Genomic DNA, 54,932 nt, shown 5'->3' with positions numbered 1-54,932 from the left:
GTTGCGATCGGCGGGGCAATGCCGCCCGGGAGCGCTGGCGTGAGGCCGCTGGGCGGCGGCACGGCACCGATTGGCGGGACGACGCCACCGGGCTGCGTCGGCATCACTCCGGTCGGTGGCAGCGTTGCGATCGGCGGCGCGATACCACCCGGAAGCGCTGGCGTGAGGCCGCTGGGCGGAGGCACGGCGCCGATTGGCGGCGCGACGCCGCCGGGCCGTGTCGGCATCGGGCCTGTTGGCGGGCGACTACCGATCGGCGGCCTGACCCCACCCGGCACAGATGGCGTGATGCCGCTGGCCGGCGGGCGGGTGGCGACGGGTGGACGGACGGCGCCCGGCCGTGTCGGCATTGCGCCGGACGGTGGACGGACGCCGATCGGAGGCCGAATGCCTCCGGGCACCGTCGGCCTGAGCCCCGATGGTGGCAACGCTGCAACGGGAGGCCTGAACCCACCCGGTACTCCCGGTGTGATCCCCGTGGCCGGAGGTCGGACATTGGGCAGGCTCGGACCCTGGAAATCAGGGAACAGCTTTCCGATCGGCGGAAGCAGGCGTCCGGGCAGCGTGGTCGCGGGCAGCGAGAGATTAGGCGGGATCTTGAAGCCGCCCTGCTGATTCTTTGTGTCGATCAGGCACGGCTTTCCGTCGCCTACGTCGAAGAGCCTGTGGGTGCCGCCATTGCCGTTGGAAACGAAAGGAGACGACGAAACGTGCAGGCCACGTTTTGTTTTTGACCAGGTGTCGACGGTCTGGTTGCCCTGAGCAGCCTCGAGGCTGAAGGAACCTGGGCCCGTCCCCGAGAGCCAGACCGTTTGAGCCTCATCCGTCGTGGTGCCGAGAAAGGCCAGGCCACCTGATGATTTGCAGCTTTGGGCCTGGGCCGGAACCGCCATGCCCGCGCCAAGAAGGATCAGCAGCGTTGAAACTGATCGAGGCGCCGGCAAGACCATATGAGGTTCCTTGCATCGCGAATCCTGGTGCAGTTTGATATCGTTCAAAGCTGGCGGTCAAGAAAAGACCTGTATCGAGATCGAATAAAATCACAGCAATCGGAATAATAATGAGATGCAAAGCTCCGTTTGGTGACGCGGAGGTGTGGAAATCAAAGGAGAATACCATCTCACATTAACGAATTAATTTGCCTCTAAAATGAAACTAATTTGAATCATAACTCAAGAATCGAAATATCCGCGGCGATCCGAGATCGATGCGCATGCCGCTATTGGACCGATGATATTGAGGATTCTGCCAGTAGCCAAGTAAGTCCAATCGAACGCGTCTGCTTCTCTGCCGATACTGACCGGGTTCTCGACAGGATTTCGGGATAGGTTTATTGAGGCTTACCCTCGGTGAACCCGCGGGGCCGCCCCGATGGCCTTTCCCAGATTGGCGGCAGATTATGCAGACGGTGAAGCTGCAACGACCTTATCCGACAGCCTTGGCGAAATGCACCGTGGTTCAACATGGGAGCGAGCGAAATGGCGACCAAGAAACCGAATGTTCTGGTGATGTGGGGCGACGATATCGGTCAGTCGAACCTGAGTTGCTATACAAAAGGCTTGATGGGCTACAGGACGCCCAATATCGACCGCATCGCTAGGGAAGGCATGATCTTCACCGACTCCTATGCGGAGCAGAGCTGCACCGCCGGCCGCGCCTCGTTCCTGACCGGGCAGTGCGGTCTGCGTACCGGCCTCACCAAGGTCGGCCTTCCCGGCGCCGAACTCGGCCTCAAGGCGCAGGACATCACTGTCGCGGAGGCGCTGAAGCCACTCGGATACCGCACCGGTCAGTTCGGAAAGAACCACCTTGGCGATCGCGACGAGCACCTGCCGACGATGCATGGCTTCGACGAGTTCTTCGGCAACCTTTACCACCTGAACGCTGAGGAAGAGCCGGAGGAAGTCGATTATCCCAACGCCAAGGATTTCCCCAATTTCAAGAAGAAGTACGGTCCGCGCGGAGTGCTGCATTGCTGGGCCGACGGCAAGGGCGGCCAGAAGATCGAGAACACCGGCCCGCTGACCAAGAAGCGGATGGAAACCTGCGACGACGAGTTCATGGCCGCGGCCAAGACGTTCATCAAGGCCGCCCATGACGCCGGCGAACCCTTCTTCGTCTGGTTCAACACATCGCACATGCACGCATGGACGCATGTGAAGCCGGAGAGCCGTGGCCAATCCGGCCGCTGGCAGTCCGAATATCACGACGTGATGATCGACCACGACAAGTGCATCGGCGAGATGCTCGATTTCCTTGACGAACTCGGTATCGCCGACAACACCTTCGTGCAGTACAGCACCGATAACGGCCCGCACATGAACACCTGGCCGGATGCGGGGACGACACCGTTCCGGAACGAGAAGAATTCGAGCTGGGAAGGCGCCTATCGTGTGCCCTGCATGGTGCGGTTTCCTGGCAAGATTGCTGCCGGCTCCGAATCCAACGCGATCATCAGCCATCAGGATTGGTTCCCGACCATCCTGGCGATCGCCGGCGAGCCCGATATCGCCGAGAAGCTGAAGAAAGGCCACAAGGTGGGCAAGACCACCTTCAAGGTGCATCTCGACGGCTATAATCTGCTGCCGTATCTCACGGGCAAAGAGAAAGAATGCCCGCGCAAGGGCTTCATCTACTTCACCGACGACGGCGACGTTGCGGCGCTGCGCTACGATAACTGGAAAATGCTGTTCATGGAGCAGCGCGTCACAGGAACGCTGAAGATCTGGCAGGAACCGTTCGTCGTGCTGCGTACGCCCTATATCTTCAACATGCGGATGGACCCGTATGAGCGCGCGCAGATCACGTCGAACACCTTCTACGACTGGATGTTCCGCCACATCTTCCTGCTCGTTCCGGCGCAGGCGATCGTCGCGGAGTTCCTGGCGACCTTCAAGGAGTTCCCACCGCGGCAGAAGTCGGCGAGCTTCAGTCTCGACCAGGTCATCGAGAAGATGACGGAAGCCTCGTCGTCTGGCGGGCACTAGAAGAAGGGCGCTCCCCTTGGACATCCGCCCGGCAGCATGCCGGGCGGGCCTTGGAGCCAATGAGCAGAGGGCGCGGCAACTCTACGCGTTCCCGCGGACCACCCGGGCCGCCGCCAAAGTGAACGATGTGCCGGCCTCTGTCGCTCCGCTGCCCGGCATGCCGAAGCTTTCGATAGCTCGACGAGCCATGCCGGCTTCAGATGCGTCGTTCGCGGGGTCCGGACCGATGGAGCAGAACCGATGAGCGGTCATCCTGACGATATGAGGCCGGTCGTTACGGCGCAGTCCAGCGATGGCCAGATTTCCACGGAGCTCGCTTCGCGCCGGACGGGCATGTCATTCCAGCGAACCCGGATGAGCGCGGACCGAACCCTGATGTCGGTGATCCGCACTTCGCTCTCGCTGATCGGCTTTGGCTTCACGATCTTCCAGTTCTTCCAGAAGCTCCGCGAGGCCGGGACGTTGACCAGCGGCTCGCCGCGGAATTTCGGCTTGGCCCTGGTGTATCTGGGGGTCGGCATGCTGGTCGTCGGCATCATCTACCATCTGCAGTTCATGCAGGGCCTCCGACAAGAACGCGCCGAGATGACAAAGGCAGGTTTGATCCATGGTCAAAGCGTTTTTCCGACGTCGCTGACATTGATCGTTGCCGTGCTGCTCCTGCTCGTTGGCCTGATAGCGATCATGGGGATGACGTTGAATGTTGGGCCATTCGCATGAGCGATTGGAGCCCCTTGCGATGTGGTCCCCGGGGCAAGCCCGGTTGAGTCGCGTTGGGTGCACTCCGGGAGGGAAGCCGTGACCCTTGCCCAGGCGATACCGATCGCGATCTCGATCAGCATCTTCCTGATGGTCACGACGATCGGCCTTAGCGCCGATGTGCGGGACGCCACCGTTCTTTTGCGCCGGCCAGGACTTTTGGCTCGCTCGGTCCTGGCGATGAACGTGGTCATGGTCGCCTTCGCCGCCGCGATGTGTCTGTGGCTCGATCTGGCGTTTGCGACCGAGGTCGCGATCATGACGATCGCGGTGTCGCCGGTCCCGCCCATCATGCCGAGGAAACAATTGAAGGCCGGTGGCGACGGATCCTACGCCATCGGGCTGCTGGTGGCGGAGATACTGCTGGCAATCGTACTGGTGCCGCTATCGATCGAACTGATCGGAAAGCTCTTTGGCGTCCAGGCTCACGCCCCGGTTGCCAGGGTGCTTCCCATCGTCCTGATCTCGGTTATGGCGCCGCTTGTTCTCGGCATGCTGGTCCGGCGTCTCGCTCCGGATCTTGCCGGGAGGATTGCTCGCCCCTTGTCGGCCGCCGCCACCCTCCTTCTGGCGTCCGCGGTGCTCCCCATCCTGTTCACCATGTCAGGAGCGGTGTGGAGCCTCCTGGGCCAAGGCGGCGTCATGGTGCTTCTGGCTTTTTCACTGCTCGGGCTTGCGGTGGGGCATCTCCTCGGTGGCCCTGATGCGAATGACCGGCCGGTTTTGGCTTTGGCCACGAGCGCGCGCCATCCCGGAATGGCGCTGGCGATCGCGACATTCAACTTTCCGGAGCAGAAGCCGGAGATCATGGCCGTGATCGTCTGCCACCTCATCATCAGCATCATCGCAGCGGCTGGCTACATCGCAATTGTCAGGCGCGGTCGCAGAATGCAGGTCGGCTAGAGCATCGGCCCGAAACATGGATTGCGGTTTTCGGGGAAAAGCCGATGCAAACACAGGAGGTCAGGTCATCGGGCTGGATACGATATCCGGCCCGATGATCCAGTTGGGCGATCGATCTCGCATCGGAGACATGCCGAGATGGAAGAGTGACTGATCTATCTGACGCGCCACGCGGTGCTGATCATCAACGGGTTTGCCCTGGTCGTCATCGGTTATGGGTCCGTGCAGGCCTTCGCGGTCGCGGCCAAATTGTTCTTCTATCCCAACAACACGGTTCACGCTTCCGTCTGGCTCCGGTTTGGGCGCTGGCTGGTCGCGGGGCTGACGTTCCAGCTTGCCGCCGACATCATCGAAACAGCCATTACACCGAGTTGGGAGGGCATCGGCCGCCTGGCGGCTGTCGCGATCATTCGGACCTTCCTGAATTTCTTCCTTGAGCGGGATATGGGCGAGTTGCGCGAGCGAGGTGAAGGGTCGGACACCGCCTGAACTGCTGTCGCGCCCGCCTTGGGTCGACCCATAGCGGGCGCTTGGGTGGATCTATCGGTCAGACGCACTACCCACTACCAAACTGAGTTCGGGCAGGACAAAAAGTCGGCGTGTGTTCCCCGACTCTTGGTAGAAGCTGCCCGGTCGCTTCAGCGCTTCCGGTATCCCGTTTGGCCAAAGCCACGAATGCTCCTGACCGCAATGGAGGTTCGGCGGCAGCCCGTCCGAAAAGAACGATGCAGGGACAGGTGTCTCCTTCCACTCGCCATAGAAATATAATCTGGTTGCTTGATTTTTCGGGTCGTTGATGTCCGTGAAGAAGTCGATGCCCTTCGATTTGATCGCCTCGACAGTCTGCTCGCTCATGCTGAAAGAAAATGCCCCTTGGTGACTGAGAAGGCGCGAGCAACTACCTTCGGCGTAGAACCAGCCCGTTTGAAGCTTCTGAGGCAGGGTGCCCCTCTGCATGCTACGGCTCACCAGTGAATATCCGCCCCATGCAACGCCGACGACCGCGAGGCCGATGACAGCACCTTTCATAGAAGTCCGAGACAGAGCCACCCCCGGAGAAAAGAAAGCAGTTTGCGTGGAAGCTACGGCACTGCGGGAGTGTCGGCAAACCACCGAGGCTGTGTGGAAACGGGCTGATCTGGTAGGCTTTCTGGAGCGATCCGAGGGCTTGCATGGCGCGCTACATCGAAGGCGAGACCCGGCTGCAGAGACTGCTCCTGCCCGACTGTCTTGAGGACTACGTCAGCGAAGATAATCCGGTCCGGGTGGTGGATGTCTTCATCGACGAACTCGATCTGGGAACGATGGGCTTTGCCGGCCCGGCCTCGACGGGGCGGCCTGGATACCACCCCGCTACCCTTCTCAAGCTGTACCTCTACGGCTACCTCAACCAGGTTCAGTCGAGCCGCCGGCTGGAGCGCGAGGCCGGCCGCAACGTCGAGGTGATGTGGCTGACGGGCAAGCTTGCGCCCGACTTCAAGACCATCGCCGACTTTCGCCGTGACAATGGGGCTGCGATCCGGGCTGCCTGCGCGCAGTTCGTCGTGCTGTGCCGCCAACTCGGCCTTCTGGCAGGCGGCACCGTGGCCGTGGACGGCAGCCGGTTCAAGGCCGTCAACACGCGCGACAAGAACTTCACGCCCGGCGCGATCCGTCGCCGGATGGAGCAGGTGGAGGCAAGCATCGCACGCTATCTGTCGCTGCTCGATACGGCCGACCGGCAGGAGGATGACGTCGCGCAGATGCGCAGCATCCGCCTCAAGGACCGGCTTGATCGCCTGCGTCAGCAGATGCGTGACCTCCAGGCGATGGACCACGTCGTCGCGGTGGCGCCAGACCGTCAGGTCTCGCTGACCGATCCCGACGCCCGCGCCATGGCCACCAACGGCAAGGGCACTGGCCTCGTCGGCTACAACGTTCAGGCGGCGGTCGACGCCAAACATCATCTGATCGTGGCTCATGAGGTCACCAACATCGGCCACGACCGCAGCCAGCTCGCCAGCATGGGGCGTCAGGCAAAGGATGCGACAGGAGCCGGTGCGCTGACTGTGCTGGCCGATCGCGGCTACTTCTCAGGCGAGGAGGTCCTGGCCTGCGACGAGATCGGCATCTCCGCCATCGTCCCCAAGCCCCTGACATCAGGGGCCAAAGCCGACGGGCGCTGGGGCAAGCAGGACTTCACCTACGATGCTCCGAGCGACACCTATCGCTGTCCCGCCGGCGAGACGCTCACATGGCGCTTCTCATCGGTCGAGAAGGATCTGACACTCCATACCTACTGGGCCGACGGCTGCGGAGCCTGCCTGGTCAAAGACCAATGCACCACCGGCAAGCAGCGCCGCATCAAGCGCTGGGAGCACGAGGTGGTGATCGAGGCCATGCAGCGCCGGCTCGATCGCATGCCCGACGCCATGCGGATCCGAAGGCGCACGGTCGAGCACGTCTTCGGCACGATCAAGGACTGGATGGGCCGAAGTCACTTCCTGACCCGCCACCTCCCCAATGTCGGAACCGAGATGAGCCTCCATGTGCTGGCCTACAATCTCAAGCGGGCCATCGCCATCCTCGGCGCGGCGACGTTGATGAAGGCCATGAGAGCCTGACCCTCAGACCCTGTCGCATCGTCAGAGCACGACCCTGAAAGACGTTTCCACACGGCCTCCACCCATCTCGGGCATTACCGGCGTCCGCTCTCGGGCAGGAGCGCCATGCACAAAAGCGCCCCGTCCCTGGCTGTCGAAATCTTGCCGTGGCGGACTGGATGAGCGATTGAAGGGCTAGCGCATCGTGCCTTCCCCACAGCGCGCCTGCATTAGAAAAGCTTCGCTAGGTAGCCATGGCCCCGGCTGAATCCACGTCCATCTCCGTCGCAAAATTCGACGCCGACCGCGCCGCCGAGTACCTCATCCAGAGCCGCATTGCGCTGGCAGGTTACGAAGCGTGTCATGAGCTTTCGGCCTGCATGCTGGCAGCGACGCTCGGTCCGGGCAGCACAGCGCGCGTGCTCGCCGTTGGGGCTGGCGGCGGCGGACAGGAGATTGTCAGCGCCGCAGCTCTTGAACCGGACTGGAGATTTGTTGCCGTCGATCCGTCGGCGCAGATGATGGATGTTACGGCGGGGCGGTTGCAGGAGCTTGGATTCCTTGAGCGGACGGAGATCGCGATCGGCTATGTCGAAGAGCTTCCGGCCGGGCGCGATTTCGATGCCGCGACCTTGATCGGCGTGCTGCATCATCTCCCGGGGAGAAAGGCCAAGGGCGACCTTCTTGACGCCATTGCGTCACGGCTGAAACCCGGCGCTCCTCTCATTCTTGCCGGCAATCGCTTTGCCTACGCCGCCGAACCTCTGCTGCTGGCGGCCTGGGCAGAGCGCTGGCGCATGCACGGTGCCAAGCCCGCCGAAGTCGAGGCGAAGCGCGCCAGGATATTGCAGGGCGCCGATCCGCCCGCCTCGGAGAACGAGGTTGCGGCCTTGCTGGAGGCTGCCGGGTTTGGGCCGCCAACATGGTATTTTTCCAGCCTGTTCTGGGGCGCCTGCCTGGCACCGTATCGCGGCTGACCGCGAGCCGGCCGGACGATGATGTCCGTTTACCAGGAGGTCGCCAATTTCGGCCTCCCACCACCCATGCCGGAGATTGGCCGATGGCTGCTCTCGGCGCGAGCCGGACCCATGCAAAAGCCCGGGCGAAGTCAGCGCCAGAGCGGGATGGCATCCCGCCCTGGCTTTAAGTCTCATCCGGCTCTCGATCATCGGACCCGATATCGTATCCAGTCCGCTGTTCTGACCCTTTGGCTTTGCCCCGAAAACCGCGATCCACGTTTCGGACGGAAGCTCTAGCTCCCGGCGCCGACGCAGGTCGCGGCATTCTGCGGCGTGCAGACATCCAGGCCGGTATAGGTGGGATCCTTCGGGGCGGGCTTGCCGTCCTTCATGTCCTTCAGGAACAGCATGGTCTTGTAACCCATCTCGAAGGGGCGCTGACCGACTTGTCCCTTGGACAGGCCTGCCTTCAGAAGATCCATCTGGACGGGCAGCGTATCTGCGACGACCAGTGCAAGTGAGCCGTCATCGATGCGGGCCTTATACTTCTCGGCGACCTTGCGATACGCTTGCGGGATGAACTGCGGGAAGCCGCCGGTCGGTACGAAGGCATCGAGCTTGGGGTTCTTGCCGAGCGTATCTTCCATCTGCTGAACCGAGAGCGGGAAGTCGTCATTGGTATAGAGCGGGCAACCCGCGGCTTCAGTCCAGCCATGCTGGCCGGAGAGCTTTGTTCCCGGCGCGGAGGCAGATTTCGCGCCGGAAAGCGTATCGCGAATCCCTTGCATGCGCTCGTTATGGTTTGCAGCGGCTGCGCCACCCGACTGGATGCAGATCGTGCCGCCCTTCGGCTTGATCTGCTGGACGAGCTTCGCGAGATTGACGCCAATGTCGTAGTTATACGTGCCGACATAGGCGCTGCGCAGGCCCTTATCCTTCGCAAGCAGGTCGGAATCCCAGGTCAGAACCGGAATTCCCGCTTTTTTGGCACCCTCGAGCGCCTTTCCCATCGCCGCTGCATTCGACGGCGAGACGGCGATGCCATCGACCTTCTTGGTGATGAGATCGTTGATGACCTGGACCTGTTCATCGCCGCCGCCATGCTCACCCGGCCCGATATAGAGGCACTCGATCGCGCCGTTGAGTTCCTTCTCTGCCTTCTTGCAGCCGTCGCGGGCCTGATCGAAGAAGGGGTTGTTCATGTTCTTGGGGACCAGGGCGAAGACGTATTTCTTGCCCTGTGACTGGGCTTCTCCCCCAACAGCGAGCAGTGCGAGCGCGGCGACACCTAAAGTCAGCGTTTTCATGTGCGTCTCCTCCTGGTGGTTATTGTTGTCCGGTCTTCTTCATGCCGAACCCTTGCCGCGGATCCGCTGCAGCAGAACCGCCAATACGATGAACAGGCCGACGAAAGCGCCCTGCCAGTTGGAATCGACCCCGGCCATGAGCAGGGAATTGCGGATCACCTCGATCAGCGCGGCCCCGATCACGGCGCCGTAGGCTCCGCCCTGGCCACCCATCAGATCGGCGCCGCCGATCACGGTCGAAGCGATCACCCGCAATTCATAGCCCTGTCCGAGTGCATTGATGGCGGAGCCTTGCCAGCCGACGATGAGAACGGAGCTCAGTGCGGCTGTCAGCCCTGAGACGATATAGGCCTGCAGCTTGATCCGCCGGACCGGCACGCCCGTCAGGCGGGCAGCGTTCTCATTGCTTCCGATGGCGTAGAGATAATTGCCCCAGCTGGTGACGTTGAGGATGATACTGAACAGAATGGCCAGGATGAGCAGCACCCAGACCGGGTTGGCAATGCCGAAGATGGAACCGCCGCCGATGGCGTTGAACATGTCTCCGGAAGGGCCGAATTCGTAGATCATCTTGTTTTCGGAAAGGACGATGGCAAGCGATCGGGCGCCCGACAGCATGCCGAGCGTGACGACGAAGGCCGGCAGGCCGACATAGGAAATCAGCAGGCCATTCACGACCCCGACAGCCGCGCCGGTGAGAAGGCCGGCGAGGATCGCGAACACCCAATGACCCTCGGCCTGAAGGACGAGCCCGCTCACGACGCCGGCGAGCCCCATGATGGAGCCAACCGACAAATCGATGCCGCCGGTCAGGATGACGGCGGTCATGCCGAGGGCCATGATGCCGATGAAGGCGAAATTGCGCGTGATGTTGAAGAAGTTGTCGGCCGAGGCAAACGCGTCCGGTTGATACCATGTCATCGCGAGCGCCATGGCGATGAGGGCGACCGTCACCCAGAAGGGCTGGCTGGAGAGCAGCTTCTGCAGGAGACTCCGTTCCCGCAGGCCCGTGACGTCCTCGATGGCGACGCTGCCCGGAACCGGGCGGATCATGGCGCTCGACATAGGGGGCTCCTCGCGCAGCATCAGGCGGCCTGGATGGCGCCGGTGATCAGTCCGGTCACCTCTTCAGGAGAACTCGATGCAATCGCCTTGTCCGCGACCTTGCGTCCTCGCCTCATCACGACCACCCGGTCACAGACGGCGAACACGTCCGGCATGCGGTGACTGATGAGGACGACGGCGATCCCGCTATCCTTGAGCCGGTGGATCAGATCCAGCACCTCGGCGACCTGGCGAACGCTGATCGCCGCCGTCGGCTCGTCCATGAGCACCATCTTCGCATTGGCGAGGCGCGTCCGCGCAATCGCCACAGCCTGGCGCTGGCCGCCGGACATCAGTTTCACGAGATCGCGGGGGCGGGTCTCCGACTTGAGTTCCTTGAACAGCTCTGCAGCGCGGGCATACATCGCCTTGTAGTCGAGGATCACCAGCGGACCGAAGCGGCGCTTCAATTCGCGCCCGAGGAAGACATTGGCGGCCGCAGTCAGATTATCGCACAGGGCGAGGTCCTGATAGACGACCTCGATACCGTCAGTCCGGGCGTCGACCGGCCGGCGAAAGTGCTTGACGATGCCATCAAGGCGAAGCTCGCCCTCGGAGGGGAGAAAATTGCCGGCGACGATCTTCACCAAGGTCGATTTGCCGGCACCATTGTCGCCCATCAGACCGACGACCTCTCCGGCATCGATCGCCAGATCGATGCCCTTGAGGGCTTCGATCGCACCGAAGTGCTTTGAGATGCCCTGAAGCTCCAGAAGCGGCATAGGTCGATTCCACCCTTGTTTCGAGGCGTGCCTCTGCTTCGGGCACTGGCTCAAGCTGCAGTCACTCAAGTCCTTTGTTTCGGTTGCTGCAATTTATGATGGTCAAGATTCAACCAAGGACTGATATTATGTATAAATAGGGAATTTAAAACTTGATGATGCGCCTCTGGTCAGTGGTTGGCGTGTCATTGCAACAATTTAATGCGAAATTTGATTGAATTGCCGCGCAAATACCGAATTGGCGCGTCCGAATATTTGGTGAGGGTAGATGTCGGCGCGCACCGCGTCGATCGCGCAGAAATCCGCCTGCGCCTCTATTGTGATCGGCGCGCCAACGAAGACGTCTGCCGTGCCCCATGCCCTTTTCCTCGAAACGCGTTCTCGGCGGAAGGCTCCGAACACGATCCTACGCTCAATAAACGGCTTCGTCATTCACGCGCGGCCGTTCTCCCGATCTTTGGTTCATCCTCGCGGAGAGCACCGGATTCCCGCTCGAGCCGAAGCCGGGTTTGGAGCTGATCGTCATCGTCGCGACAACCCTTCGCCGGGCCATTTAGAGGGGTAGGGGGCGCGCGCAGGTTGAAGGTTACATGGGCTCAGGCGCTCGCGGAAAGCCGGAGGGATCTGGCGCAGGCCGAGATCGCGGCAGGCACCGCACGTGGACTCCCGCTTCCCATCTCGCCTGATCGAAGGTCAGCTTCCGAACCAAGACCGAAGGGGGAATTTCGACCCATTTGAGACATTCGCGGCGAGCCGCTGAACGGGCCCTTTCCCGACATCCAGGAAGTCTGCTTTCGGGCAGTCTGGTTGGCGCTCCGGCCGATGGGCAAAGGTGGCCCCTTCCCGACGTTCGGAGCGTCGGGCTTAGGGCGTCTCGGTTCATGAGCAATCCAATGGCGGGCCGAGGATTAAATGCTTGCTCTCACCAATGGCAATTCGCATTGCTCTGCAATATAGTTACCGCACCGGGTTCGCTGACATCGGGGCCACCTGTGACCAGCAACCGATCCGCGCTCGAACCGAGTCGGTGGCGATGCAGGCTGGAACCGATCCGAACAATCCCGCATCGCCATTGGCGTGTGGCGGGGAACCGGAAGGGTTCCGGCTCGCCCGCATCCGCGACCTGCAGGAGCTGGAAGGCGGCGTGTATTGGCCGCGGCTGCAGCCGCACTTCGTCAAGCCTCAATTCAAGCTGTTGCGCTATAGGATACAGGAGGGAACCGGCGGCGACCGGACCCCGAATTTGTTCTCGGTCCGGGGCGCGAGCGGGGTCGGCGAGCTGGATGTCGCCTACATTGCGGATCGGCTCGCCGCGACGCTGACGGTCACCGGATCCGGCATACCCGACTACTGCCTCACCGCCGTGAGCAGGGGCGCCCTGGAGTTCGGCGGTGCGCCGGGTGCTCGGACGGCGCTTGGAATCGGCAGCAGCGTGGGCCTGATCTACCGCGGTGAGCCCGGAACGGCGCTGTCCGCGACTGGGAGCCACGAGCGACTTGCGGTTTGGATCCCAGCGACGAGCCTGAACCAGCGATTGGCCGCTTTGCTGGGCGGGCCTGTGGCGAAAGACCTCGCCTTTGAGCCGGTCTTCGACTGGGCTGGGGTGAAGGCGCAGAGCTTGAGGCGCCTTATGGGGCTGATGGTGGAGGAGCTTGGCGGCCCGAAACCCTTTGCGGGCAGCGAACTCGCCAGCCGTTCCTTCACCGACCTGATGCTCTACACGCTCCTGCGCGCGGTCCCTCACAACCATTCGGATCATCTGGCACGGGCGGGCAGCCCCGCTATCCCGGGAAACATACGGCAGGCGGAGGCCTATATCCGCGCCCATGTCGAAGAGCCCATCGCGCTGCACGAGGTCGCGGAGGCGGCGGGCTGCAGCGTGCGCAGCCTGCAACTTGGCTTCCGGCGGTTCCGCGAGGCAACGCCGCTGGCAGCGATCCGCCTCGCCCGCCTCGAGGCGGTGCGCGACGCCCTCCGGTCGGGTGACATCGCGGGCACGGTCACCGCTCTCGCCCTTCGGTTCGGCTTCACCAATCCCGGCCGCTTCGCGCAGGATTACAAGGCGGCATTTGGCGAGGCCCCGCGCGACGCCTTGCGTCGCGATTCAGGTCATCGACGACGCGGCCGGTGATCGGGGTGCCACGCAGGCCTGGGGCGCATCGCCGCTTTCGCGATGTTTGCGCGAATTGTCCTATTCTTTCGCTTTCCGCATAGAAGCCGGCTTAGCGCCGCGGCAGGCTGACTGGAGCCTGCTAGATGTCGCAACCGGACTTCCTCTAGGAAAAGGTGCTTCATGAACCACCTTGCCTCGACCACAGGACTAGCCGCCCAACCCATCGACTTTCGCCAAATGGCTCGCGGCTTGGGAACCGTCATCAATTATGCCGCCGGTGATACGGTCTTTCGAGAGGGGGACGAAGCCTCCCACGCCTACATCGTTCTGAGCGGAAAGGTCGAGGTGACCAGCCACGGCAAGCTCATCGAAGAGGTCGGCGAGGGCCGGCCGTTTGGCATTGTTTCGCTCATCGACAACAAGCAACGCACGGCGACGGCAAAGGCTGTCGAGGCGTGCGAGATTGCCTTGGTGACCCCGAGGCAGTTCCGCTTCATGATCGAGACGACCCCGAACTTCGTATGGTACGTCCTCTCCGAAGTCGTTGATCGATTGCGCGCAACGAACTCCGCATTGTGAGAAATTGGGCTTGCCGATTGCGCGAGCGAGAATGCAGGAGACAGATCACGTTCTTGCTCCCGGCGAGGCCCTTGCTGGGCTCTGAAAGGTCGCCCTTTCGCAAGCACTCATGCTTGGACGAATAGGACAACGAACGCCCTAGCGACGCTTCCACACCCTCTCGAGCAGGCATCTGTGGCGATGGGGCTCACGGCACTCGACGCCGTCAGGCGCAGGTTCTTCAGGCAAGACGTCCACGGCCGGAGCGACCGGACGGTAAGACAGACCCCAACGATCCAATGCGGAGATCCGTCATGTTCAAATACCGAGCCCGCAGCGCCGCCATCGTTCTTGCAATCGCCAGCACCATGATCGCCACGTCGGGGCAGGCCGACGACGCCGTGCTCCGGGATTGCGCATCGCGCGACCTCACGATCTCGACGCTCATCGAGAGGCGCGGCGAGGAGCGCGCCTTGCCCGACGAAGCCGTGGCGCAGGCCGCGATGGATCAGCTTCTGGCTCGCCGCGCCTGTCGTGAGGGACGAGGTGCGGACGCAGTCGCGATCTATGCGGGGCTCGATGCCAGGCTCGCCGGGGCCGATGGCCGACGGTGAATGCGCAACTGATGCGAGGCACACGACGATGAGCACAGCCGAATTCGTCACGATGGCGTTCACGCTCTGCAATGCCGTCCGGGCCTTCGCCTATCTGCCGCAGATCCTGCGTATCGTCAGGGATCGGGATGGAGCTCAGGCCGTTTCCTATGCGACCTGGAGCTTGTTCGCCATCTCGCATCTCACCACCGTGGCTTATGCGCTGCTGGCGATCGATGATTTGGCCATGGCTGCGGTCTTCGGCCTCAATGCCGTCGCCTGCTTGACCATTTTGGGTTTGACGGCATTGAAAAGGCGAAGCTGCGGCGTGGACTTGCCTCGCCAAATTGGAGAGCTCTTCTGAAGGAAGGAGGAGCATTTCATGGGCAAGCCGCAACGCCGGCTCGGGAAGGAATTCGAGGCTGAAGCCGTTCGTCTGGTTGAGACTTTCTTCAAGACGCTCAAAAGCGACGTCTGGCGCACCGTCTTCCAGACCCGCGCCGAGGCGACCGCCGCAATCGGCCGCTATATCGATGGCTTCTACAATCCCGTCCGGCGCCATTCGGCGCTCAACTTCATCAGCCCGCTTCAGTTCGAGAGGCAGGGCGCCCGGTGAGCGAAAGTGCTGCATCGCCCGTTCTCGTTTTTGCAAAGGCAGGTGCGAGTTATCCGCCCGATTGTTGAGCCCCTTGTGGGCACGATGCTCGATCCCCGGCATGATTTGACGCCGGGCCGCGGCATAGGAGCCAAGCTTATCCGTGATCATGCGCCGAGGTGGACAGCCATGCTTCTTCAGAAAGCGCCGCAGCAGACGCTTCGCCGCCATGGTGTCGCGCCGGGTCTGCAGGATCTCGTCGAGGACATAGCCATCCTGGTCGATGGCCCGCCACAACCAATGCTTCTTCCCCACGATCGCGACGACGACACCTTCGACTACCGGATCACCAGCACCGGGATGGTCGTAATTGCCAACACCTCTGACGTCTGGCTCCCGAGCACGACCTTCTGTATGCCGCGCCGGCCATGAGAGGACATCACGACGAGATCGCAACCCTTGAGCTTGGCCAATCGGATGATTGCCGCGGCTGGGGAAACATCGATCTCGTGTTCCAGATCTACCGTGACGCCGCCTTCGAACGCGTGCTGCCCGATGGAGGCAAGGCGATCCCTCATGAACGCATCAATCTGCTGGCGGGCTGCATGCGTCATCTCCGAGCGCTGGGGCTCCGAAACGGTCAGAACGGTGACTTTCGCCCCGAGCGGCTTGGCGAGCGCCAAGCCATGCTCAAGACCCTTGCGAGCAAGCTCGGAGTCGTCTGTAGCAATCAGAATGTGTTTGTACATTTGCCCACTCCGGTAGGAATTGCGCTGTCATCCTGGATGACATTGATCCGAAGGCAAGCGATCGCCGCAGCTTTCATATGCGGACGCCAAAGGCCGCGATCAGGCGTCTTTGACAGGCAATTTCGGGGCCCGGACGGGCGGCGTCGAATTACGCAGCACATGGCTCGGCCTGCCCCGACGTGCCGGGTAGCAGACCTTCGGAAGGTCCGAGATGGGCGGTTCGAGCCTTAACGCGCGGCTGCTCGGCGTAGGTCCGCTTTCTGGCGCCGGTCCAATGTCTGCAGTTGGCGCACGGCTGACGGCTGGCGATCATGTCGCGCATCGGCTGGGTTGAGTGGAGAGCGGAAGTTGATCTCGGCGTCCCAGTTAGGCTGGCTCGCGCCAAACTGCCGACGTTAGGCCATTACCTCAGAACGGACGTAGGAAAGCACCGAAGCGACCACGCAAACCGCGCCTAGCCCGGCCGCCACCGCCCTTTGAGCGTATGCCGAGCGGTCTCTTTGGGGGCCTCACCAAACCGGCGGCGATATGCGGTCACAAACCGCGCCAAATTCGTGAAGCCGTGTCGGCGGGCAACTTCGCTGACAACCGCCTCAGTCGAGCGGTTGGCCAGTTCATCTCTTACCAGGTCGAGTCGAATACGATGGAGAGCGGCTAACGGCGTCTGGTCGCGAAAACGATTGAACACGGCCTCAAGCGTTCGCCGGCTGCATCCGGCGGCAGCCGCAACCTGCCCCATGCGGATCGGCTCTGTGCCATGGGCACGCATAAATTCTTCCGCTCGCCGGATATATGCCGGGACTGCGCTTGTAGCGGTGATCGCGAGCCGACCACTGTGATTATGCGGCGCGCCACGGAGCGCGAGCGAGATGAGCAAATCGGTCAGGGATGCGAGCCCAACGGCGTTCGCGAAGATGCCATCCGCTCGCTGAAACTCCTCTATGACAAAGTCGAGATGACGCTTGAGGCTCGCCGCCGGCCCGGTGTTCCAGTCAAGCGTTGGTTCGAAATGAAGCGGCTGACGTAGATGCTCGTCGAGCAAGTGTTCGAGTGCGCCTTCCATCTCGCTCACTTTCAAGAAGACGTTTGTTCGCGCGTTGCTGTCGCTCACGGATAGCGTCGTACCCGGGCCAGGCCTCCAGGCGAGGCCGGAACCGTGGCCGACCATGGTCCTGTGCAAGGTCGCATGGCCGCTCAGAATCGACGTGAAACAATAGAGCTCGCCATCGTCGCCATCGACGGAAACGTCCATTGCGAAGCTGTTGTCAGCGTAGCTCGCCAGGATCGAACCTGAGCAGCGTGTCGCCAAAGTGAAAATTGGCCGATCGAACCGCGTTCGCCATAACGTGCGATCCTGCAGTTGATACGTGAAGACGCGGCTGGACTTAACGCCGCGTTCCATTACCTGCGTCTTCCCGCTGATGTCACCCGGCTCTTTCGCCCTGACGAGGTCGAACATCGCCAAGCGATCCATATCAATTGTCGGCGTGGCCATCTGCATCCCTCGCTCGGCAACCTTTATCTCAACATCCGAGACACAATGCGCGGTGTCGAGACAGATTCCGCAACGAAATGTGCAGCGCAGCACGAATTTAGCGTTCAGCACCTCCAAACCGTGACACTTTGCAGATCATGAAATGTCACTGCTCCAGCATTGAGGTGGAGAACTATTGCAAATATATCAAATATTGGCGCCATAATTCGAGACATTAGCGCTGCATGATGCGTAATTGCCTTTGAAAAAATCTTCTTTTTATAACATAAACATAAGAATAATAAGATTATCTCCGACTACGGAGAATATAGTATTTATTCTATAAATAATAACGATAAAATTGCCCATTATTTATATGATTCATATCATGTTGCTACAAATCAACATCACGCGTTTGGTCCAAATCTGCCGCATTGCATACAAACAAGACCAGATCCGCTTGTGAGGTATCGTCTCATGCGAATTATTATCGCGATGGTTGGGGGCTCGATCTTCGTGTCGTGCATCAATGCAATGGCCCTCGATGCTGTCGGGCCGAAAACATTTCAATCCAAAACATGCGTCCCATGGGACCGCACTCTTCACCGCATGCTGGAGGAAAGCGAACAGTTCCGTATCCATTCAGCAGAACTGCGCGCAGTCGTCCGAGCAGAAGCTTTCAAACTTAAGGAGAGATGCTTGCGCGATATCAGCATGGCCTCCCTGAACCGGTACGTCCTGCTCACAAAACTGTTGTCTGACGACGAAGCCGATGAAGTTGAAGGTTTCGATTGAGCTCGAGGGGCAACGCCACAGCGCACGCAGCATCTTCTCGAAAATTCGCCTCCTGGGCCAACAGTTGTTGGGGCACTAAAAAATGTCTCAGTGGCCCCCCCGGGGCGATCACTCGCCCCTATTGAACCAGACCTTCTGCTTTAGGCCACTCTTGCTCGTTGGCTGGATCGCAGACCGGCCTGCCCAGAAAGCGCTTCGAGCTTGATATAGGTCAACGACAGCTGCGCTGATCAGTTTATGTGAAAAAATGCTGCGCCTTACACGTAAAAGTGCAGGGGTCGTGACCATGCCGGACCTTTCCATTGCAATCGTCGATGATCATCCTTTGCTGATGGAGGGGATTTCCGCGCTGCTGAAACGACGGGGCGACTTCACACTCACCGCGACCGGGAATGTCGCGGATCATATCGTGTCGATCGCCAGGACCCATCACCCCGATGAGATGATCGTCGATCTCAATATGGCGGGGGATGTCTTTCAGGCGATTGCGGACGCGCTGAAGATCGCTCCCGAGATGAAAATCATCGTGTTCACAGCCTCGACCAGCCCCGATGATGCGATCAGGGCTCTGGATGCCGGAGCCAAGGGCCATGTATTGAAAGGCAGCCCGGGAGAGGATCTGTTCCAGGCCCTTCAAGCCGCGCAGCGCGGCGACGTTTATGTCACGCCCGCCCTCGCAATCAAGATGATCGGTGCCTTGCAGGACAAGGCTCTCGAACGACAGAAGGCGATGAGCAACAAGCTCAGCATTCGAGAGGAGCAGATCGTCAAATTGCTGCTGCTCGGAAAGATGAACAGCGAGATCGCCCGCGAGCTGTCGCTCAGCGCCAAGACTGTCAAGGGTTACATCACCAACCTGATGGCCAAGCTAAACGTCCGAAACCGTGTGGAGTTGGCCCTTGAGATTCAAAAGCTGGAAGCTGCGGCTACCCGCTGATGAGCGCCCTGCCTCAATCAGAACCCGATGCGTGTCGTAAATGTTCGCCGCCGAAGGCCCTAAGGCAAGCGAAGGCTCCGAGATAATCGCTAATGGGTTCTCGTCAGCGGCATGGTCGAATTCGCCGCCAACTTCAGTCGCCGGTCCCCGATCTTCAATTGTCTCAAATAGGTCGAGAGCGGAACTCTGGCCAGCACACGCGAAGCGTCGGCTTCTGGGCAATGCGCCGATGTCCGCAAATGGCGCGAGGCTGACGGATAGCTGCAGTGCTAGCGCACGGCCAAGTTGGGTGGAGGCCGTGTGGAAACGTCTTTCAGGGTCGTGCTCTGACGATGCGACAGGGTCTGAGGGTCAGGCTCTCATGGCCTTCATCAACGTCGCCGCGCCGAGGATGGCGATGGCCCGCTTGAGATTGTAGGCCAGCACATGGAGGCTCATCTCGGTTCCGACATTGGGGAGGTGGCGGGTCAGGAAGTGACTTCGGCCCATCCAGTCCTTGATCGTGCCGAAGACGTGCTCGACCGTGCGCCTTCGGATCCGCATGGCGTCGGGCATGCGATCGAGCCGGCGCTGCATGGCCTCGATCACCACCTCGTGCTCCCAGCGCTTGATGCGGCGCTGCTTGCCGGTGGTGCATTGGTCTTTGACCAGGCAGGCTCCGCAGCCGTCGGCCCAGTAGGTATGGAGTGTCAGATCCTTCTCGACCGATGAGAAGCGCCATGTGAGCGTCTCGCCGGCGGGACAGCGATAGGTGTCGCTCGGAGCATCGTAGGTGAAGTCCTGCTTGCCCCAGCGCCCGTCGGCTTTGGCCCCTGATGTCAGGGGCTTGGGGACGATGGCGGAGATGCCGATCTCGTCGCAGGCCAGGACCTCCTCGCCTGAGAAGTAGCCGCGATCGGCCAGCACAGTCAGCGCACCGGCTCCTGTCGCATCCTTTGCCTGACGCCCCATGCTGGCGAGCTGGCTGCGGTCGTGGCCGATGTTGGTGACCTCATGAGCCACGATCAGATGATGTTTGGCGTCGACCGCCGCCTGAACGTTGTAGCCGACGAGGCCAGTGCCCTTGCCGTTGGTGGCCATGGCGCGGGCGTCGGGATCGGTCAGCGAGACCTGACGGTCTGGCGCCACCGCGACGACGTGGTCCATCGCCTGGAGGTCACGCATCTGCTGACGCAGGCGATCAAGCCGGTCCTTGAGGCGGATGCTGCGCATCTGCGCGACGTCATCCTCCTGCCGGTCGGCCGTATCGAGCAGCGACAGATAGCGTGCGATGCTTGCCTCCACCTGCTCCATCCGGCGACGGATCGCGCCGGGCGTGAAGTTCTTGTCGCGCGTGTTGACGGCCTTGAACCGGCTGCCGTCCACGGCCACGGTGCCGCCTGCCAGAAGGCCGAGTTGGCGGCACAGCACGACGAACTGCGCGCAGGCAGCCCGGATCGCAGCCCCATTGTCACGGCGAAAGTCGGCGATGGTCTTGAAGTCGGGCGCAAGCTTGCCCGTCAGCCACATCACCTCGACGTTGCGGCCGGCCTCGCGCTCCAGCCGGCGGCTCGACTGAACCTGGTTGAGGTAGCCGTAGAGGTACAGCTTGAGAAGGGTAGCGGGGTGGTATCCAGGCCGCCCCGTCGAGGCCGGGCCGGCAAAGCCCATCGTTCCCAGATCGAGTTCGTCGATGAAGACATCCACCACCCGGACCGGATTATCTTCGCTGACGTAGTCCTCAAGACAGTCGGGCAGGAGCAGTCTCTGCAGCCGGGTCTCGCCTTCGATGTAGCGCGCCATGCAAGCCCTCGGATCGCTCCAGAAAGCCTACCAGATCAGCCCGTTTCCACACAGCCTCGGTGGATAGCTGACGCTGGCAACTGCGCAGATCCTCCCAAGCTGAGTTTAGGGTTCGAGCATATCGAGCACAGGGCAATGGGAACGCCGCTTCCGGGCACCCAGCCAAACGTGGTCATGAACGTGCCGGCTCGTGATCTTAATTGGCCCTTCCAGGCCTATTGGCTCAGCGGCCTCTATGTTTGGGGCGCTGCTGGCGTAAGACCGTGACGGCGCATGATGTCCGCCATCCTGGCCCGGTCCGGCGGGCCACCGGCTGCGGCGTTGACCACTTCAAACACCTCGCGGAAATACTCCGGACCGATCGCGGCCGGCGTAATCACGCAGAGCATCTTCGCGTCCTTGCTTCCGTTGTTATCGAACCGATGAACGGCGCCTCGCGGAATGCACAACGCCTGTCCCGGCCCGACATCGATTTGCTTTCCGTTGACGGTCCAGGTCAGCACGCCGTCTACGCCGTAGATCGTCTCTTCGTAATGGTCGTGGCTGTGCGCGGGAGCTGGCAGACGCTGCGCGGCCGGCACCATCAGCTCAAAGGCCGCAATGCTGCCGTTCGAGTTATCTCCGGCCAACAAGAAGCGAACCGCGAGCCCTTTGGTGGCGATGGTCTCGTCGGAAGGATTGACGTGAGGGTCTGTGACTGGCTGAGGCATTGTCCCATCCCCCTTGGTAAATTACATTTACCGGTAAACGGTAAACTCCGTTTACCAGAAGTCAATGCCCTATCCCCGAAAGTTTGCCGATGAAAACCGAGGACATGCTGATCGGCGCCCTGCTGCGCGTTCCGGCGCAAGCGATCCAGCGCCGGCTTATCATGGAGCTCAACGCTGCCGGCTTTGACGAGCTGCGCCTGCCGCATATGGCGGTCCTGCAGTTTCCCGGGCCGGACAAGGTTCGCCCGGGCACGCTCGCCGAGCGCTCCGGCATGAGCAAACAGGCCATCAACCAGCTGCTGAGGAGCCTCGAGGGTTTCGGCTATATCGTCCGGTCCGACGTTCAAGGTGAGGGCGGAGCGCGTCTGATCTATTTGACTGAACGCGGGCACGCCGCATTCTCCAAGATGGTCTACGTATTGTGCGACATCGAGCGCGAGTGGAGCGCCGAACTTGGGCCGGAGCGTTTCGCCCAGCTCAAAGCGCTGCTGTTTCTCGTCTGGGATAGTCCGCTGGCTCGCTAGCTGAAGGCATTTGCGGATTCCTCAGCTTACTCGCGTCGTCGCAATTGTTGCTCCATTCGGCCCAAAGGCGCCGACGTGATCCGTTCACCGGCTGCGCTTTCCTTCCCCTATGGGTCGAGAGTGGAACTCTGGTCAGCAGACTCGTGGCGTCTGCTTTGGGGCAATGCCTCAATGTCCGCAAATGGCGCGGATCGGCAGAAATTGAGTGTGCCGCCGAAGTTCCGCTTCCCACCGAGGCTGTGTGGAAACGGGCTGATCTGGTAGGCTTTCTGGAGCGATCCGAGGGCTTGCATGGCGCGCTACATCGAAGGCGAGACCCGGCTGCAGAGACTGCTCCTGCCCGACTGTCTTGAGGACTACGTCAGCGAAGATAATCCGGTCCGGGTGGTGGATGTCTTCATCGACGAACTCGATCTGGGAACGATGGGCTTTGCCGGCCCGGCCTCGACGGGGCGGCCTGGATACCACCCCGCTACCCTTCTCAAGCTGTACCTCTACGGCTACCTCAACCAGGTTCAGTCGAGCCGCCGGCTGGAGCGCGAGGCCGGCCGCAACGTCGAGGTGATGTGGCTGACGGGCAAGCTTGCGCCCGACTTCAAGACCATCGCCGACTTTCGCCGTGACAATGGGGCTGCGATCCGGGCTGCCTGCGCGCAGTTCGTCGTGCTGTGCCGCCAACTCGGCCTTCTGGCAGGCGGCACCGTGGCCGTGGACGGCAGCCGGTTCAAGGCCGTCAACACGCGCGACAAGAACTTCACGCCCGGCGCGATCCGTCGCCGGATGGAGCAGGTGGAGGCAAGCATCGCACGCTATCTGTCGCTGCTCGATACGGCCGACCGGCAGGAGGATGACGTCGCGCAGATGCGCAGCATCCGCCTCAAGGACCGGCTTGATCGCCTGCGTCAGCAGATGCGTGACCTCCAGGCGATGGACCACGTCGTCGCGGTGGCGCCAGACCGTCAGGTCTCGCTGACCGATCCCGACGCCCGCGCCATGGCCACCAACGGCAAGGGCACTGGCCTCGTCGGCTACAACGTTCAGGCGGCGGTCGACGCCAAACATCATCTGATCGTGGCTCATGAGGTCACCAACATCGGCCACGACCGCAGCCAGCTCGCCAGCATGGGGCGTCAGGCAAAGGATGCGACAGGAGCCGGTGCGCTGACTGTGCTGGCCGATCGCGGCTACTTCTCAGGCGAGGAGGTCCTGGCCTGCGACGAGATCGGCATCTCCGCCATCGTCCCCAAGCCCCTGACATCAGGGGCCAAAGCCGACGGGCGCTGGGGCAAGCAGGACTTCACCTACGATGCTCCGAGCGACACCTATCGCTGTCCCGCCGGCGAGACGCTCACATGGCGCTTCTCATCGGTCGAGAAGGATCTGACACTCCATACCTACTGGGCCGACGGCTGCGGAGCCTGCCTGGTCAAAGACCAATGCACCACCGGCAAGCAGCGCCGCATCAAGCGCTGGGAGCACGAGGTGGTGATCGAGGCCATGCAGCGCCGGCTCGATCGCATGCCCGACGCCATGCGGATCCGAAGGCGCACGGTCGAGCACGTCTTCGGCACGATCAAGGACTGGATGGGCCGAAGTCACTTCCTGACCCGCCACCTCCCCAATGTCGGAACCGAGATGAGCCTCCATGTGCTGGCCTACAATCTCAAGCGGGCCATCGCCATCCTCGGCGCGGCGACGTTGATGAAGGCCATGAGAGCCTGACCCTCAGACCCTGTCGCATCGTCAGAGCACGACCCTGAAAGACGTTTCCACACGGCCTCCACCCACCTGCGACCTTCGGAACGTCCGGTCATTGGCAGAGGCCCGGCGGGCCGGGAGCGGATGGTGGTCTTTGCTACCTAATTCCTCCGCTTCAAAGGATGGGGTGAGCCGGTTGAGCGTCCTGATCTCGAGATGGATCAGTTCGCCGGGGAGGGCGCGCTCGTAGCGGAGCACCGGCTTGCTCGGGCTGGGCCCCCGATACCGTTCGCGGGGGCAGGGGGCCGAACCAGCCGACGCTCGCTGCGGCGAGGCCGGTCGGGCGCAGGCGCGATCGATCGTCCCGGATCCGGTCCGGTCCCGGGTTTGCTACTGGTTGATCTCGGGCTCGACGAGTTTCGTGAGCTTGCGCAGGGATTCCTGCCAGCCGAGATAGCAGGCCTCGGCAGGGATCACGTCCGGCACGCCCTCTTGCTCGATATTCACCTCGGTGCCGACGGACACGGCCTGCAAATTCACCGTGACCTTCATCTCGCCCGGCAGGTTCGGGTCGTCGAACCTGTCGGTGTAGACGAGGCGCTGTCCCGGAACGAGCTCCAGATACGCTCCGCCAAAGGAGTGGCTGTGTCCCGTGGTGAAGTTCCGGAAGGACATGCGGTGATGGCCGCCGACCTTCGCATCGAGCTCATGGACGGTGCAGGTAAAGCCGTATGGGGGCAGCCAGCTCGCAATCGCGTCCGGTTCGAGGAACGCGCGATAGAGTTTCTCGGGCCTGGCGGCGATGACGCGGTGCAGACGGATGGTGCTCGGCATGGATCTCTCCTTCTGGTTCGGTTTTAAGGAGTTCGGTTCTTTCCCGGCGGGCGGCCTTTCACCTGGACATATCCACGACGAACGGGCCGGTGAGAATTCGACAGCGCGTCCGAAAAAATCCGGAGCTGCGGCCAGCCCCGTCATCGCTCCACTATCGCCCGGGATATTCAAGCTGCATCGCGACGACATCGCTGGTCCGCGCGCCGTAGCGGGCGGTGATCGCGCAGGGCCTCGATGCGTCGATCGCCGGCGAGGTCGCCAGACGGCCGGGGAAATCCGAAGGCTCAGCCTGTCGCCTTGCCAATCGCCTCGGCGAGCCCACCCGGATTGTCCCATGCCATCGAATGGCCCGCCTGGGGCACGATCGCGACGCCGCATCCCTGATCCGCCAAGCCATCAAATTCGGGGGCCGGCAGCGAGCGCTCTCCAACGAGGAGCGTTTTCGGCATGGGGAGGTCGCCGAGCATCTCGCGCCATGTCGGCTGGCATCCGGCGATCAGCGATGCTGCTTCCCGGTGGACCGCGAACGGGGCGCTGATGGCCAATGAGGCAGCCCAGACCGTATTGCCGGCCGCCCTTGCGGCAGCGACCGTCTCCGCATGACCATGCGCTACGAACTCGCCCTCGGACATGTCGGCGATTGCCCTGCTGAACACGCCACCGCCCGGCTCCAGATTCGGCTCGCCAAGGACGAGCGCTTCGACCCTTGCCCCGAGCAACGCAGCCAGGGTGATCGCCACTGCCCCTCCCATGCTGTGACCGAAGAGGCTGACAGGCCCCTCGCAGACGCTCCCGATGAGCTCGGCCATCGAGCGAGCATGGCCTTCGATGGAATAGCAGAACTCGGCCGGCCTTTCGCTGAAGCCGGAGCCGAGCAGATCGACCAGGATCGCCCGGCGCCCGGCCAAGGCCGTATCCGCGACCACGCGCGGATAGTCGCAGGATGACGCACAGCCGAGACCGTGGATGAATACCAGGGGCGTGCCGGCCCCGGGAATGTCCTGATAAAGGATATTGGCGGACGCCATCTTCGCCCAGAAAGCCTTCACGACCCGCTCCATCGACTGCCAGGGCAGCTCCGCTAACCCGCTGCGCCGCCGCACCACGTCAGCATGATCTGTCGCGTCTCCCCGCTTGCCGAGCGCTGAGAAGATGGGTGCTCCCAGTTCATCAACCGGCTCCCCGCCAGACATCGAGAGCGGGTGAAGCGCTGCCCTGCCATGCGACCGAGATCCGCGCAGATCTCGTTATCGCTCAGCTAAAGTGACGCGGCCGTTTGCAGACCTACGGAAGTTCGTGCTTGGGTAGAAATCAGAAATTCGCCACCCATAGGTCCTACCCTTCATTGCTAGGCTGGAATACCCTTACGATTCGGGTCCATAAGCCAAGATCTTACGCTCCCAAGAAACGCCCACACATCATCATTTCCAGGCCGCAGGAACGACGGGCTCTCGGGGTCTTCACCCATCGATTCAAATACTGGAATAAGCCAGCCGGGGCCGTGACCGCCGACTCCCAATGCTTTAACCCAAGATTCTAGCTCCCCACCGGGCACTACGAACACACCGTATTCTGCCAAGCTCTGAAGCAAATTCTGAGTTGCTTCCCGCTCTGCTCCAACGAGGGCCTCAACTCCACCGTCACGCTTCATGTTCTTCCCTGAGGAAGTAAACGCCTGCATCACAGATGTTCGCAGGGTGGCCAGCGACGGATGCGTGATAGGCGGAATACTAGAGGCCGAGAGGAGGTTCGCCCAAGGAGCGCCGCCCTCCTTCAAGACATCAATGTCAACTATTGCAGCGGTTGGAATGCCAAGCTCACGCAATGGCCGCATGATTATCTGCACAGTCTGCTTGTTCTGCGCGTGAAGAAATAGGCAATTTGGTATACCCCACTCGGGTTTGAACCGAAGCAATCGCTCATTTATTTCCTGATAGAACGCTCTGTCGGTGTCAGATTCGGTCACAACAACAAACTCATAGAACAGGACGCTCAGGACGCCTGTTGAACGAAGTAGGGGATTGCGCATCAAACGGAGCAAATCGGCGCTCGGTAGAACGCGGGCCGTTGCTACCCCGTCTCGGTACGTCAGCCTCACAATGTTTACTGGTGCGCCGGATTGAATGCAGCCCATCACAAACGTGGGGCTATGCGTCGATACAAACACGCGCTTGTCAGTATTAAGCGCGGCTCGTGACAGTTCATATCCGAGGTTAAATGCGAGCGATGGGTGCAGGAATGCCTCGGGCTCATCGATCAGCAGGATTTTAGGATCACCTGCAATGACCTCGGTGATAATACCGGTGAACGCCTTTACGCCGTCACTCGCTAACTCAATGGGCTGTGCTGCCGCGTGAAACTGCACCGCAGCTTCGTGCAAGCCTCGCTCTTCTAATTCATCCACAGGCGGCCGGCGTGACAATCTTATTCTGAAAAATCCAATGTTCGTCGGATCTATAACAAAATATGACCCAAACGCATCCTTGATAATGCGACGAACTTCTTCTCGCTTAGCATTATCTCTAAATAGAAACTGGAAAATCATGTGAGGTGGCTGTTGAAGATCTCCGGAGCTCTGCGGAGAAATCAGATCAATTCTGCTCTTTCCGTCGAGTTTCAATATAACATGCCTAAGAAACCACTGGCAGTACCCTACAATGGATGACTCTGGAGCTTGAACCATGGTTCTTAGTTGTTTATGAGGAAGTTGCGTCCTTCCTCTCCGAGAGCTAACGTATACATGCCCAAGCTGATGGGGCTCTCCAGGGTTCGGAGGCGAAATTACGCTTGCTAACAACTCCTCTGCTTGTTCCTCAGTCCGGCCCGTCAGTCTTAACGAGTCTAGTATTAGCGCATTCCCCATGGGGCCGTTTGTACAAAACTCATCTATCTCCGTCAGGATGCGGCTCTTCCCAGAGTTATTTGGGCCAACAAAGACCGTAATGGGAGTAAGATCGATGGGGGTAACAGCAGCGTGAGGCGCCCGGCCGAACTTAAGAAGCAATTGGCCAAACATGCTTATCCGGCCTCACCATCTAGCATGCCAACACTTGCGCGATGGCATGCCTCAAAGGAATCGTCTCCCTCAAGCAATGAGGGCGGCACCCCATTGCCTGTCAAGCTTCGCTCCTATGGCCCTTAGTTCGCGCTAAGCGCCTGAGAGTTGGAAGGCTTGAATGGTGATTTATGGATGATGAGACGCTGCGGCCTCGTGGGAAGTCTAGCACTGAACGTCAAAGCTGTTGGTCGGCGTGCTTGTGGCATGAGCAGCTACGGAGAAGTGCTACCTTAAATTTCAGAAACGGGTCGATTCCGGTCGTGACGCAGCGGCGGAGCAGAGGTCTGCTTTCGGATGGAGACCCAGGTTCTGCTTCTGGCGCCGAGCGGCCGGATGGGTTCGGCCTCCATCGACACGTGGGGCCAAATTCGTCGCCATCGCTGCTATAGTGGACAAGAATGCGGGAGATGTCCTGGCGAAGAAGGAGAAGATCGTGGCCGAGAGATTTGAACGGCATCGCCAGCCCTGGACAGCGGAGGAACTGGCGAAGCTGAAGCTGCTCGCCGGGAAGGGCATGGCCCTGAAGGCGATTTCGAAGGCGATGACCCGCAGCGAGGAATCCATCAAGGACCGCGCCAAGCTCGATGGCATCGGGATCGCCAAGCTCCGCTAGACCATCGGACCGGACATCCCTTCCGGCCGATGATCCAACCCCTTGGTGTTTGCATCGGCCTTGCCCCGAAATCAGCACTCCACTTTTCCGGCCAATGCTTTGGCCCCGCCGATGCTTCGGCCCGGCCGATGCTTTGGTCCTGCCGATGCTTGGGCCCTTTGGAAGGAGGCGACCCCGTGCCGAAATTCGTGACGATCGGGTATGGAGACCGTGAAGGTTACGACCGTACCCCGGTGGCCGTCAGAGACGCAGCCCACGCCCATGATGCAACGCTGCGGAAGAACGGCGTATTGATGGGTATCGCGGGCGTTCCCGTGCAGGTGCGCAACCCCGACGCTGCCCAGGTTGAAACGGCCAATGGCCCATTCATGACGTCGTCATTGCCGGTGGCGGGCTTTGCCATCATCGAAGCCGCCGATCTGGCCGAGGCCATCGATATGGTTTCGCGAACGCCCTGCGCCGTCGCCCATGGTGTCGTTGAGGTGTGGCCGCTCGAGCAGCGCTCATGAAACGGCACGTCGCGCTGCGGCACGGCCGGGCAAAGGTGCAAGCGCTCAGGCGCCCTCGGGAGCCGCAGCGGCCTGGCGCGGCAGGCTGATCCGGGCGAGCAGGCCGCGCGGCTGGTTGTCGTGCAGGGTCAGCTCGCCATCATGGGCGGCCGCGATCGACCGGGTGATGGCGAGGCCGAGGCCAAACCCTTCTGAATCGATCCGCCCGCGTGCTTCGTCGCCGCGCATGAAGGGCTCGAGCAGGCGCAAGCGATCGGCTTGCGGAATACCGGGGCCGTCGTCGGCCACCTCGATCAGGAGGGCATCGGTTTCGTCGCGAAGGCGGATGATCACTTGCGTACCATGGCGCACCGCGTTCTCGACGAGATTGGTCACGGCGCGCTCCAGCTGCTGGGCATCGCCTGTCGCCACGAGCCGCCGCGGTCCCTCATAGCGCGTCGCCTTGCCGATATCGCTGAACTCGTCCGCGATGGTCTGGAGCAGGCTGGACAGGTCGACGGCACTGCGCTGCTGGCGCCGGTCGACATCGCGCAGATAGGACAGCGCGCCCTGCACCATGGTGCCCATATGCTCAAGATCGCGAGTGAACTGGGCGCGCAGGACGTGGTCCTCGATGAACTCGACACGCAGGCGCATGCGCGTGATCGGCGTCCTCAGGTCATGGCTGATCGCCGCCAGCATGCGCGTGCGGTCGGCAAACAGCGCATGGATACGGTCTCTCAGGCGGTTGAGGGCACGCGCGGCGGTGCGGACTTCGAGGGGGCCCTCCTCGGGCAGCGGCGCGGGATCGCGGTCGATCGAAAACTCCTCGGCCGCCGAGGCGAAGCGCGCGAGCGGCGCCGTGATGCCGCGCGAGGCCCAGAGCGTGAGCGCGCCGATATTGAGCCCGAGCACGATGATCGTGGCGACGACCAGAATGGAGACGGGGCGCGGTGGCGGTGTCCCCATCCCGCCAGCCGCGATCGCGACATCGAGGCCCGTGCCGTCGGGAAGCCGGATTGCATAGCCTTGCGGCGGCCTGTCTCCCTCCGGCATCGGGTTCGGCTGCACCACAAAACCCGGGCCCAGGCGCTGCGCCATGCCCTCCGCGGCGAAAGGATGCGGCTTCGACGGCGAGGGGGCAGGGTCCGTGCCCGATAGCGTGAACCGGAAGCGCCGGTCGGCCGCGTTCGCGGTCTCGACGACCATCTGGCGCAGCTGCGGCGGCGTCTGCGCCACCAGCTTGGCGATCGTCGCGACGCTCTCATAGGCCGGCGGGCCCGGTCTGCCGCGGGGCGCCTGCCAGACCAGCGTGACGGAGAGAACGAGATAGAGCAGGCCGATCACGCCGACCACGAGCAGCGCGATCTGGCTGCCGATCCGGGCGGGCAGGCGAAACGGGTGGATCATTGCCGTGCGACGGCGGGCGTGAAGAGATAGCCGCCCGCGCGGATCGTCTTGATCAGTTCGGGCTCGCGCGGCTCGCGCTCGATCTTCTGGCGCAGCCGGCTGATCAGGATATCGATGCTGCGCTCGAACGGGGAGGCGGCGCGCCCCTGCGTCAGATCGAGCAGGGCGTCGCGCGCGAGCACACGCCCGGGGCGCTCGCAGAAGACCCGCAGCAGATCGAACTCGGCGCCGGTCACGGCGACACGGACCTTGTCGGGATTGGTCAGCTCGCGGTTATTGGCGTTCAGCGTCCAGCCCGCGAAGGAAAAGGCGCCGGGCGGCTCGTCCTGGCCGGCCTGTCCGCCGCCCCGTCGCCGCAGCACCGCCCGGATGCGGGCCAGGAGCTCGCGCGGGTTGAACGGTTTGCCGAGATAGTCGTCGGCCCCCATTTCGAGGCCGATGATCCTGTCGACATCCTCGCTGCGGGCGGTGAGCATGATGATCGGCACCTGCGTCGTCAGGCCCAGCCGCCGGCAGATCGAGAACCCGTCCTCGCCCGGCAGATTGAGATCGAGCACGATCAGGTCGAACCGGCCGTCCCGCAGGAGCTTGTCCATTTCGCGCCCGTCGCGCGCGGTCGAGGTCCGCATGCCTCAGGTCCCACGCAGCCGTCATCGTGGCGCGGGAAGAGCGCTCACATCGCGACATCGGATCGTGCCGTCCGACACGATCCGGGCTGTGCCGATGGCCTGCTCTCGCCCCGTCACCGGATCGCGATAGATCATGCGGCTGCAGGCCGAGGCCGTATCGGCGGTGTCAGGCCCGAAGATGCGCAAGAGCACCACGCTCAGCCACATGGCTGCTGCGGCGAGGACCCCGAGCGCGCGCCGCAGCGACGAACCCGACCGTGAGGGTGAAACGATATCCGGCATGAGCGCTCCGACGCTGCGAGAGCCTGCCGGATGGGCCGCCTTTGTGGCCCCAATGCCGAACGGATGTTGCTGGAGTGTTTCTGTTTGTATCGCTGGGCGCATCCTCTGCATCGGGTGCAGGACGGAGCAGGCGCCTTGCCGATATGTCGAGCCACCTACTCGGCATCGCCTTGCATCGACGGGTGCGCCGGGTGTCGCCATCGCGCGATAAGCGGACTCTGGCCCTACGCCCGAAAGCCGATCTCCTGGCGCACAGCGGCACGGCCGAAAGCTACCCTAAACGGACCTCGCCAATATCCTCTCTCGGGATTTCTGGCTCGCCAGCGGCGCGACGATAGCGGGTGCCAATTCAGCCCAATTTGCGAAGGTCTGTGCGGAGGGCCATCACGGTCCGATGTCATACATCACGAGACGTGAGCGGCAGCTGATCCACGCGGCACGGCTATCCCGCGAAAAGCCAATCGCACATTCGCTCATCCCAGGGCTGGGTATCTCTTGAAGCACCTCGCCCGTTTCCATGGAAATGAGGGCAGCGGTTGGTCCTCGATCTTCTGTGAGCATCAAGATCAGCGCGTATCGGCCATCCCGGCTGATCGCAGGCACGCCGTAGCTCGACGATGCCTTTGCTGTCCCACTGACGGACCAGATCAGCCTTCCGCTTGGCAATTCACGCAGTTCGGCGCTGGTATCTGTGTCAGGCGTCCATTGGGAACAGTCCGAGCCGCTGCGATCGCAGTTTCCGCCGAATGCGCGCAAATTCTTCATCACAAGCACGTTGCGGCCGTCGGGACTGAGCGCGAACTCTGTCCGCCAGACCGTGACGCCGACAGGGACGATCTGGGGCCGCTCACCTTGAACCCACAGGACCCATTGATTGGGTGAGAAGGCGATCAGGGCATGGATACGGCCATCGGCGCCCAGAACCGATGCGACCGCATTGGTTCTGGCATTCCCGGTGAGGCCGGGCACAGCATTCTTCTCGATTGATTGTATGACTTGCCCGGTGCGCGCATTCACGAACGCGATGGTCGGTTGTGGATCAGCATGCTCTGGTTGGTAGTAGGCGCCCCTGGTCCCGAAAGCGGCCACGGCCATGCCCGCTTGCCCCGCCCAGTATAGCTCGTCCAGGGGGCCGGCCGGGCTCAGGAGGTCCGGCAGTTGCCGCGTCGTGCCGTCCACCGAAAAGAGGAAAGGCTTGAGCGGCCCCAGGGCGAAGCCGCCAGGTTTCGAGGTCTCCTGTCTGACACCCAGGACCGAGCGCGCGTCCTCAGACCACGCGAAGGGCAGGTCGCCACCGGGAATGAGGCCGGTCACGCGCCCATCGAAGCGCTGGAGCACGGGCTCATCCTCCATAGTAGCGAGCCATAAACCATTGACGCTGTCGAAAACGAAGACAGCGCTCCCGTCCAGCGACAGTGTCGGCGGAGACACGGGATAATTGCTTAGCGGAAATCGGAGGCAATGGACCTTCGCAAGCGTCAGCGGGCCGGCGCTGAAAGGTGCATAGACCGCGACAGGATCAGTGGCCCCGCTGCCGCATCCAACGACCACCGGAGTGGCCGCTCCCGCCCCACAAGCCGTGAATGTCACCCACAGAAGCAGAGTTAGCACTGGGAAACGATAGCGCATGATGCCCCGCGCAAAGTTGGGTCCTGGTGAGAGGTAAACCTGACGGTTTTGCCATTCTGGCGGCAGCGACCGGTTTTCGGTAGTCGCTATATATCCGGAAGCCACCCATCTCGGTCATTGCGCTCGCATTGCAGCTACCCGTTCGCCTGACGCCATTTGCGGACATTGGAGCATTGCCCAAAAGCAGATGGGGTGGATGGCTCCCGCTCCCGGCGTTGCAGCGCCACAGTGGTGCTGTCACGCAGCACGAGCTTGGAGCGACCACGATGGAGATCACGACTGTCGGCATCGACTTGGCCAAGAATGTCTTCCAGGTGCACGCTATCAGCGGAACAGGAGAGGTCCTCGCTCGTCGAGCACTGAGGCGAGCTCAGGTCATACCCTTCTTCCGCAGGCTTTCTCCCTGCCTGGTCGGCATGGAGGCCTGCGGCACGAGCCATCACTGGGCGCGCGAACTGACCTCTCTGGGGCATACTGTGCGATTGATGCCGCCGGCCTACGTCAAGCCATACGTGAAGCGAGGCAAGACCGACGCCGCTGATGCGGAGGCGATCTGCGAGGCGGTCACGCGCCGGACCATGCGCTTCGTCCCGGTCAAGTCTGTCGAGCAGCAGGCCGCGCTGGCCCTTCATCGGACCCGCGACCTCCTCGTTCGTCAGCGTACGCAACTCATCAACATGATCCGGGGGCTCCTGGCCGAGTTCGGCATCGATATCCCGAAGGGCATCACCCACGCCCTGGCCTTTGTGCGACGCGCTGTGGCCGGTGGCGCGCATGAGGTTCTCGATCTCGCCGCCAAGGTGATCAGCGCCTTGGCCGAGCAAGCGATCGAAGTTCAGAACCGCATCCGCCAGCTCGAACGAGACTTGCTGGTCTGGTACCGATCGAACGATCTCGCGCGGCGCATTGCCACCGTCCCCGGCGTGGGCCTGCTCGGAGCGAGCGCGCTGGCGGCCACTGTCACCGATCCGACCCAGTTCCGCTCCGGGCGCCAGTTCGCGGCCTGGCTGGGACTGACGCCGCTCAACAACTCCAGCGGCGGCAAGGAGCGCCTTGGCCGCATCTCCAAAATGGGCGATCAATACCTGCGGCGCCTTCTGGTCACGGGCATGACGTCGCTGGTCAGACGCAACAAGCACCACCCCGATGCAGCGGATCCTCGCGTGAACGCGCTACTCACCCGCAAGCCGATACGGCTCGTCACCGTCGCCCTGGCGAACCGGGCAGCGCGGGCGATCTGGGCCATCATGGTTCGGGGCGAGATTTATCGCATGCCAGCGCCCAGCGTGGCAGCAGCCTGAGGATCAGTAGCAAATCAGCGCGCTACACGCGCGAAGGAGGTTGCGAGGACCCTGTGATGATGGCGCACCGGTCAGACTGGGGATGAGGACAACCCGCCTAACGTCGAGGGCATAAAAGCCCGCAAAGCAGAATGGGACCTTATCCACGGAAACCATCAGGGCCAGCGGTCAATGACCGCGCGAACAGGCCGGACACAAGACTGCACCCGACCATCACGCCAAACCGTCACAGACCCCTTGCAACGCGGGAGCCATCCACACAAGACGCTACCAGCGTGCTGACCAAAGTTCCGCTCTCGAACCATTGCGGACGCAAGGGCCGGTCATCGCTGTCTCTTCAACCGCCGCTGCGCCTCAGCCTCGCTGATCTCGCGATAGCCTTCATCGACCAGCTTCCGGACACATTTCCCGTCGGATCGAAGCTTGCTGGCCTCGTCATAAAATCCGACCCCGTATGCGCTGCCGCCACAGGCGATTGCCCGGCCATCTCCGTCCCGGATGAACTGGCGAAGGGGCGTGAACCCTTCCATGCACCCGGCCACAGCCATGGCGCAGGAAAGTGCCAAGACCGCCCAGCAGCGCGCTTACGAGCTCGACCAGGACAAGGTCGCGAACCCGCCCAGTGAAAAAGGGCGCGAGCGGCTGAGGTTTGGGCTCGGCCGAATCAGACGCCCCGCCTACCGCCTCTTCCCCCTCGGCCCCTTCACCTCCGGCGTCTTTGCCCTGTTCTCTAGATCGAGCTTGCGCCAGCGTGCCAGACGCTCAGGGTCGATCACGCCCTTGGCGACTGCCTCCTGAACCGCGCAGCCGGGTTCGTGCTCATGGGTGCAGTCGCGGAAGCGGCAGAGCGGGCTTAGTTCCGTGATCTCGGCGAACAGCGTTTCGAGACCAGACGCCGCATCGCTGACATGGAGCGTGCGCATGCCCGGCGTATCAATCACCCAGCCGCCGCAGGCAATCGCATGCAGCGAGCGCGACGTCGTGGTGTGGCGCCCCTTAGCGTCGTGGGCGCGGATGTCGCCCGTCTGCTGCGGTTCGCCATCGATGGTGCCGGCAAGCGCGTTCACAAGCGTCGATTTGCCGACGCCGGACGAACCGACCAGCGCGAGGGTGCGGCCTTCGCCACACCAGGACGCGAACGCAGCCGCCGCGTGAGAGCTGCGCGGATTGACGGTTGCAACAGCCAGCCCGCGCTGCAGGGCGGCGGCCTGGTCGAGATAGGGCTGCACGTCCGGCACGAGATCGGCCTTGGTCAGCAGGATGACGGGTTCGGCTCCGCTCTCATTGGCCAGCGCAAGATAGCGCTCCAGGCGCGCGACGTTGAAATCAGCATTGCAGGAGGTGACGATGAACAGTGTGTCGATGTTGGCGCCGGCAAGCTGCGGCGTCATGCTGCCCTCGGTGCGCCGCGCCAACACCGTCGCGCGCTCCAGCCGGCGCCGCAGCAGATGTGTGCCGGGCTCCACCAGAACCCAGTCACCCACCGTGAAGTCGCCTGTATTGGTATGGACCGGCAGCTTGAGCCTGATCGGCCCATCGGGCGTGATTGCGCTCATGCGGGCACGGTGCACCGAGTCTATGCGCGCAGGCCGGAGGCAGGCGTCATCTGGTTCGCATTGATCTGCAAAGAAATCCGTCCAGCCCAGCGCCGCAAGTGACGGTGGTGCGGAGGCAGTGTCGCCTTGTGTCACAGTATCGCCCCACCGCTCGGCGTCCTCGTCATGGGCGACGATAGAGCGGGGTTCAGCCCGGCTTGCAAGCGCCGGAAGGAAAGCTGGCAGCCGCGCTGCGCCACTTCCGCGGTCGGGCCGTTCATCTTCGTCGATCAAGCCGGGCCGGCCGAATTCCCCACCGGCCACGGCATCGATGTCCGGCCACGTCGCGGGCCGACGCCTGGAACCTCAAGGCAGGAGCGCGATCCGGTCGAGCAACACGACCAGCTCCGCCTGCCGGCTTGTATTGGTCTTGGCGAAAACCGCGGCCAGTTGCGAGCGAATGGTGACGGGGCTGAGGTGAAAGTTCCGGGCGACGTCGGCCGGCAAATCCCCGCTTGCCAACTGAAGCGCAAGCCGCGTCTCGGCCATGGTCAGGCCAAACATGCGCCGAAGCAGGAAGGGATTCGGCCGGAGATGGGCGTCGAGGTCGAGCAGCATGACCACACTGGTACCGTGGGCTGTGACGTTTGCGGCCTGATTCAGCACGAGCGGGGCATCAAATTTGTTCCCGATGACGATCCAACTCAGTGGACCGAGAACGGGTTGGTTGGGAGTGCGCGCAATCAATCGCCGGAAGGCTTTCGTCAATTGGTCAAGGTCTTCAAGTAAGCCCGCCTCCTCCCCCAGGATGAGACGGGCTGCAGCGTTGGCCTCCACAATATTTCCTTGGTCGTCGACGACAAGATAGCCACATCCGAAGCGGTCGAGCGCAGGCAAGGCCACAGCGGAACTCGACGATCCGACAGTTGAACTCTCCTCGCCCTGAGCGTCCGGGAGAATTTCGCCAAGCTCAGAGGTCATAAGCTTATCCCTCCCGCAAGCCATGCTGTTCTCCGCAGCCCCCAATCCAACTGACGCTATTGGCGCTCAGATACCGTCTGCCCCGCTGTTCTTGAGTTCCCAGGTCAGGATCGCGAGCGCCAGCTTCTCAAGCTCCACCTCAGCCAAGGGATGCCGGGCGGCGGAATGGAAGTCGCGAGCCCGGGCACAGGCGCGGATGTAATCCGCTTCCGATCTCAGCACGCCCAGGCGCAGATCCAGGGAAGACGGCGCCCGGTTTCGCCTGCGGTCTGTTCGGTCTTCGCGCATGCGGTTTCAGACCGATTGGTGAGCAGTACTCGTCATTGTCTCAAACTTGGCCCGCTCCCCCGGCCCCATCAAACCCTGCCGGCAGGATCGGACCCAGTTACAGGCCGAACCTTGTAACCGTCGGCAGGCTCGCCCCGGCAACCAGCCTTTGCGCCGCGATCATCGCCTCCAGGCGAGTATGGGCATTCAGCTTGGCCATCAGACTGGTCATGTGGCCCTTGACGGTCTTGTTGCTGAGCGAAAGCTCGCGCGCGATCTCGCCGTTCATCTTCCCGCAAAGAAGCAATCTGATGATCTGCTCCTCCCGGACGTTGAGCCGGTTGCAGCTGGCCTTCTGCTGCTCGCGCGCCTTTTCCTTCAAGGCACCAATCAGCCTGGTCGCGAACGAGGGGCTGATATAGACATCGTTCTCCCGCGCGGCCTGAAGCGCGTGAATGAGGTTATCGCCCGGGCTGCCTTTCAAGACATAGCCCTTGGCCCCGGCATCGAGGGCCCTCATCGCATCGTCCGTGCTGGTCGAGGCTGTGAACACGATGATCTTCATTGCGGGAGCGAGCTTCAATGCGTCCGAGATCGCCCGGAAGACATCGCCCGCCATGCCCAGATCGACGATCATGTCATCGGGCCGGTGGGCGCAGGTGATCGAAACGATATCGTCCGCAGCATTCCCGGTCGCGTCTACCGTGAAACCGCCCCATCGTTTCAGCAGCGCAGCGATTCCCTCCATCAATATCGGGTGATCATCGACTATTGCGATCGAACGATCGGACATGGCCTCGCCCCATAGACTTGCCAACCCAAATAATTATCTGCAATTTCTGTCGTTAATTTCATTTATTATCGTCATATGACGAATTCTAAGTGCAAATATTGTTTTGGAAATTCCTCCTCAACTCCCAAAATGCTTAAGGGCTGGTCGACGGAGTGACCGCCCCTCAGGCGTGAAGGTGCTGTCGGTCAGGGCGTGGCTGAAGCTTTGATGGCAAGGCGAACACGGCAGGATTCCGCAACGCCGCCTCATCAGAATGACTTCACGACACACTCGACGCAGGCACCCGACTCTGCCGATCAGGCTAGCGAACACAAAATGACTCATCGATGACACCCACTTAACAGAGATGTCATCTCCGCCATCGCCGAAAAACTGGTTCTATTCTGGTACAGAACTGCAGCTGGAAGCCGTGCGGTGCCTGTCGCCGAGGTTGAGAATTACGACACCATCATCGTCGGGACCGGGACCCGTTGCGGGCGGATGACCTCGCAGATGGCGGCCTTTCTCGACCAGGCCGGCGGCTTGCGGATGCGAGGCGCGCACCCCATCGCCAGCCGAACCAGAATGCCCGGGAGCGGACGTTCCCGGCGTCTGAGAAGGGCCACACTTGCTCGTTGCCGGGATAGCATTCTTCGGAGCGGAAATCGTCGAAGGGCTCGAGGATGTCGTCCGTGATGGGAGGGGCGGACGGGCCTTCCCGCTCCAGGCTTATCACTGTGCAGGGCGCCGCGAACGAACGAACTCAAGGTTCGTCGCGTCGCGTGTCGGCGCCCAATGTGATCAAGCGCATTCAAGCCGGCGCGGGAAGGGCGATAACTCTCGGCATCGGATGATCGGAAGGACCAAACCGATGGCCCCCAACACCGCGTTCGCGCATCGAGACATCACCCGAGACCTTGGAGTCTCGATCATGTCTCTCATTTCTGTGCCAAGCAGAATGCGAGATCTCGTGCTGCCAGGATTCGTTCTGTTCGCATCCTTCCCAATGACCCTCGCAGCGGCTGAACTCGGATCAACCGAAAAGGGGGCCAAGTGGATCCCTCGGCTTGGAGACGCGGTCCCTCGGTCAATCAGAGTCATTGGTCTCGACGGCGAGGCTCGTGCCTTGCCGTTCGGCATGGTGATCGTCGATGGGCGAATTGTCGTACTGGTGAGGGCAGGCACCAGAGAGATTGTCGACATCACGTCAGATGAGCCAGTGGGTGGTCCTCCGCTCCCAAGGAACCCTTCAGCGCCGCTCCAGCCGCGCGGCGAGGGGTTTCAATAGGACATCGGCCTGTATGCGGGGGGAGGGATCCCTTCGGCGCGGTGATGGGGACTCCTGGCAGCCTACCGGGTAAAGCTCTTTCAGCTTGCAATCGCAAGGAATTTCCTTACAGTAAGGAGATTCCTTACTGGGGTGGTCCCGCGATGATCACAAGCAAGTTGACATCAAAGGCGCAGACAACGATTCCGCAGCCCATCCGGGCTGCATTGCATCTGCGCGAGGGCGACGAGATTGCCTATAGCATTGAGGGCGACGCGGTCGTGATCCGCAAGGCGCCGGCAGCTGCCCCGGCGGAAGACCCGTTTGGCACGTTCAGCGAGTGGGATAGCGACGCCGACCGGAGGGCCTATGCCAACCTCTGACTTTAGCCAGGGCGACGTCGTCCGCGTGCCATTCCCCTATACCGAGCGCAATAGCCGCCAGCATCGGCCGGCGCTTGTCGTCAGCCATGGCGGCGTAGGGGAAGGCGAAGGCCTGTTGTGGGTGGTGATGATCACCAGTGCCGAGAACCGGTCATGGCCGGGAGACGTGTCGCTCGGCCTGACCTATGGCGAGGCCGGGTTGCCGGCGCCATCGGTCATTCGTCCATGCAAAATCGCGACGATTGAGGCTGGCCACGCGGAGAAGCTGGGTCGGATCAAGCCGACGACAATGGCCCAGGTTGGGGATCAGCTCCGGAAGTATATGGGCTAATGAGGGCGAGTGCTGCCGCCTGGGGAGCGCTCTCAGTTCATCATATCCCGCCAGACATCGAACCCGTTTTGCCCCGCCGTACGACGGAGATCCGAGCAGATCTCGTCATCGCTCAGCCCAAGCGACCCCGTTGGCGTGCTCTATCGGTGCACCTGCCAATGCCCATTGCGCCCAATCTTGATCAGTCGCTTGACTGATGGATGTTCGGGACTCCCTTCGAGCCCCGCATCCTCTCGCTTCGTTCGCCCCATTGGAACGTTTGCCCCAACCAGGTTTTCGTGGCGGCGAGGCCGCATCCGATGACAAGGAGGGTTGACGTCGCGCTGTCACGGCTCGGACGAGTTCGCAGCCGGATTCCGGCTCAAGTGAAAGCAGCCCTGAAACGCAAAATGCCCGCCGTGAGGCGGGCATTCGCTCTTCGACCGAAGCTCAAGGGGAGGAAATCATGAGCCCCGGGAGAAACTACCTGGAACGCGCTGCGCCCGGTGACGCGGCGGTTCTATTCAGTGACTTCAGGCCGCAGCGTGCGAGCGGGCGATGAAGGGGATCTCCGAGCGTGACAGGCCAAGATCGGCGAGCTCACGGTTGGTCAGGCGCGACAGCTCGCGAACCGTCTCGCGATAGCGCAGGAAGGTGCGGATTTTGGCGGCAATCATCGTGACGAACATGGTGATATTCCTCTGGCGGATATTCCGGACCGGGGCGGTGCCCACAGCGACAATCTCGTTGTGCACTGCACATAAGCCGAGCTGCCCGCCGCAAACAGGGGCATCAATTCAGCTCTGATATGCGCCCATCGCATGAATAGTTCGCGCACCAGTGATTTGTTCGCCCAATCATGCGGTGAGCGCATCGTTCGTTTCAAATGCAACCGATGTTCCGCTTAGTAAACGGGCTGTGGCCGAAGGCAGGAATTCACCGCGTTGGCTACGCGATTTCGGCGCGTTGCCGATTGCGAAGTTGAACCGCCCGCATGCGGTTACCAGAGGTCGGGAATGGGCCACTTTTGTTCATCGGCCACCACCCCAGCCCTCACTCCCCCAGCAGCTCGGCATACGGAATGATCCGCAGCATCACCCGCATGGCGTCTAAGCGCAGTTCCTTCGGCGGGTGTGACTTGCGAGACCACGATGGTCTTGGCGCCGCGCGCGACCAGCGTCTTGATAGAGACCGGGCCCGGCTCGCCATCCCCCGCGGAACAGAGCTCGAGCAGGACCTCGTCGCCGACCTCCGCGCGGCGGCCGTCCTCGTCGGTATGGATCTTCTTTCCCGCGCGATAGAGCGGGTCCATGCTGTTGGTGATCAGGTTGACCGCGAAGGTGCGCTTGCCGCTGCTGTCATGGTCCGGGGCCGGCCTCGCGCGGGCTGGCATGGGCCCCTTTCCCAGTCTTGCAATTGCTCCACTTAGACCCTGCTGCTGCCCGGGCCGGATCGCCCCATCAGGGTCAAGCCTCTTCCTGGAAGCAATCATACCAGTCCGGTCGTGTAATACACGGCGATGACGACGAACACGGCCAGGGTCTTGATCAAGGTGATCGCGAAGATATCGCGGTAGGACTGCTTGTGGGTCAGCCCGGTCACGGACAGCAGGGTGATGACCGCTCCGTTATGCGGCAGGGTATCCATGCCGCCGCTCGCCATCGCCGCGACGCGGTGCAGCACCTCGAGCGGGATGTTGGCGGCGTTGGCGGCCGCGATGAACTGGTCGGACATGGCCGCGAGCGCGATGCTCATGCCTCCGGAGGCTGAGCCTGTGATGCCGGCCAGCACCGAGACGCTGATCGCCGTGTTGACCAGCGGATTGGGAATGGCCTTGAGCGCATCGGCGATGACGACGAAGCCCGGCAAGGAGGCGATGACACCGCCGAATCCGTATTCGGACGCGGTGTTCATCGAGGCAAGGAGCGATCCGGCGACGGCGGCCTTGGTGCCGTCGGCGAACCGCTCCATGACCCTTCGGAAGGCGAATGCCAGCACGGTCAGGATACCCAGCAGCAGCGCGCCCTGGACGGCCCAGATCGCTGCGACGGAGGAGACCTGGGTCACGAGCGGCTTGGTCATTCCCGCCAGCGTCACCTCGTGGGTGGCGCCGTAAAATCTGACGATCAGGACGGTCAGGATCTTGTTGGCGACGCCGACCACCACCAGAGGGGCAAGGGCGATGGCGGGGTGGACGAGTTTCTCGTCGACCATGGGTTCGGGCTCATTCGTATGGCCCTCGCCATAGCCTTCCCCGCCAGCCGCGGCCGCCCGCCTGCGCCATTGCAGATAGGCCATGCCCGTCGTGAGAATGAAGAGCGCGCCGATCGTTCCCAGGATGGGGGCGGCCCAGGTGTCCGTCTTGAAGAAGGTCGTCGGGATGATGTTCTGGATCTGCGGGGTCCCGGGCAGCGCGTCCATGGTGAAGGTGAAGGCGCCGAGCGCAATCGTGCCCGGAATGAGGCGCTTGGGTATGTCGCTTTGCCGGAACATCTCGGCCGCAAACGGATAGACCGCAAAGACGACAACGAAGAGCGAGACGCCTCCATAGGTGAGGACAGCCCCGACCAGCACGATCGACAGCATCGCGCGCTCGCGCCCGACGACGCCGATCACGGCCGATACGATCGATTTCGAAAAACCCGACAGCTCGATGAGCTTGCCGAAGACGGCGCCGAGCAGGAAGACGGGGAAGTACAGCTTCACGAAGCCGACCATCTTCTCCATGAAGATGCCCGTGAACACCGGTGGCACAGCCTCGGGGCTTGTGACCAGGACGGCCAGCATCGCGGCGATCGGCGCGAAGAGGATGACGCTGAAGCCGCGATAGGGCGACGAACATCAACAGGACGAGGGCAGCGAGGGTGATCAGGAAGTCCACGGGCTTGCCTCCAGAATGTCTTGTCGCAGAGCCCGCGCCATCGCAGGGTCCCGATGCCGATCGGAACGTCGCATTCAGTAGAAGCCGGTATCGGTCGTCATCATGAGCCTGTCGGTTTCAAGCTCGCGAATGAGGTGCTCTTCCCCGGTGATGATCGCTTCGAGAATGTCGCGGGCCGAGAGGACGCCGATGACCTTGCGATCCTCGCAGATGGGCAGGTGGCGTATGCGATGCGCCTTCATCAGGGCGTGACACCGCTCGAGCGAATCTGCCGGTTTCGCGAAGACGATCCGGCGCTCGGTCATGATCTCACGGACGAGGCAGGCGCTGGCCGTCTTGCCCTCGAGCTCGACGTCGCGCGCATAGTCGCGCTCGGTGAGGATGCCCTTGAGTTCGCCGTGCTCGAGCACGATGACGGCCCCGATATTCTTGTCGCGCATCAATCCAAGCGCGCTGAGAACGGTGTCGTCCGGCCCCACGCTGATGACCTCGGAGACCTCCGGGCGCTTGGCCCTGAGGAGGTCCAATGCGGTCTTGTTGAGCGTTTTCATGACGTTGTTGCCATCCGTTGAATCAATTCCTCGGATTGGTCGGTCGAGGCGCCTGCGATGCCGTGGCGACCATCGTCAAAGACCTCTGCGCCTCGCGCCCTGACGGGCGGATATCGAGCGTATCGGAGCGCCCGCAAAAGGCTGGGTACCATCCCCGAAACGCCCTCACGTCGCGGACCGCCGGCTGCCGCTGACGCTCTTGCCCACGATCTCGCGAATGATCGTCAGAGTTTCCCTGGCGGCTTCCTCCGGTGGCAGGGCGGTATCTGCGACATTGCTCACCAGCTTCGTGATGTCGTGATCGATCTTCTTCTGGGCCCAGACACTGCCCTTCGCCACGGTGATGTAGACCGAATAGGCGTGATGGATCGTGCCGGGCCGTTCGCCGATAATGTGCAGGATACCTCTGAAACTGTTGGGATCCGCCCGCTCGAAGAGCGTCTCGCCGATCCGGTAGCCGACGCGCACCCGTCCGCTGGTGACCAGGATGTTCTTGTCGGAGACCGAAACGCCGGCCTCGCGCAGCAACCGGCGCACGGCCACGAGGTAGGGGGCCAGGTGCCCATCGTCCATGATGGCGTTGGCATTCAACCCGTCCGAGATGACGATCTGGGCCTTCGGGATCGCGGCGCCCCAGGAAGCCCGGAGCGTTTCGATCGCGGCAAGGGAGGCCGGATCCAGAATTTCGCCGGTCGGCGGATGAGCGATGTAGTCGTTCCTGTCCGTGGACCGGGTCCGCGCCGGCAGGACATCGGGAACGGTACCGATGAAGGCGGGTGTCAGTTCGGTCCAGAGGGAGCGCTTGGCGTCGTCGTAGAGGCTGGTGACCTTGGCACTGAGCGCCGGGTTCAGGTCCCAGATCTCCTTGCCGTGTCCCGTCGCGAGATCGACTCCCCTGTGTTCGACCTCGCTCATCATGCGCCGCCCTTCGGCGTAGACGGCCTCTTTCGGCCTCGTGTCGCCCTTGGCCAGGCGGAACTGGTAGTAGACCCAGAGGGGATCGCCATAGTTCCTGGTGTAATTGTTGGCGTCGTCGACGATCCCGATCCGCTTGTAGAAATCCCACATCGCGTCGTTGACCTTGAGCCCGAATTTCTTGCGCAGCCTGACATGGTCCTGGAACGAGGTCGTGAGATAGCCCAGCATCGGATCGTTCTTGGTGGGCAGGGCGATGAGGTAGACCGGGCTCGCCGGCATGATCTGATCCTGGCACCAGTCCAGGTCCTCCAGGGTCACCGCCATGTGCAGCGTCGAGCAGATGTCGAGACCGATGGTGAGACCGTGCAGCTTGCCCATGACGATGTCTTCGAGGCAGCAGCGCACCAATTGCTCGCGGCTCTTGAAGACCTCCGGTCCGATGAACCCGGCAACATCGTTGACATGGAGCCAGGCGCCTCTCGGCTGCACCTTCGCGAGCACCTGCCCGACGGCCCGGCTGAAGCCATATTTCCGGGATTCCAGGATCATCATGTCGACGCCGTTCGCAGCGCCGTTGGTGAACTCCGATCCCTGTCCCGTCTCGAAATAGAGCCCGTAGCGCTCGCCGGTCTTGGCTTTCGCGTAGTTCAGGATCTTCTCGATGGTGATGTCGAAGGTCTTGTTGCAGTCATCGGTTCCCGCCAGGCTCTGGAACATCGTGGCGACCGTGCCGGGGTAGCCTTCGGAGACCGCAGCCTGGACGTCGATATGGGCGAGCACGCACCAGGGCACGACATCCTGCAGCCCGAAGGTATCGACGACGTCCTTGAGCGCGCGTTCGACGGCGGCGACGCTCTTCACGGTGCTGTCGACGGGATTGGTGCCGATGACGATGTCGCCGGTCGCGTAGGCGAAGGCGTCGAACACCTGCCAGACAACGTCATCGGGATGATCCGTCGGGGAGTTCGGCTGGATGCGGGCGCCCATATAGCCCCTGGCGCCCATCTGCGTTCCCGGGAGGGCATTGAAGATCTTCTGACCGACGATGGTCAGCTCTTCGTTGCTCATCAGCTTGGGCACACAGCCGATCGCGTCGCTCGTCAGGCCGTTCATGACGCCCTTGATCTCGTTTTCCGGCCGGGTCAGGAGGAAGGTCTTCAACTGGCCCATGGTCCAGTCCTGGATCTTGGCGTGCTGATCCCTGTCCGTCGTCTGCCAGATCAGCGTCTGAAGGTCGTCCACCAGAAGCGGATGGGCATCGAGATCGCGGATCCTCGTGCTGGCCAGCAGGGCGCGTGCATTGCTGCGGGACGCCTCGTCCCGGGCGCCGACGCCGATCGCCTGGTCGCCCTCCTTGAAGTCATTCGCGGCGCCGAGGAGCTGCTGGTAGAAGGTCTGATCGAAGTTGCCCTTGATCCGGCCGATATAGGCAAAGACGTCTTCGGTCGGTTTGACGTCCTCGATCGTGAGCGCATTTGTTTCCGGCGCAGCCTGCGCGATGCTGCGGTAGCCAGCAGCAAGCGCGCCGGACGCGGCGCCGATCATCGAAAGCACGTTTCTCCTTGAAAGCCCCTGGGGGTCCCTGGACAGCGTTTGCCTGCGCATGCTCTCTCCCCATCGCTCGAGACCTGCTGCAACATGCCCGTCGCCAAGGGGACGCTAGTGGCGGCTGGCCGGGAGGCCACGGACCCGGGCGGGGCCCGTCTCGCCTAGATTCTCATGACGACGCGGCCATCGATCTTGTTGTTGCGCATCCGGTCGAAGATGCTGTTGATGTCCTCGAGACGTTCGACGGAGTAATGCACTTTCACCTTTCCGTCCCCGGCGAACTCCAGACATTCCGCCAGGTCGAGGCGCGTGCCGACGATCGACCCGCGGATCGTCTTTCGCATCAGCACGGTGTTGAAGATGTCGAGGTCGAATGATCCGGGCGGCAGTCCGACGAGCGCCATGGTGCCGCGCTTGTCCAGCATGCCCAGCGCCTGGCTGAAGGCTTTTGGCGAGACCGCCGTCACCAGCACGCCCTGCGCGCCGCCGCAGAGTTTCTGCACCTCGGCGACCGCATCGCTCGTCGCCGCGTTGACGACCGCGTCCGCGCCCATCTTCCGCGCGAGAGCCAGCTTCTCGTCGGATATATCGACGGCGATGACCTTGCGACCCATCGCCGTGGCATATTGGACGGCGATGTGGCCGAGCCCGCCGATGCCGGAGATCACCACGGTGTCTCCGGGCTTGGTGTCGGTCTCCTTGAGACCCTTGTAGACGGTCACGCCGGCGCAGAGGATCGGCGCTGCAGTTTCCCAATCGAGAGCAGCGGGGAGGTGGCCGACATAATCGGGATCTGCGAGGGTGTATTCGGCAAAGCCGCCATTGACGGAATAGCCGGTGTTCTGCTGGGCGTCGCATAAGGTCTCCCATCCGGCGAAGCAGTGTTTGCAATGCCCGCACGCGGTGTGCAGCCAGGGCACGCCAACCCGGTCTCCTTCCCTGACGGACTTCACGCCGCCGCCAACGGCGACGACGGTACCAACACCCTCATGGCCGGGAATGAAGGGCGGCTTCGGCTTGACCGGCCAGTCGCCGTCCGCCGCGTGCAGATCCGTGTGGCAAACGCCGGACGCCTCGATCTTGACCAGGATCTGGCCCTGGCCGACCTCCGGGATCGCGACCTCCTCGATCGACAATGGCCGTTTGAACTCGCGTACGACTGCAGCCTTCATCGACTTTGCCATCGCGCTTCTCCTTCGTCTCCGCGTCCGATCCAGGTCATTCCATTCCAAGTCATTCCATGATCGACGATCATCGAGCCTGCGTCATGATCCGGGCCTTCGCGTTGCCCGGATCGTCTTTCTACAGCTTCATCTCGGATACGGTGCCGTGAACCAGGAGCGTCGCCTCGGTTGCGGCGATGACCTGATCGACGGTTACGCCGGGCGCCGTCTCGAGCAGCGTTGCCCGTCCTTCGGGAAAGGCGATCACCGCCAGCTCGCTGACGACGAGATCGACCGGTCTTGAAGAGGTCAGCGGCAGCGAACAGCGCTTCACGATCTTGGGCTGGCCCTTGGCGGTATGCTGCATCGCCACCACGACGCGTTTTGCGCCCGAAACCAGATCCATGGCGCCTCCCATGCCCGGCACCATCTTCCCCGGGATCATCCAGTTGGCCAGCAAGCCATGCTCATCGACCTGGAGGCCGCCAAGCACGGTCATGTCGACATGCCCACCGCGGATCAGGCCGAATGACATGGCGCTGTCGAATGTCGATGCACCGGGAAGAGCCGTCACCGGTCGTCCGGCCGCATCCGACAGGAGTGGCTGGGCCATGCCTTCCTCGGGCACGGGACCGGTGCCGATCAGGCCATTCTCGGATTGGAAGAAGACCCTGATATCGCCTGGCACATAGTTCGCGACCAGCGTCGGAATGCCGATACCAAGGTTGACCAGCATTCCCGATCGCAATTCCCTGGCGATCCGCCTGGCGATGGTCGTTTGAGGGTCCATGGCTCTCATCCATTCGCGATCAGGTAATCAACGAGAGGCGCCGGCGTCATGACATGATCTGGCGGGATGAAGCCGACCGGGACCACATGCTCGGCGGTCACGATGGTCGTGTCAGCGGCCATGGCCATCACCGGGTTGAAGTTCCGGGAGGTGAGGGCGTAGGTCAGATTTCCCAGATAATCTGCCAGGAAGGCGCTGATCAGCGAAAAATCGGCGCGCAGCGCCGTTTCCAGCAGATAGATGGCGCCGTCGACTTCGATCTTCCGCTTGCCTTCCTCCACGATGGTCCCGACACCCGTTGGAGTCAGCACGCCTCCCAGACCACAGCCTCCCGACCGGATGCGCTCGATCAGCGTGCCCTGCGGCACCAGGTCCACGGTGATCTTCTTCTCGATCATCTGTTTCTGGGTGACGGGGTTCAGCCCGATATGGCTCGCAACGACCTTGCTGACGAGATCTGCATCGATGAGCTTGCCAATTCCGCGCCCTGGCGTCGCCGTGTCATTGGCGATGATTGTGAGTCCGCGTTTTCCCTGGCGCACAATCTCGTCGATGACGCGTTCAGGCGTGCCGACACCCATGAAGCCGCCGATCATCAGGCTCGCGCCCTCGGGGATCAGGTTGACTGCATCGGCAACAGGGATCGACTTCATGTCAGCCCCACGCGTTCGAGATGCGTTTTTACGTTCTGTGTTGGCGAGCGTTCTGGTCGAATACTGTCGATGCCAAGTCGGCAAACGCTGGTCCGGATCAGGAAATCATGTTTCCTGCCATGGTGCAATCTGGAGGGTGTGATCGGGCCTTCCCTGAAAATGCGGGGCGTCTGACCCATTTGGTTGGAGCCGCGATCTGACGCCATGACCGCCCTCAGTCGATGATGTGGTAGCCGCCATCGATGTAGAGCACGTCTCCGGTCATCAGGCGGGCCGCGTCGTGAGCGAGGAAGGCCGTCGCCACGCCGACATCATCGATGCTGACGAGCTCGCGGGCCGGGGCGCGGCTCTTGGCTTTGGCGAGGAGTTCGTCGAACTCGGCGATGCCCGAGGCGGCGCGGGTGGCGAGCGGGCCGGGTGAAATGGCGTGGACCCGGATTCCCTTGGGGCCCAGCTCGGCTGCGAGATAGCGGACGGCGCTTTCAAGCGCAGCCTTGGCCACGCCCATGATGTTGTAGTTCTCCACCACCATCTGCGAACCGTAATAGGTCATCGTGAACAGCGTGCCGCCCCTCTTCATCAGCGGCTCGGCAAGATGCGCCATGCGGATGAACGACCAGCACGAGATCTCCATGGTCTCGAGGAAACCCTCGCGCGGCGCGTCCGTCACGCGGCCGCGCAGCGTGTCCTTGGGCGCGGACGCAATGGAGTGCACCACGAAATCGAGTTCGCCCCATTCGGAGCGGATGCGCTCGAAGACGGCCTCCAGCTCACCTGGCGCAGTCATGTTCATCGGCATGACGATCGAGGCTTCCACCTCCCGCGCCAACGGCTCGACATGCGGCTTTGCCTTGTCGTTGAGATAGGTGACGGCAAGCTCGGCGCCAAAGGCGCGAAAGGCGCGCGCGCACCCCCAGGCGATCGACCGATCATTGGCGATTCCGACGATCAGCCCCCTGCGGCCCTCCAGGAGCTTGGCTTTGACTTCGGGCAGCGGCATCGCAGATCTCCTGTCAGGCTCGGGCGCACCCGTCGGGCAGCGCAGGGGGGCGGGCGACCATCAGCTCAGCAAGGACGACAAGGCGTGCAGCGCGGCTCGCAAATATGGACATGCGGGCAGCGCCGGACCTGTTTGGGCGCAGGAACATGCCGGGCGTCATCCGACCTGCCGCCCGGGTGCTTTGCGCTTGCCTGCAAAGGGGATGGGCTCGCCGGACGATCCGAAGAACCGAGCCACGCGCCCGAGCCTTTCGGCGGCCGCTTCCGTGAGCGGCCCGGCCGCCTCCAGGACTTCGCGCAGGATCGCAAAGGCCGCACGGCGCTCGTCCTCCTGCTTCGGCAGCAACCCCGGGAGCGCTGCCAGCGCGGCCTCTTCATCGATCAGGAGCATGTAGTATTGCTCGCGGATCAGCGTCTTGAACTCCTGCAGGGTCAGCCGCTCAGTCGGGGCAGAGGCCGTCCGGAAGCGGCGGATCGCCTCGAAACCACGTTCGTCGACCCCGTTGCGCGCCAGCCCGACATAGATGAGCGCACGCGCCAGCCCCTCGCGGAGCCCGCCTGACGCCATCGATGCGCGCAGTTCGGCGATGCGGGCTTCGAGAAGCTTGCCGTGTAGCAGGCTCGCCGCCGCCTTGCGCGGCGGACGCCCGGCCTTGGCGTCGGTGCCGAGCGCTGACTGAAGGGCAGGCGCTCCATAGATGGCGTGAAAGCTCTGCTCCGAGAGCTTTTCAATGCCCCGGCGCCAGATCTCGAGCCCTTCGACGATCTGTTCCGAGACCTGCTCCTGAAACGCCAGGAAGGGATTGTCCGGCTCAACCGGCTGCCGCCGCTCCCGTACGCTCTCGGCCGCGTCCTCGACCCAGGTGAGGAAGGGGTTGCGCGCCCCGAACATCTCGTAGGACAGACGCAAGGGGTGCAGATTGCGCAGCGTCTCGGCCATGGGGGCTGAGACCAGCGCCTGGACGACCGGCTGCGCCATCGTGCGGTAAAGCGCGAGGTTGATCTCGGAGAGGCGCGCTGCGGTGGCAAAGCGGCGCTCGTCCTCGAGGTCATTGCCGCCAAGCGCGCGGATGTCGTCCAGCGAGCGCGCCTCGCAGCGCATCACCCATGAGCCGGTCACCAGCTCGGGATTGGCGGCCGCGTCGCCCTTGGGCTCCAGGATTGCCTCGTAGAGGCCTGGCGGCAGGACGTCGATCAGATCGATATTCGACGCGAACTCGTCATGCTCCTTGCGGGCGACGCCGGCGGAAACGAAGATGCCGAGATGACCGACCGTCTCGTGGACCGCATAGACGATCGTCTGGCCATAGGCGCGAATGTCGTCGACGCTGTCGTACAGATCGAGGATCCAGCCCAGCGCCTGCTGCGGGGGCGTGATGTTGTCGCCCTTGGAACAGAAGACGACGATCGGCGAGCGAATGTTGCGCAGGTCGATCGTGGTGCCGTCGGAGGTCCGGATCTCGCCCGCCGCAAGCTTGTTGCCGACGAAGAGCTCGTCGACGATGAACTGCATTTCCTCCGCATTGAGCGTGACATGGCCGCCCCACCATTTCTCGAATCCGAGATAGCGTTCGGCTTCGGTGTCGATCTTTGAGTAGAGGTTGTACTGCTTGGACCAGAGCGTGTTGGCGGGGTTCTGGTTCTCGAAATTCTGCACCAGCGAGGCGCCGTCGAAGATGCCGGCGCCGAGATCGCCGGTAAGGGCCGTCAACCAGCTGCCGCCGAGCAGACCACCCGAATACCGCATTGGAAACTGCCCCTTGACGCCAGCCCAGTAGGATAGCGGCGTGCCGGCGACGATGATCGGGCCGAAGAGTTCGGGGCGCAGCGAGGCCAGGATCATGACGGCCCAGCCGGCCTGGCAATTGCCGATGACGCAGGGCTTGCCCTCCGCGTCCGGGTGCCGCGCGATGACCATTTCGAGGAAGACGGCCTCGGCGCGCGCAATGTCCTCGATGGTCTGGCCGGGCATCGGATCGGGCAGAAAGCCGATGAAATAGCAGGGGTGACCCGCCTTCATCGCCACGCCGATTTCGCTATCCGCCTTGAAGCCGCCAATGCCCGGGCCATGGCCGGCGCGCGGATCGACGACGATGAAGGGGCGCTTGAGATGGTCGATTGCGACCCCCTCGGGCGCAACGATGCTGGCGAGCATATAGTTGACCGGGCGCTCGAGCCGGCGCCCGTCGCAGATCAGCTCCGCCTCATAGTCGAGCACGTGAGGAGCGAGTTGCGTCGCGTGCTCCTCGTACTGGGCTGCGCGCTTGCGCATCGTATCGAGGAAGAGGATCGAGCGCTGCCACGCATCGACAGAATAGGAAAACGCGTGAGAGATCGCGGGACCATCTGATTGTCCAGGCGGCTTGACCATCTGATCACTCCAGCTGAAGCGGTTTCTTCGAGGGCCGAGATGGCGGACTGCCACCAGAACAAGGCATTTGCGTTCAATCTCGCGGCCCGTGCTTCAGCCCCCCTGGAGGCTGATCCTGCGAAGGGGGCCGAGAGCCGTCGGCGGGGCAATCTTGCACCCGGAATACGACATGGCCATTGGCCTTTGGGACACTCCTCCCGGCATCGACCGGCTCGCCCGAGCGCGGATGGCAAGTCGCCTCGATAGCCGTGGCTAGGGAACGATCAGGATATCGGCATGAACTGTGTTCAGGATGGTTTCGGCCGTGCTGCCGATCAGGGCCTGGACGAGTTCCTTCCGCCCCGATCTGCCCAGGACGACCAGTTCTGCGCCAGTGACGCGGCGGCAGCGCTCGATGGCCGCGGAGATCTCGCCTTCGTGGAGCTCGGTTTCAATGCGCCGCGCGGCTTCCGCGGGCAGCTTGGCAGCCTCTAGGAATGCGGCCATCCGCGCGCTCGCTTCCGACGCGTTATGCTCGTTCCTGTCTTCAAGGCTCATCCGGAAACCGGACCCGGGATAGGCATGGATCACCCTCAACCCGGCATGGGGAAAGAAATCGGCCGCGACCGCGAGGGCTCGGCGCGAACAGTCCGAGAAATCTGTGGCGACGATGACAGTCCCGTAGGAACGATCGGCCCGCCTGCGGACCACGAGCACCGGCACCGACGCCTTGCGAACGATGTAGTCGACGGATGTTCCCAGGATGTAGTCGCCGATGCTGTTGTGTCGTGCGACGGCCGTCACAATCAGCGCGCTGTGCCGCTCCGTCGCCTCCGCCACCAGGACGGTCGGCAAGGAGCCGATGCGGATGACGAGTTCGGCCGTGCTGGCCTGGGGCGGCAGTTCGCCGCGCAATTCGTCGCGGATGAGATCGGCCGGCTTGCCCTGGCGTTCCGGCGGTTCCTCGACATGCAGGATGGCAAGGGGGGCGCTCCACTCCCCGGCGATTCTCAGGGCACGATCCAGCGCCCGATCCGAGCGTGGAGAGAAATCACTTGCCAGTAATATTCCGCCTGCTCTCGCCCTATCGCGCTCGATATCCAAAGTCGCCTCCATGGTCGGTTACCGTGCAGACCTGACGTTCTCGTATCGCTCCGAAGCAGCCGCGGCCCATCACTCCGGCGTCTCCCACTGAGGTGAGACGCCCGACCAGGCACCGCCCTAATCTATACCCCCAGCAACTCATCATAGGGAATGATCCGCAGCATCTGCTTCACCCGCATCGCGTCGAAGCGCAGTTCTTTCGGCGGGTTGTACTGGGAGACGACGATCGTCTTGGCGCCGCGTGAGACCAGCGTCTTGACATAGACCGGGCCCGGCTCGCCATCCTCTTCGGAATAGAGTTCGAGCAGCACCTCGTCGCCGATCTCGGGGCGGCGGCCGTCCTCGTCGGCATAGATCTTCTTTCCCGCGCGATAGAGCGGGTACATGCTGTTGGTGATCAGGTTGACCGCGAAGGCGCGCTTGCGCCCGGCCAGCGCCGGCGGCCGCGTCGTGCGCTCCAGCACATCGCCGTTCAGCCGGAAATCGCCGTCCTCCTCGCTGCCGCCGACAGCGGTGCCCATCACGGGCAGGTCGCGCGCGCCGCCGAGCGGCTTCAAAAGCTCTGGCTGGCCGGCGATCGCGGCATTGGGCTCGGGCTCGTCATCGGCCGCCATCAGGGCGCCATCCAGGATCAGGTGCTTCAGCCCCACGGCGGCGAGCACGCTGGTCAGATGTTTCGAGCGCCGGGTCTGGCCGTCCTCGATCTTCTTGATCGCGACCTGGGAGACGCCGATGCGCCGCGCCAGCTCGGCCTGGGACCAGCCAAGCGCGTTGCGGGCATCCTTGATGAGCGGGCCGAGTTCCATAGCTCATTCAATAACTTAGGATATCACGCCCGTCTCGATAACTTATGTGATTGACTAATAATAACTTAAGTTATCAATATGGAACATGAACTCAGCCACCCACCCAACCTCAATCCTCCCAGCGACGCCAGTCGTCTCCATCCCGCCGCGCAATCTCCTGCGTCGTGAGATCGACCGGGCCGGCTCCGAAGCCAGGCTCGCCGCTGCCGCCGGCTGTTCGCAGGTGGCGATCAACAAGGCCAAGCGCGCCGCTTCGGTCTCGCCCTGGATGGCGCTTCGGTTGGAGGTCGCGACCGGCGTTCCGCGCCAGCACTGGCGGCCGGACCTCTGGCCGGCGGACGGCGTGCCCTCTGCGCCGCTGGAGCCCGCGGCGCCCTGCGCCCGTTCGCATCCCGGCCGCATCGCCCGGTTTCGCCGGGCATGCGAGACGCAGCTCGCCTTCTCGCTGGAAGGGGTACGGCCATGACCGCTTTGGCGATCAAGGGCTATGCCAGGGAGTATGGCAGCGCCGAGGAGATGCTGGCGGCCTATCGCGCCAGGCAGGCCCTGCCGTGGAAGCAGGCGGCAAAACCGGACGAGCCGGTGCCGGCTGCGGAGGCCTCCGCAGAGATTGCGCCGGTCGCCCGCGCCGTGAGCGAGGCCAAAACCCGCGAGGCGGACAAGCGCGAGGCCGGCGCGCCGCAGGACGAGGCCCGGCCGGGCGCCGTGCCCTGGGCGGTGGTGCGCAAGCAATACCGCCTGCACCATGCCAGCGCGCCACTGCGCGGGAAAACGCAGGCCGGCGCGATCATCGCCGCGGTCGCGTCCGAGACCGGCATCACCATCGATGCGATCAAGGGCGAGCAGCGCGTCGCGGCCATCGCCCAGGCGCGCCAGCTCGCGATCTGGCGGGTGGCCGCGGAAACCCAATTGTCGCTCTCCGAGATCGGGCGGCAGTTCCACCGCGACCACACCACCGTGCTTCACGCCATCCGCGTCATCAACCAGCGCCGCGGCGCCGATGTTCGCGGCTATGGCCGGGTTCCCGCCGCCAAGATCGACGGCAAGAAGGCGGCGAACCGGACGCCTGCCGGACGCATCGCCGCGGGCGGGAAGGCGGTGACGCCATGACGGTCGCGACCGATCCGCACCCAGGCGGGCAGGGCAGGGATAACCGCCTGTCGCAGCCGCGTCATCATCGCCGGTCCCCTTGTCGTCATCGCCGCGAAGGTCGCCGCATGAACCGCCAATTCTTTCCTCGCCGCGGCATGATGCAGGACCGCGCAATCATGGTAGTCTGCAAGTCTATCGGTGATGTCGCGCGTGCCTGTGAGCCGAAGTTCTGGACTCTATTGGCTGCTTTCGCCAGCATCGCCGGAGACAGGGAACTCTATCGCGGGGGCGCGAGATGAGCCGTGCCTGGATGCCATTCTACGTTGCCGACTACCTCGCCGACACGGGGCACCTCAGCGCGGCCGAGCATGGCGGCTATCTGCTGCTGATCATGCATTACTGGCAAAATGGCGGGCTCCCCACCGAGGACCGCCGGCTTGCCCGGATCGCCCGGATGTCGACGGCCG

Annotated in this window: 55 protein-coding genes and 4 pseudogenes (2 of these 59 cut by a window edge); 25 read left to right on the top strand and 34 right to left on the bottom strand. The window is 62.6% G+C overall.

Going from position 1 to position 54,932, the window contains the following annotated elements; translation table 11 throughout:
• A protein-coding gene (locus tag BIWAKO_RS28975; protein WP_069881588.1) for an autotransporter outer membrane beta-barrel domain-containing protein crosses the window boundary here: on the bottom strand, positions 1-227 show its 5' portion. 1,918 nt of this gene lie to the left of the window's left edge; 227 of the gene's 2,145 nt are visible here — the first part of the coding sequence; its start codon is at positions 225-227; its stop codon lies beyond the left edge, outside the window.
• 1,251 nt (positions 228-1,478) lie between these two features.
• Between BIWAKO_RS28975 and BIWAKO_RS28970 the strand changes: the two genes are divergently transcribed.
• The 4 genes from BIWAKO_RS28970 to BIWAKO_RS28955 all read left to right on the top strand — a co-directional run bounded on the left by BIWAKO_RS28970 (position 1,479) and on the right by BIWAKO_RS28955 (position 5,138).
• The gene (locus tag BIWAKO_RS28970; protein WP_069882896.1) at positions 1,479-2,987 is read left to right on the top strand and encodes an arylsulfatase; all 1,509 of its coding nucleotides are present in this window, start codon (positions 1,479-1,481) and stop codon (positions 2,985-2,987) included.
• A gap of 333 nt (positions 2,988-3,320) precedes the next feature.
• Positions 3,321-3,707: a YidH family protein gene (locus BIWAKO_RS28965; protein WP_069882895.1), complete on the top strand. Its 387-nt coding sequence runs from the start codon at positions 3,321-3,323 to the stop codon at positions 3,705-3,707.
• Positions 3,708-3,785: 78 nt separating this feature from the next.
• Positions 3,786-4,649 carry a hypothetical protein gene (locus tag BIWAKO_RS28960; RefSeq protein WP_069881587.1) on the top strand — a complete coding sequence of 288 codons (864 nt, stop codon included), beginning with the start codon at positions 3,786-3,788 and terminating at the stop codon, positions 4,647-4,649.
• 174 nt (positions 4,650-4,823) lie between these two features.
• The gene (locus BIWAKO_RS28955; RefSeq protein ID WP_244523576.1) at positions 4,824-5,138 is read left to right on the top strand and encodes a DUF1622 domain-containing protein; all 315 of its coding nucleotides are present in this window, start codon (positions 4,824-4,826) and stop codon (positions 5,136-5,138) included.
• Positions 5,139-5,189: 51 nt separating this feature from the next.
• On the opposite strand, the gene BIWAKO_RS28950 is transcribed toward BIWAKO_RS28955, so the two are convergent.
• Complete coding sequence (locus BIWAKO_RS28950; protein ID WP_069881586.1) at positions 5,190-5,678, bottom strand: hypothetical protein; 489 nt, start codon at positions 5,676-5,678, stop codon at positions 5,190-5,192.
• Between the two features lie 143 nt (positions 5,679-5,821).
• Between BIWAKO_RS28950 and BIWAKO_RS28945 the strand changes: the two genes are divergently transcribed.
• Together BIWAKO_RS28945 and BIWAKO_RS28940 are read left to right on the top strand one after the other, a co-directional pair.
• The gene (locus tag BIWAKO_RS28945; protein ID WP_069879486.1) at positions 5,822-7,252 is read left to right on the top strand and encodes an IS1182 family transposase; all 1,431 of its coding nucleotides are present in this window, start codon (positions 5,822-5,824) and stop codon (positions 7,250-7,252) included.
• Positions 7,253-7,485: 233 nt separating this feature from the next.
• Positions 7,486-8,208, top strand: coding sequence for a class I SAM-dependent methyltransferase (locus tag BIWAKO_RS28940; protein ID WP_069881585.1), 723 nt, complete (start codon positions 7,486-7,488; stop codon positions 8,206-8,208).
• Positions 8,209-8,483: 275 nt separating this feature from the next.
• On the opposite strand, the gene BIWAKO_RS28935 is transcribed toward BIWAKO_RS28940, so the two are convergent.
• From BIWAKO_RS28935 to BIWAKO_RS28920, 4 genes are all read right to left on the bottom strand, one after another.
• On the bottom strand, positions 8,484-9,497 hold the full coding sequence (locus BIWAKO_RS28935; protein WP_069881584.1) for a sugar-binding protein: 1,014 nt from the start codon (positions 9,495-9,497) through the stop codon (positions 8,484-8,486).
• A 39-nt stretch (positions 9,498-9,536) separates the two neighbouring features.
• Positions 9,537-10,562, bottom strand: a complete 1,026-nt coding sequence (locus tag BIWAKO_RS28930) for an ABC transporter permease (RefSeq protein WP_244523575.1) — start codon at positions 10,560-10,562, stop codon at positions 9,537-9,539.
• A gap of 20 nt (positions 10,563-10,582) precedes the next feature.
• Entirely contained in the window at positions 10,583-11,323 is a 741-nt protein-coding gene (locus tag BIWAKO_RS28925) for an ATP-binding cassette domain-containing protein (RefSeq protein ID WP_069881583.1), read from the bottom strand.
• A 198-nt stretch (positions 11,324-11,521) separates the two neighbouring features.
• Positions 11,522-11,755 carry a hypothetical protein gene (locus tag BIWAKO_RS28920; RefSeq protein ID WP_069881582.1) on the bottom strand — a complete coding sequence of 78 codons (234 nt, stop codon included), beginning with the start codon at positions 11,753-11,755 and terminating at the stop codon, positions 11,522-11,524.
• A gap of 484 nt (positions 11,756-12,239) precedes the next feature.
• Between BIWAKO_RS28920 and BIWAKO_RS28915 the strand changes: the two genes are divergently transcribed.
• The 5 genes and pseudogenes from BIWAKO_RS28915 to BIWAKO_RS28895 all read left to right on the top strand — a co-directional run.
• Entirely contained in the window at positions 12,240-13,454 is a 1,215-nt protein-coding gene (locus BIWAKO_RS28915; RefSeq protein ID WP_210185097.1) for a helix-turn-helix domain-containing protein, read from the top strand.
• Between the two features lie 162 nt (positions 13,455-13,616).
• A complete protein-coding gene (locus BIWAKO_RS28910; protein ID WP_084651967.1) occupies positions 13,617-14,015 on the top strand; it encodes a Crp/Fnr family transcriptional regulator in 399 nt (132 codons plus the stop codon).
• Positions 14,016-14,308: 293 nt separating this feature from the next.
• Complete coding sequence (locus tag BIWAKO_RS28905) at positions 14,309-14,608, top strand: hypothetical protein (RefSeq protein ID WP_069881579.1); 300 nt, start codon at positions 14,309-14,311, stop codon at positions 14,606-14,608.
• 28 nt (positions 14,609-14,636) lie between these two features.
• Entirely contained in the window at positions 14,637-14,951 is a 315-nt protein-coding gene (locus BIWAKO_RS28900; protein ID WP_141740276.1) for a hypothetical protein, read from the top strand.
• Between the two features lie 72 nt (positions 14,952-15,023).
• Positions 15,024-15,203: pseudogene (locus BIWAKO_RS28895) on the top strand (IS3 family transposase); the annotation flags it as partial.
• On the opposite strand, the pseudogene BIWAKO_RS34520 reads toward BIWAKO_RS28895, so the two are convergent.
• The 3 genes and pseudogenes from BIWAKO_RS34520 to BIWAKO_RS28885 form a co-directional block, all read right to left on the bottom strand.
• Positions 15,189-15,512 (bottom strand): annotated as a pseudogene (locus tag BIWAKO_RS34520) (IS6 family transposase); the annotation flags it as partial. The pseudogenes BIWAKO_RS28895 and BIWAKO_RS34520 sit on opposite strands and share 15 nt — an antisense overlap.
• Positions 15,513-15,520: 8 nt before the next feature.
• Positions 15,521-15,931 carry a universal stress protein gene (locus BIWAKO_RS28890; RefSeq protein WP_069881577.1) on the bottom strand — a complete coding sequence of 137 codons (411 nt, stop codon included), beginning with the start codon at positions 15,929-15,931 and terminating at the stop codon, positions 15,521-15,523.
• A gap of 454 nt (positions 15,932-16,385) precedes the next feature.
• Positions 16,386-17,426, bottom strand: coding sequence for an AraC family transcriptional regulator (locus tag BIWAKO_RS28885; protein ID WP_176733430.1), 1,041 nt, complete (start codon positions 17,424-17,426; stop codon positions 16,386-16,388).
• A 456-nt stretch (positions 17,427-17,882) separates the two neighbouring features.
• Here BIWAKO_RS28885 and BIWAKO_RS28880 point away from each other — a divergent pair, with 456 nt between their 5' ends.
• A complete protein-coding gene (locus tag BIWAKO_RS28880) occupies positions 17,883-18,200 on the top strand; it encodes a hypothetical protein (RefSeq protein ID WP_069881575.1) in 318 nt (105 codons plus the stop codon).
• Positions 18,201-18,486: 286 nt separating this feature from the next.
• On the top strand, positions 18,487-19,137 hold the full coding sequence (locus BIWAKO_RS28875; RefSeq protein ID WP_069881574.1) for a LuxR C-terminal-related transcriptional regulator: 651 nt from the start codon (positions 18,487-18,489) through the stop codon (positions 19,135-19,137).
• Between the two features lie 351 nt (positions 19,138-19,488).
• Here BIWAKO_RS28875 and BIWAKO_RS28870 read toward each other — a convergent pair whose 3' ends face one another.
• Positions 19,489-20,919, bottom strand: a complete 1,431-nt coding sequence (locus BIWAKO_RS28870; RefSeq protein ID WP_069879486.1) for an IS1182 family transposase — start codon at positions 20,917-20,919, stop codon at positions 19,489-19,491.
• Between the two features lie 233 nt (positions 20,920-21,152).
• Positions 21,153-21,629, bottom strand: coding sequence for a cupin domain-containing protein (locus BIWAKO_RS28865; RefSeq protein ID WP_069881573.1), 477 nt, complete (start codon positions 21,627-21,629; stop codon positions 21,153-21,155).
• A gap of 89 nt (positions 21,630-21,718) precedes the next feature.
• Between BIWAKO_RS28865 and BIWAKO_RS28860 the strand changes: the two genes are divergently transcribed.
• Entirely contained in the window at positions 21,719-22,153 is a 435-nt protein-coding gene (locus tag BIWAKO_RS28860) for a MarR family winged helix-turn-helix transcriptional regulator (protein WP_141740274.1), read from the top strand.
• A gap of 291 nt (positions 22,154-22,444) precedes the next feature.
• Complete coding sequence (locus tag BIWAKO_RS28855; RefSeq protein WP_069879486.1) at positions 22,445-23,875, top strand: IS1182 family transposase; 1,431 nt, start codon at positions 22,445-22,447, stop codon at positions 23,873-23,875.
• A 366-nt stretch (positions 23,876-24,241) separates the two neighbouring features.
• Here BIWAKO_RS28855 and BIWAKO_RS28850 read toward each other — a convergent pair whose 3' ends face one another.
• The 3 genes from BIWAKO_RS28850 to BIWAKO_RS28840 form a co-directional block, all read right to left on the bottom strand.
• Entirely contained in the window at positions 24,242-24,685 is a 444-nt protein-coding gene (locus tag BIWAKO_RS28850) for an SRPBCC family protein (RefSeq protein ID WP_069881572.1), read from the bottom strand.
• 284 nt (positions 24,686-24,969) lie between these two features.
• Positions 24,970-25,734: an alpha/beta fold hydrolase gene (locus BIWAKO_RS28845; RefSeq protein WP_069882892.1), complete on the bottom strand. Its 765-nt coding sequence runs from the start codon at positions 25,732-25,734 to the stop codon at positions 24,970-24,972.
• Between the two features lie 299 nt (positions 25,735-26,033).
• Positions 26,034-27,305, bottom strand: a complete 1,272-nt coding sequence (locus BIWAKO_RS28840) for an ATP-dependent nuclease (protein WP_201788662.1) — start codon at positions 27,303-27,305, stop codon at positions 26,034-26,036.
• A gap of 871 nt (positions 27,306-28,176) precedes the next feature.
• Between BIWAKO_RS28840 and BIWAKO_RS28835 the strand changes: the two genes are divergently transcribed.
• Positions 28,177-28,356, top strand: a complete 180-nt coding sequence (locus BIWAKO_RS28835) for a hypothetical protein (RefSeq protein ID WP_069882891.1) — start codon at positions 28,177-28,179, stop codon at positions 28,354-28,356.
• Between the two features lie 176 nt (positions 28,357-28,532).
• On the top strand, positions 28,533-28,865 hold the full coding sequence (locus BIWAKO_RS28830) for a YciI family protein (RefSeq protein ID WP_069882890.1): 333 nt from the start codon (positions 28,533-28,535) through the stop codon (positions 28,863-28,865).
• Between the two features lie 45 nt (positions 28,866-28,910).
• Here the strand turns inward: BIWAKO_RS28830 and BIWAKO_RS28825 are convergent, their stop codons facing one another.
• The 4 genes from BIWAKO_RS28825 to BIWAKO_RS28815 form a co-directional block, all read right to left on the bottom strand.
• Entirely contained in the window at positions 28,911-30,254 is a 1,344-nt protein-coding gene (locus BIWAKO_RS28825; RefSeq protein ID WP_069881570.1) for an ATP-binding protein, read from the bottom strand.
• Entirely contained in the window at positions 30,251-30,883 is a 633-nt protein-coding gene (locus BIWAKO_RS28820; protein ID WP_084651965.1) for a response regulator, read from the bottom strand. Before BIWAKO_RS28820 ends, BIWAKO_RS28825 begins: the two co-directional genes overlap by 4 nt.
• A 21-nt stretch (positions 30,884-30,904) precedes the next feature.
• The gene (locus tag BIWAKO_RS35030; protein WP_084651963.1) at positions 30,905-31,165 is read right to left on the bottom strand and encodes a hypothetical protein; all 261 of its coding nucleotides are present in this window, start codon (positions 31,163-31,165) and stop codon (positions 30,905-30,907) included.
• Between the two features lie 384 nt (positions 31,166-31,549).
• Complete coding sequence (locus BIWAKO_RS28815) at positions 31,550-32,503, bottom strand: WD40 repeat domain-containing protein (protein WP_141740273.1); 954 nt, start codon at positions 32,501-32,503, stop codon at positions 31,550-31,552.
• A 557-nt stretch (positions 32,504-33,060) separates the two neighbouring features.
• On the opposite strand from BIWAKO_RS28815, the gene BIWAKO_RS28810 reads away from it, so the two are divergent.
• Positions 33,061-34,095, top strand: coding sequence for an IS110 family RNA-guided transposase (locus tag BIWAKO_RS28810; protein WP_069881568.1), 1,035 nt, complete (start codon positions 33,061-33,063; stop codon positions 34,093-34,095).
• Positions 34,096-34,772: 677 nt separating this feature from the next.
• Here BIWAKO_RS28810 and rsgA read toward each other — a convergent pair.
• The 4 genes from rsgA to BIWAKO_RS28785 all read right to left on the bottom strand — a co-directional run bounded on the left by rsgA (position 34,773) and on the right by BIWAKO_RS28785 (position 37,671).
• The gene (gene rsgA / locus BIWAKO_RS28800; RefSeq protein WP_069882889.1) at positions 34,773-35,786 is read right to left on the bottom strand and encodes a ribosome small subunit-dependent GTPase A; all 1,014 of its coding nucleotides are present in this window, start codon (positions 35,784-35,786) and stop codon (positions 34,773-34,775) included.
• A gap of 210 nt (positions 35,787-35,996) precedes the next feature.
• On the bottom strand, positions 35,997-36,611 hold the full coding sequence (locus BIWAKO_RS36145) for a helix-turn-helix transcriptional regulator (protein WP_176733429.1): 615 nt from the start codon (positions 36,609-36,611) through the stop codon (positions 35,997-35,999).
• A 66-nt stretch (positions 36,612-36,677) separates the two neighbouring features.
• Positions 36,678-36,833 carry a hypothetical protein gene (locus BIWAKO_RS36140; RefSeq protein WP_176733428.1) on the bottom strand — a complete coding sequence of 52 codons (156 nt, stop codon included), beginning with the start codon at positions 36,831-36,833 and terminating at the stop codon, positions 36,678-36,680.
• A 163-nt stretch (positions 36,834-36,996) separates the two neighbouring features.
• Positions 36,997-37,671, bottom strand: a complete 675-nt coding sequence (locus tag BIWAKO_RS28785) for a response regulator (protein ID WP_069881565.1) — start codon at positions 37,669-37,671, stop codon at positions 36,997-36,999.
• Positions 37,672-38,079: 408 nt separating this feature from the next.
• Here BIWAKO_RS28785 and BIWAKO_RS36430 point away from each other — a divergent pair.
• From BIWAKO_RS36430 to BIWAKO_RS28770, 3 genes and pseudogenes are all read left to right on the top strand, one after another.
• Positions 38,080-38,211, top strand: a pseudogene (locus BIWAKO_RS36430) (NAD(P)H:quinone oxidoreductase); the annotation flags it as partial.
• 771 nt (positions 38,212-38,982) lie between these two features.
• On the top strand, positions 38,983-39,300 hold the full coding sequence (locus tag BIWAKO_RS28775; RefSeq protein WP_244523573.1) for an AbrB/MazE/SpoVT family DNA-binding domain-containing protein: 318 nt from the start codon (positions 38,983-38,985) through the stop codon (positions 39,298-39,300).
• Positions 39,287-39,631, top strand: coding sequence for a type II toxin-antitoxin system PemK/MazF family toxin (locus BIWAKO_RS28770; protein WP_069881562.1), 345 nt, complete (start codon positions 39,287-39,289; stop codon positions 39,629-39,631). The genes BIWAKO_RS28775 and BIWAKO_RS28770 overlap by 14 nt, the downstream gene beginning before the upstream one ends.
• Before the next feature lie 512 nt (positions 39,632-40,143).
• On the opposite strand, the gene BIWAKO_RS34510 is transcribed toward BIWAKO_RS28770, so the two are convergent.
• The 12 genes and pseudogenes from BIWAKO_RS34510 to BIWAKO_RS28710 form a co-directional block, all read right to left on the bottom strand.
• Positions 40,144-40,299 carry a DUF1127 domain-containing protein gene (locus BIWAKO_RS34510; protein ID WP_084652365.1) on the bottom strand — a complete coding sequence of 52 codons (156 nt, stop codon included), beginning with the start codon at positions 40,297-40,299 and terminating at the stop codon, positions 40,144-40,146.
• A 311-nt stretch (positions 40,300-40,610) separates the two neighbouring features.
• Positions 40,611-41,003 carry a hypothetical protein gene (locus tag BIWAKO_RS28760; protein WP_069881560.1) on the bottom strand — a complete coding sequence of 131 codons (393 nt, stop codon included), beginning with the start codon at positions 41,001-41,003 and terminating at the stop codon, positions 40,611-40,613.
• A 95-nt stretch (positions 41,004-41,098) separates the two neighbouring features.
• Positions 41,099-42,491: pseudogene (locus BIWAKO_RS28755) on the bottom strand (GntP family permease).
• Positions 42,492-42,565: 74 nt separating this feature from the next.
• Positions 42,566-43,042 (bottom strand): CBS domain-containing protein, encoded by a 477-nt coding sequence (locus tag BIWAKO_RS28750; protein ID WP_069881559.1) that lies wholly within the window; start codon positions 43,040-43,042, stop codon positions 42,566-42,568.
• Between the two features lie 165 nt (positions 43,043-43,207).
• Positions 43,208-45,505, bottom strand: coding sequence for an ethanolamine ammonia-lyase subunit EutB (gene eutB, locus BIWAKO_RS28745; protein ID WP_371332112.1), 2,298 nt, complete (start codon positions 45,503-45,505; stop codon positions 43,208-43,210).
• Positions 45,506-45,669: 164 nt separating this feature from the next.
• Entirely contained in the window at positions 45,670-46,692 is a 1,023-nt protein-coding gene (gene adhP / locus BIWAKO_RS28740; RefSeq protein WP_069881557.1) for an alcohol dehydrogenase AdhP, read from the bottom strand.
• 118 nt (positions 46,693-46,810) lie between these two features.
• The gene (locus tag BIWAKO_RS28735) at positions 46,811-47,461 is read right to left on the bottom strand and encodes a 3-oxoacid CoA-transferase subunit B (protein WP_069881556.1); all 651 of its coding nucleotides are present in this window, start codon (positions 47,459-47,461) and stop codon (positions 46,811-46,813) included.
• Positions 47,462-47,466: 5 nt separating this feature from the next.
• Positions 47,467-48,114 carry a CoA transferase subunit A gene (locus tag BIWAKO_RS28730; RefSeq protein WP_069881555.1) on the bottom strand — a complete coding sequence of 216 codons (648 nt, stop codon included), beginning with the start codon at positions 48,112-48,114 and terminating at the stop codon, positions 47,467-47,469.
• Between the two features lie 214 nt (positions 48,115-48,328).
• Complete coding sequence (gene fabI, locus BIWAKO_RS28725; protein WP_069881554.1) at positions 48,329-49,114, bottom strand: enoyl-ACP reductase FabI; 786 nt, start codon at positions 49,112-49,114, stop codon at positions 48,329-48,331.
• Positions 49,115-49,270: 156 nt separating this feature from the next.
• Positions 49,271-51,484, bottom strand: a complete 2,214-nt coding sequence (locus tag BIWAKO_RS28720) for a DUF3141 domain-containing protein (RefSeq protein ID WP_069881553.1) — start codon at positions 51,482-51,484, stop codon at positions 49,271-49,273.
• Between the two features lie 252 nt (positions 51,485-51,736).
• Positions 51,737-52,579: a universal stress protein gene (locus tag BIWAKO_RS28715; protein WP_069881552.1), complete on the bottom strand. Its 843-nt coding sequence runs from the start codon at positions 52,577-52,579 to the stop codon at positions 51,737-51,739.
• Positions 52,580-52,689: 110 nt separating this feature from the next.
• Positions 52,690-53,373, bottom strand: a complete 684-nt coding sequence (locus BIWAKO_RS28710) for a helix-turn-helix domain-containing protein (RefSeq protein ID WP_069881551.1) — start codon at positions 53,371-53,373, stop codon at positions 52,690-52,692.
• Positions 53,374-53,458: 85 nt separating this feature from the next.
• On the opposite strand from BIWAKO_RS28710, the gene BIWAKO_RS28705 reads away from it, so the two are divergent.
• The 4 genes in view from BIWAKO_RS28705 to BIWAKO_RS36885 are tightly spaced (each overlapping or abutting the next) and all read left to right on the top strand, a layout consistent with a single transcriptional unit that may run on beyond the window.
• Positions 53,459-53,839, top strand: coding sequence for a hypothetical protein (locus BIWAKO_RS28705; RefSeq protein WP_069881550.1), 381 nt, complete (start codon positions 53,459-53,461; stop codon positions 53,837-53,839).
• Positions 53,836-54,483 carry a helix-turn-helix domain-containing protein gene (locus tag BIWAKO_RS28700; protein WP_069881549.1) on the top strand — a complete coding sequence of 216 codons (648 nt, stop codon included), beginning with the start codon at positions 53,836-53,838 and terminating at the stop codon, positions 54,481-54,483. Before BIWAKO_RS28705 ends, BIWAKO_RS28700 begins: the two co-directional genes overlap by 4 nt.
• Positions 54,480-54,764 (top strand): hypothetical protein, encoded by a 285-nt coding sequence (locus tag BIWAKO_RS35615; RefSeq protein WP_141740272.1) that lies wholly within the window; start codon positions 54,480-54,482, stop codon positions 54,762-54,764. Before BIWAKO_RS28700 ends, BIWAKO_RS35615 begins: the two co-directional genes overlap by 4 nt.
• Positions 54,761-54,932 carry the start of a YdaU family protein gene (locus BIWAKO_RS36885; protein ID WP_069881548.1) on the top strand. It continues 788 nt past the right edge of the window, so only the first 172 of its 960 coding nucleotides appear in the window; the start codon lies at positions 54,761-54,763; its stop codon lies beyond the right edge, outside the window. The genes BIWAKO_RS35615 and BIWAKO_RS36885 overlap by 4 nt, the downstream gene beginning before the upstream one ends.

The sequence above is a fragment of the Bosea sp. BIWAKO-01 genome (assembly GCF_001748145.1).
Classification (GTDB): Bacteria; Pseudomonadota; Alphaproteobacteria; order Rhizobiales; family Beijerinckiaceae; genus Allobosea.
This window is presented reverse-complemented; position numbering and strand designations above follow the sequence as displayed.

What these genes read in the sequence shown, in the direction of transcription:
- BIWAKO_RS28890 (WP_069881577.1), bottom strand. Translation starts at nt 15,931, where the DNA reads ATGTACAAACACATTCTGATTGCTACAGACGACTCCGAGCTTGCTCGC.
- BIWAKO_RS28970 (WP_069882896.1), top strand. Translation starts at nt 1,479, where the DNA reads ATGGCGACCAAGAAACCGAATGTTCTGGTGATGTGGGGCGACGATATC.
- BIWAKO_RS28880 (WP_069881575.1), top strand. Translation starts at nt 17,883, where the DNA reads ATGCGAATTATTATCGCGATGGTTGGGGGCTCGATCTTCGTGTCGTGC.
- BIWAKO_RS28705 (WP_069881550.1), top strand. Translation starts at nt 53,459, where the DNA reads ATGAACTCAGCCACCCACCCAACCTCAATCCTCCCAGCGACGCCAGTC.
- BIWAKO_RS28825 (WP_069881570.1), bottom strand. Translation starts at nt 30,254, where the DNA reads ATGATCCACCCGTTTCGCCTGCCCGCCCGGATCGGCAGCCAGATCGCG.
- BIWAKO_RS28945 (WP_069879486.1), top strand. Translation starts at nt 5,822, where the DNA reads ATGGCGCGCTACATCGAAGGCGAGACCCGGCTGCAGAGACTGCTCCTG.
- BIWAKO_RS28875 (WP_069881574.1), top strand. Translation starts at nt 18,487, where the DNA reads ATGCCGGACCTTTCCATTGCAATCGTCGATGATCATCCTTTGCTGATG.
- BIWAKO_RS36145 (WP_176733429.1), bottom strand. Translation starts at nt 36,611, where the DNA reads ATGACCTCTGAGCTTGGCGAAATTCTCCCGGACGCTCAGGGCGAGGAG.
- BIWAKO_RS28820 (WP_084651965.1), bottom strand. Translation starts at nt 30,883, where the DNA reads ATGCGGACCTCGACCGCGCGCGACGGGCGCGAAATGGACAAGCTCCTG.
- BIWAKO_RS28720 (WP_069881553.1), bottom strand. Translation starts at nt 51,484, where the DNA reads ATGGTCAAGCCGCCTGGACAATCAGATGGTCCCGCGATCTCTCACGCG.
- BIWAKO_RS28940 (WP_069881585.1), top strand. Translation starts at nt 7,486, where the DNA reads ATGGCCCCGGCTGAATCCACGTCCATCTCCGTCGCAAAATTCGACGCC.
- BIWAKO_RS28910 (WP_084651967.1), top strand. Translation starts at nt 13,617, where the DNA reads ATGAACCACCTTGCCTCGACCACAGGACTAGCCGCCCAACCCATCGAC.
- BIWAKO_RS28710 (WP_069881551.1), bottom strand. Translation starts at nt 53,373, where the DNA reads ATGGAACTCGGCCCGCTCATCAAGGATGCCCGCAACGCGCTTGGCTGG.
- BIWAKO_RS28865 (WP_069881573.1), bottom strand. Translation starts at nt 21,629, where the DNA reads ATGCCTCAGCCAGTCACAGACCCTCACGTCAATCCTTCCGACGAGACC.
- fabI (WP_069881554.1), bottom strand. Translation starts at nt 49,114, where the DNA reads ATGCCGCTGCCCGAAGTCAAAGCCAAGCTCCTGGAGGGCCGCAGGGGG.
- BIWAKO_RS28905 (WP_069881579.1), top strand. Translation starts at nt 14,309, where the DNA reads ATGTTCAAATACCGAGCCCGCAGCGCCGCCATCGTTCTTGCAATCGCC.
- BIWAKO_RS28715 (WP_069881552.1), bottom strand. Translation starts at nt 52,579, where the DNA reads ATGGAGGCGACTTTGGATATCGAGCGCGATAGGGCGAGAGCAGGCGGA.
- BIWAKO_RS28855 (WP_069879486.1), top strand. Translation starts at nt 22,445, where the DNA reads ATGGCGCGCTACATCGAAGGCGAGACCCGGCTGCAGAGACTGCTCCTG.
- BIWAKO_RS28935 (WP_069881584.1), bottom strand. Translation starts at nt 9,497, where the DNA reads ATGAAAACGCTGACTTTAGGTGTCGCCGCGCTCGCACTGCTCGCTGTT.
- eutB (WP_371332112.1), bottom strand. Translation starts at nt 45,505, where the DNA reads ATGATCGGCGCCGCGTCCGGCGCGCTTGCTGCTGGCTACCGCAGCATC.
- BIWAKO_RS28950 (WP_069881586.1), bottom strand. Translation starts at nt 5,678, where the DNA reads ATGAAAGGTGCTGTCATCGGCCTCGCGGTCGTCGGCGTTGCATGGGGC.
- BIWAKO_RS28700 (WP_069881549.1), top strand. Translation starts at nt 53,836, where the DNA reads ATGACCGCTTTGGCGATCAAGGGCTATGCCAGGGAGTATGGCAGCGCC.
- BIWAKO_RS28885 (WP_176733430.1), bottom strand. Translation starts at nt 17,426, where the DNA reads ATGGCCACGCCGACAATTGATATGGATCGCTTGGCGATGTTCGACCTC.
- BIWAKO_RS28850 (WP_069881572.1), bottom strand. Translation starts at nt 24,685, where the DNA reads ATGCCGAGCACCATCCGTCTGCACCGCGTCATCGCCGCCAGGCCCGAG.
- BIWAKO_RS35615 (WP_141740272.1), top strand. Translation starts at nt 54,480, where the DNA reads ATGACGGTCGCGACCGATCCGCACCCAGGCGGGCAGGGCAGGGATAAC.
- BIWAKO_RS28930 (WP_244523575.1), bottom strand. Translation starts at nt 10,562, where the DNA reads ATGTCGAGCGCCATGATCCGCCCGGTTCCGGGCAGCGTCGCCATCGAG.
- BIWAKO_RS34510 (WP_084652365.1), bottom strand. Translation starts at nt 40,299, where the DNA reads ATGTTCGTCACGATGATTGCCGCCAAAATCCGCACCTTCCTGCGCTAT.
- adhP (WP_069881557.1), bottom strand. Translation starts at nt 46,692, where the DNA reads ATGGCAAAGTCGATGAAGGCTGCAGTCGTACGCGAGTTCAAACGGCCA.
- BIWAKO_RS28750 (WP_069881559.1), bottom strand. Translation starts at nt 43,042, where the DNA reads ATGAAAACGCTCAACAAGACCGCATTGGACCTCCTCAGGGCCAAGCGC.
- BIWAKO_RS28900 (WP_141740276.1), top strand. Translation starts at nt 14,637, where the DNA reads ATGAGCACAGCCGAATTCGTCACGATGGCGTTCACGCTCTGCAATGCC.
- BIWAKO_RS28775 (WP_244523573.1), top strand. Translation starts at nt 38,983, where the DNA reads ATGGGGACTCCTGGCAGCCTACCGGGTAAAGCTCTTTCAGCTTGCAAT.
- BIWAKO_RS28925 (WP_069881583.1), bottom strand. Translation starts at nt 11,323, where the DNA reads ATGCCGCTTCTGGAGCTTCAGGGCATCTCAAAGCACTTCGGTGCGATC.
- BIWAKO_RS28860 (WP_141740274.1), top strand. Translation starts at nt 21,719, where the DNA reads ATGAAAACCGAGGACATGCTGATCGGCGCCCTGCTGCGCGTTCCGGCG.
- BIWAKO_RS28760 (WP_069881560.1), bottom strand. Translation starts at nt 41,003, where the DNA reads ATGCCAGCCCGCGCGAGGCCGGCCCCGGACCATGACAGCAGCGGCAAG.
- BIWAKO_RS28770 (WP_069881562.1), top strand. Translation starts at nt 39,287, where the DNA reads ATGCCAACCTCTGACTTTAGCCAGGGCGACGTCGTCCGCGTGCCATTC.
- BIWAKO_RS28965 (WP_069882895.1), top strand. Translation starts at nt 3,321, where the DNA reads ATGTCATTCCAGCGAACCCGGATGAGCGCGGACCGAACCCTGATGTCG.
- BIWAKO_RS28730 (WP_069881555.1), bottom strand. Translation starts at nt 48,114, where the DNA reads ATGAAGTCGATCCCTGTTGCCGATGCAGTCAACCTGATCCCCGAGGGC.
- BIWAKO_RS35030 (WP_084651963.1), bottom strand. Translation starts at nt 31,165, where the DNA reads ATGCCGGATATCGTTTCACCCTCACGGTCGGGTTCGTCGCTGCGGCGC.
- BIWAKO_RS28810 (WP_069881568.1), top strand. Translation starts at nt 33,061, where the DNA reads ATGGAGATCACGACTGTCGGCATCGACTTGGCCAAGAATGTCTTCCAG.
- BIWAKO_RS28920 (WP_069881582.1), bottom strand. Translation starts at nt 11,755, where the DNA reads ATGACGAAGCCGTTTATTGAGCGTAGGATCGTGTTCGGAGCCTTCCGC.
- BIWAKO_RS28735 (WP_069881556.1), bottom strand. Translation starts at nt 47,461, where the DNA reads ATGGACCCTCAAACGACCATCGCCAGGCGGATCGCCAGGGAATTGCGA.
- BIWAKO_RS28870 (WP_069879486.1), bottom strand. Translation starts at nt 20,919, where the DNA reads ATGGCGCGCTACATCGAAGGCGAGACCCGGCTGCAGAGACTGCTCCTG.
- BIWAKO_RS28785 (WP_069881565.1), bottom strand. Translation starts at nt 37,671, where the DNA reads ATGTCCGATCGTTCGATCGCAATAGTCGATGATCACCCGATATTGATG.